Consider the following 44494-nt stretch of genomic DNA (forward strand, 5'->3'; position numbering starts at 1 on the left):
AAAGGGGCGCAAGGTTACCTTCGGCATCCGTCTGCATTTCATCGTTCGTGAAACCGACGAGGAAGCATGGGCAGATGCAGAGCGGTTGATCTCGAAGCTCTCCGACGAAACCATCGCATCCGCTCAGGAAGTCTTCTCCAGGGCTTCGGATTCCGTCGGGCAGGCGAGAATGCAGGCGCTGCACAATGGCCGGCGCGACCGGCTGGAAGTCTCTCCGAATTTGTGGGCGGGCATCGGTCTCGTCCGTTCGGGTGCGGGGACGGCACTGGTCGGTTCGCCGAAGACGGTAGCGGCGCGGCTCAGGGAATATCAGGCGCTGGGCATCGATACCGTCATTGCCTCGGGTTATCCGCATCTGGAGGAAGCCTATCGGCTATCCGAACTGCTGTTTCCGGAAATCGGGCTTGGCGGGCCTCGCAACCAGATACGATCTTCTTTCGGCGCGAAACAGGTTTTCGGTGGCGGCGGTCATGGCGGCAACGTCAAGCTGGTGTCCGGATCCTGATCCTTCGACGGGAGGCGACCTCTGCCTCCCACCTTTTCGGCAGATATCCTTGCGGCGGGGCTAAATCGGACGGCGACACATAAAACATTATTTCTATAGAATATTATCATTATGGAAAACGATGTCTATTTCACCCCCCGCCGCCGCTGCTAGCTATTGAACAATTCAGCTGTTTTCAGGAGCAACCCGATGACATTGCAATATGCGGCCAAGGATCAACAATTCATCAACCTCCGCGACCCGGTCGCCGGCAAGGCGGCGGATGCCGATAGTCTCAAGGCGGCGCTGAGAACGCTGGGCGGCGGTGTGAGCGTGATTACGGCGGGTGAGGGCGACGAACGAACGGGCGCGACCGTGACCTCGGCCACCGCTTTGTCGGTCGATCCGCCGCGCATTCTGGTGGCGCTCAACCGCTCCTCATCCACATGGCCGGTGGTGCAGCGTTTCGGTCATCTCGCCGTCAACATCGTTGGGGCGAACCATCAGTTTGTCGCCAATCAGTTTGCCGGCATCGGCGGCCTGAAGGGCCCGGACCGGTATCGCGGTGCGGAATGGACCCGGCTGTCGAGCGGTGCGCCCATTCTCGAAGATGCTGTTGCCGCGATCGATTGCACCATTGAAGAGACGATCGAACGGCACAGCCATGTCATCGTCATCGGCAAGGTGGAGGCGATCCGCATCGGCTCCGGCCATTCGCTGCTCTATCAAAACGGGCGTTATCATTCTCTGGACTGAGCGCCGGTCGTTCGGCGCTTTCACTTTGTCATTCTTTGAGGGAGTTGAGCATGGGATCCGTCACGCCTCTCGGCGAAAGACTTCGTTTCGTTCCTCCACGCCTCGGCGCGGATATCGATGTGCTGACCGTTGCCCGCACGATCGCCGAAAACTGCGCCGTTGAAAGTCCGGGGCAAATCCATGCGCGGATCGCCCGTTCCGGTCTTCTTGCTCTTTCCGTTCCAACGGAACTGGGCGGGACGGACATCACCAACGATGTTCTCTCGCAGGCGCTCGCCATCATTTCCGCAGCCGATGCGGCGGCGGCGCATGATCTCGTCGAACATTTCACCGCGCTTGAATTCATCAGGAATGCCGGCAGCGAAGACCAGCGCAAGGCGCTCTTCGCCCGTCTCGATCTTGGCGAGACCTTTGCACTGGCAATATCTGCCGCGGATCTGGATCAGGCGGTTACGGTGACGGAAGACGACTACGCCCTGCGGCTTCCCGATGACGTTGCGGGCTCGGTGAGGGGCGACGCGGACTGGATTGTCGTGCCGGCCGTCAACACGGCCGGGCAGCCTTTGCTTGTCGTTCTGCGCAACCGCCCCAATATCTCATGGGAAGGTCTGTTACGCGCCGATCAGGTGGTGTTTCTGGCGCAGGGCGCGGGAAATCTGGCCGTTTCCGTTTCCACCCTTTTGAAAGCCGCCGTGGCTCTGGGGCAGAAGCAGCGTGAACTTTCGGCGCTGCTGATCGACAGGCTGGCCGGCGATGGCGCGGCGCGACCCGTGATAGGCGAAATATTTCTCGCCATCGAGCTCCTGAAGGCGCAGATATCCAGCCTTGCGGCCAATATCGATGCGGCGCAGGTGGGAGCGGAAAACGTCACCTTTCGTTCGGTTCGCAACAATGCCATCACGCTTGAAATCCTGATGGCGCGCCTCGGTCTTGTCGAAGGCGTCAGTGAAGCCGGGCTGATCGCGTCGCTGGACGACGATCTGCGCAGGCAATAGGCAAATCTCGGATGAAGGGCCCTGCGGAATCCTATTCGCCGGCCGGAATGGAGCGGGCGTTCTGCCCGTCCTTGGCCACGAATTGTGCGAGTGTCATGTTGTCCAGAATGGTTGCGATGGCGTCACGCACGTCCGTCATCGAAACCCTAACCTGACAGGTCTCCGGATCATCACAGTCGTCACAGGCTTCAAAAGCCGTGCGGCTTGCACAGCGAATGGGGGCCAGAGGTCCGTCCAGCGTGCGGATGACCTGCCCGATCATGATTTCCGATGGCATTTTCGACAGCGAATAACCGCCATTCGGGCCCTTCTTGGAGCGCAGAATGCCGCTATTGCGCAGCTCCAGAAGAATAGTGTCCAGGAATTTTTTCGGGATATTGTTGCGGGTTGCAATTTCGGTCACGAAGGCGGTCTCGCCCTGGGGCAACCGCGCCAGATCGACAAGAGCCTTTAATCCGTATTTGCCTTTTTTGGTCAACATCGCATGGTCCGAAAAGAGAGTCGGCACGTTTTGCAGCGCCGAGCCATATTATTCCTAACTTACTAAGTAGTTTTTAGCGAATTCCGGCGCAAGCCCGTTTCGTCCGGGTTTGGCGTTGAAAGCGGCCTGTTGCGCCCATTTTGGTCATTCCTCCTGCCTTACCGATGGCTTTGCCAGGGCTGGCTTCGGAAAACATCACTGAAAACAATATTTTCTCTGATCGCGCTGCAACGTGGAACGATCATCCTTTATTAGAATATAAAATCGGTAGACAAAGTATGCATCAAAGACACGCGAGGTGATGATGTATACGCTCAGTTTGCTTGACAAGAGCCCGGTTCCAACGGGTGAGGACGCGGCGAGTGCATTCCGCGACACGATCAATCTTGCCAGGCGCGCCGAAGAGCTGGGTTACCGCCGTTTCTGGGTGGCCGAACATCACAATTCGCCGGAGCTTGCCGGTTCCGCACCGGAAGCGCTGGTGGCGTGGATATTGGCGAAAACCTCCCACATCCGCGTCGGCTCGGGCGGCGTCATGTTGCAACACTATAGCCCTTACAAGGTCGCCGAGGTTTTCAACGTGCTGTCGTCGCTTGCGCCCGGCCGGGTCGATCTCGGCATCGGCAAGACACCGGGCGGGTTGCCGCTGGCGACTTCGGCCTTGCAGCAGGCCTATGATCCTGCCCGCAAACCGGATTTCGAAACGGCCTTCAGTGAACTCACCACGTTTTTGTCCGGCGCCGCGCCGCAGGACCACGCACAGGCCGGACTGCAGGCGACACCTGCGCCACCGGTCGCTGCGGAACGATTTCTGCTCGGCGCCAGCCCGGAAAGCGCAAGGCTTGCGGCTTCAAGGGGATGGAATTTCGTCTTTGCCGGCCATCTCAATGGCGATGCGGAGGTTCTCCGCCGCAGCCTCTCGGCTTTTCGGGAAGAAAGCGGCGGAAGCGCTCCGATCCTTGCTTTGTCGGCTTTTGCGGCCAGCGACCCCGCCCATGCCGCGAGACAGGTGGAAGGTCAGCGCATCTACCGGGTATTCCTCAGCGACGGCAGGGCGTTCAACCTCGGCCGCCGAGAACAGGCGGAGGAATTCGCCCGGCAGTCCGGCGATACCGATTACCGCATCGAAGAGCGAAAACCCAACGTCCTGCATGGCGGGCCGGAGGATATTCACAAGGCGCTTCGTGCGCTTTCCGAAGAGCACGGCATCGAGGAATTCATCATCGAGCCGCCGCATGTCGGTGCCGATCAGCGGCTTGCCTCGATAGAACTGCTTGCCACGCATCGCCTTTCCCGGGCGGCGTAATTTTCTCTGAGGAGGGAATGACATGACGAGAAAGAAAATCCGTTTCGGCATCATGCTACAGGGCCCCGGCGGGCACATGAATGCCTGGCGGCACCCCAAAAGCCCGGTGGATGCCAGCGTCAATTTCGACTTCTTCAGGAAGACCGCGCTGAAGGCGGAAGCGGCGGGCATCGCCTTCGCTTTCGTGGCGGATGGGCTCTATATCAATGACAAGTCGATCCCGCATTTCCTCAACCGGTTCGAGCCGCTGACGATCCTTTCGGCGCTCGCCTCCGTGACCTCGAAGATCGGTCTCGCCGGCACCGTTTCGACCTCCTATAGCGACCCCTTCACCATTGCCCGTCAGTTCGCCTCGCTCGATCTGCTGAGCGGCGGCCGCGCCGGGTGGAATGCCGTGACGACGCCGCTTGAAGGTACGGCGAAGAATTACAGCCGCAACCACCCCGAACATGCGCTGCGTTACGAGATTGCCGACGAATATCTCGAAGTGATCAAGGGCCTGTGGGACAGCTGGGACGATGACGCTTTCCTGCGCAACCGCGAGACGGGACAGTTCTTCGACCGCGCCAAACTCCACACGCTCGGCCATAAGGGCCGCTTCTTCCAGGTGGAAGGCCCGCTCAATATCCAGCGTTCCCCGCAGGGGCAGCCGGTGGTATTCCAGGCCGGCTCCTCCGATGCCGGCATCGGTCTTGCGGGCAAACATGCGGATGCGGTCTTCACCAATTCCGCTTCGCTGGAGGAAAACCAGACCTTCCTCAAGCGTGTAAAACAGAGCGCCGTTGCGCAGGGCAGGTCCGCTGCCGATGTGAAGATTTTCCCCGGCATCGGCCCGATTGTCGGCGAGACGCAGGAGGAAGCGGAGGCGAAATACGACGTCATTCGCAACCTCATCACCATCGAGGATGCGCTCGCTTATCTCGGCCGTTTCTTCGATCATCATGATTTCAGCGCCTATCCGCTGGACGAGCCTTTCCCTGAGCTCGGCGAGATCGGCAAGAACAGTTTCCGCTCCACGACCGACCGCATCAAGCGGCGGGCCAAGGAAAAGAACCAGACGCTGCGCGAGGCGGCGCTGGAGGCAGCGACCCCGCGTGAAGGTTTTATCGGCACGCCAGACAAGGTGGCTGACGAAATCATCCGCTGGGTGGAGCACGATGCGGCCGATGGCTTCATTCTGGGCTTCCCGGTGATTGCCGAGGGATTGGACGATTTCATCCGCCTCGTCATCCCGGTGCTGCAACGGCGCGGTTATTTCGATCCGCATCTGGAAGGGGCGACGCTGCGCGACCATCTCGGCCTGCCTTTCAGGGAAAGCGTCTATTCCCGCCGCGAAAACGGGTCGAACAAGGCCATCGCCTGAGCTTGCTGCAGGGCGGAGACGATTGCCGCCCGGTGCAGATTTCAAGACGCGGCGCGTAGCGAGCCGCGCAGGAGACAGAACCATGAATATCCGCATTGACGGCGCGCGTCCGCAGGACGACGCCGAACGGGGAATCCTCGCCTTCATCGACGAGAGCATCGCCATCCGGCATGATCTCCACCGGAATCCCGAGCTTTCGCTCAAGGAAAAACGCACGGCGGCGCTCATTGCCCGCTATCTCTTGTCGTTCGGATATGAGGTGACGGAAGGTGTCGGCGGCCACGGCGTTGTCGCCACGTTGAAACGCGGTCATGGCGAAAAACGCGTCGGCATTCGCGCCGATATCGACGCCCTGCCGATTGTCGAGGAAACCGGCCTTGCCTATGCCAGCCAGACGCAGGGCGTCATGCATGCGTGCGGTCACGATGGCCATACGACGATCCTGCTTGCCGCTGCCCGGTATATTGCCGAAACATCGAGTTTTTCCGGCACGCTGACGCTGATCTTCCAGCCGGCCGAGGAGATCGGCGCCGGGGCAAGGGCGATGATAAAGGACCGGCTTTTCGAGCGGTTTCCGGTCGATGCCGTCTTCGGCCTGCATAATTGGCCGGGTGTCGACACCGGACAGTTTGGCTTCGTCGAAGGCCCCGCCATGGCCTCCGTCGACAAGGCGAAGGTGCGGATCGTCGGCAAGGGCGGGCATGGCGCCGCGCCGCATGAGACGGTCGATCCGGTTCTCGCCTCGGCAAGCTTCGTCACCGCCCTGCAGAGCATCGTTTCGCGCAATGTCGATCCGCGCGAGATGGCGGTGCTGACGGTCGGCTCCATCCATGGCGGAACCGCCTCCAACGTCATTCCCGAAAGCGTCGAGCTTCAGATCACCGCCCGGGCTTTTTCGCCTGCCGTGCGTGACAGGCTGGAGGAGCGGCTCCCGGCGCTTGCCGAAGCGCAGGCCGAGAGCTTCGGCGCGAAGGCAGAGGTCGCCTATTCCCGCGGTTTCCCGCCGGTCATCAACCACACCCCGGAGACGGTCTTCGCCCGCGATGTCGCCAAACGGTATTTCGCCGCCGGGCAGATCGCCGAAGCGTTCCAGCCGCGCACGGCGAGCGAGGATTTCGCCTTCATGCTGCAGGAGCGGCCCGGTTCTTATCTCTTCGTCGGCAATGGCGACAGCGCACCGCTGCACAGTCCCCACTACGATTTCAACGACGCGATCATCGCGCCGGCAGCACGCTTCTGGGTGCGGCTGGCGGAAGCCTATCTCTCCTGACGCGAAAATTAGGACAAGGACATGAGCGACAGTTTTTTCTACACATCCGTCAAGGATCCGCTCGCAGCGCCGCTTCTGGAGGAGTTGCTGTTCGAATATGACAGCCGCTACGGCACGTTCTTCAATGCGGAAGGGGCCAAGGCGGAGCTGAACAAATATCCGCCGGAAGCCTTCAGCCCGCCATCGGGCAATTTCCTGCTGCTCCTGCGCGACGGCAAAGCGATCGCCGGCGGCGCCTTCATGCGCTACGACGACGAAACGGCGGAATTCAAGCGGGTCTGGACCCATTCCGCCCATCGCCGCCAGGGGCTTGCGAAAATCGTGCTCCGGGAACTGGAGCAGCAGGCGATCCGGCAGGGTTATGCCCGCGTCTATCTGACCACCGGCTTCCGTCAGCCGGAAGCGGTCGGTCTTTATCTCACCAATGGTTATCGCGCTTTGTTCGATACCACGGCCGATCCCGAGACGATCCGGTCGTTGCCCTTCGAAAAATGGCTGTCCGAACCCGCACCCGTCTCTGTTCCGGGAGGAGCGCCGATAGCGACTGTGCGGCCGCAACCCTCTTCCGCCCATCCGTGAAAGGCCTTTTTCCGATGACGATAGCCTCTGATTTTCCGCATCTCGCCGTGGGCGACAAGAAGAGTGAACCGATCACGGGCGGTTACTCCCATTTCCGCATCGTTCCGGCCCGCTACCCGCTGCGGACGGTGGGCACGGTTTTCTCCGTCCTCATCATTGCCGCCGTCGTGCATTCCGTTTTCGGCAACCCGCGCTGGGGCTGGGATGTGTTTGCCGAATGGTTCTTCGCCGAACCGGTGCTGGTGGGTCTCGGCCGGACGCTGCTCCTGACCGCGCTCGGTGCGTTGTTTGGTTTTGTGTTGGGAACCCTGCTGGCGCTTGCCCGTGTTTCCCGTTCGCCGCTGCTGGTCGCTGTCTCCTGGACCTATATCTGGATTTTTCGCTCCATCCCGCTGATCGTGCTTTTGCTGATACTCAACAATCTCGGCTATCTCTATGAAACCGTGACAATCGGTGTGCCCTATACCGGCATCAATTTCTTCAGCTGGAATACGACACAGCTGATGACGCCCTTTGCGGCGGCCGTTTTGGGGCTGACGCTCAATCAGGCCGCTTTCGCCTCCGAAATCGTTCGCGGCGGAATCCTTTCAGTCGATCAGGGGCAGCTCGAAGCTGCCGCCGCGCTCGGCCTTCCGCGCAGGCGACAGGCGTCCCGCATCGTCCTGCCGCAGGCGATGCGCTCTATCCTGCCCACGGCCTTCAACGATATTATCGGCTTGGCCAAGGGCACGTCGCAGGTCTATATCCTCGCGCTGCCGGAGCTGTTCTATACGATCCAGATCATCTATCGCCGCAATCTGGAAGTGATCCCCCTGCTGATGGTCGCCACCGTCTGGTATCTGGTGATCCTGACCGCGCTTTCCATTGTTCAGCATCACATCGAACGCCACTTCTCGCGCGGTGCGCTGCGCAATCCGCCGCCCTCGCTGTTTGCCACGCTCTATCGCACATTCCTGCCGCGCAGGCCCTTGCCGGAAGCGGTGGAGACGCCAGCGCCCCCCATTGAAAGACCTGAACGACTGGCCGCCGCCAGGACGGGAAGTTTCCAGCTCGGCAACCGTGGCGGTTCGGTCAATATCCACGGCGTTTCCAAGTCCTTCGGAACACTGAAGGTGCTGGACGATGTCACGCTCTCCATTCCGGCAGGCAGTGTCACCACCATTCTCGGTCAGTCTGGCTCCGGCAAGTCCACATTGCTGCGCTCCATCAATCATCTGGAGCGTGTCGACGACGGCTTCATCGCCATCGACGGCGAGCTGGTCGGATATCGCCAGAAAGGCGACACGCTTTATGAGCTGAAGGAAAGGAACATTCTGAAGCGCCGCGTCGAAGTGGGCATGGTGTTCCAGAGCTTCAATCTGTTCCCGCATCTGACCGCGCTTGAAAACATCATCGAAGCGCCTATTGCCGTTCGAAGCATTTCGAAAGAGCAGGCCGAGGCCGAAGCGCGCGATCTTCTGGCCCGCGTCGGCCTTGCCGAAAAGGCCGGTGCTTACCCCCGCCAGCTTTCCGGCGGGCAGCAGCAGCGTGTGGCGATTGCCCGGGCCTTAGCGCTGCGGCCGAAGGTGCTGCTCTTCGACGAGCCGACATCCGCGCTCGACCCGGAGCTTGTCAATGAGGTGCTGGATGTCATCAAGGAGCTGTCCCGCTCCGGCGTCACTCTCATCATCGTCACCCACGAAATCGGCTTTGCCCGCGAAGTCTCCGACAGGGTCGTCTTCATGGAACAGGGCCGCATTCTCGAAACGGGCACGCCGGAGAAAGTGTTCAACAAGCCGGACCACCCGCGCACGGCCGAATTTCTCGCAAAAGTTCTCTAATCAACAACAAAGGAAACACTCACATGGCATTTTCATCGAAATTATTGTCCCTGCTTGCCGGCGGTCTTTTCACCGCCACTGCTGCGCTCATCCCGGTCGTGCATGCGCAGGAGGTTGACCTGTCGCCTGAACAGAAGGGGCGGGTGCGCGTCGAAAAGGTGGAAGAGGCAATCAAGCTTCTGCCCGCCGGCCACAAATTCATCGCCGACGGAAAGCTGACGGTCGCGACCGTTCCCTTCCGGCTGCCGCTGGTGGATTATGCGAGCGACACAAAAACGCCGATCGGCGTGGAACCGGATATCGCCCAGCTGGTCGCCGACAGCCTTGGCCTTGAGCTGCAGCTTGTGCCCATCGCCTGGGCGGACTGGCCGCTCGGTCTTGCATCCGGCAAATATGACGCCGTTACTTCCAACATCACGGTGACGGAAGCCCGCAAGGAAAAGTTCGATTTTTCCAGCTACCGCAACGATCTGCTCGGCTTCTATGTCGGCAATAACAGCAAGGTCACATCCATCGGCAAGCCGGAGGATGTCGCAGGGCTGAAGGTCATCGTCGGGGCCGCCACCAATCAGGAGCAGATCCTGCTGAAATGGATCAAGGACAACAAGGCGAAGGGACTGGCCGATACCGAGGTGCAATATTATGACGATCAGGCCGTGCTTGACGTCGCCCTGCAATCCGGCCGTGCGGATGCCTATCTCGGCCCTAATGCGACCTCTGCCTTTCAGGCGGCAAGCCAGAAGAAGACGAAGCTCGTCGGCACCTTCTCCGGCGGCTGGCCGGAAGCGGCCGAGATCGCCGTCGCTTCGAAAAAGGACGCAGGCATAGCGGAGGCCATCACCGCCGCGCTGAACGCCCAGATCAAGAACGGCAATTACGGCAAGGTTCTCGCCCGCTGGAACCTCGGCTCGGAAGCCATCACGGAATCCCGCACCAATCCGCCCGGCCTGCCCAAGAGCTAAGGCCAGATTTTCGAAAAAGCTGAGTTGAAGGTGGGACATCACTCAGCCGGTAGCGCGGGCATCCTCCCGTCCGCGCTACCTCCGTCCCACAGTCATTCTATCGGGCATTCTATCGGGAAACCACAATGACCTTCACCTCTCGTCTCGCCACGGCCACGCTTGGCGCCTTTCTCTCAATCGCCGGTTTTGCATCGGCTTCGGCAACGGATGTTTTCGACCTGTCGCCGGATCAGCCCGGCCGCATCCGGGTTGAAAAAGACCCCGGCGCGATTGCCGCCGTTCCCAAGGATTTCAAATTCGTCACGCCGGGCAAACTTACTGTCGCGGTCGCACCCGGCGGACCGCCGCTCGCGACCTATGCGACGGATGCAAAAACGGTGGTCGGCGCAGATCCCGACTATGCGCTTGCGGTGGCCGACAGCCTTGGCTTGGAGCTGGAACTGGTGGCGGTGGCCTGGGCGGACTGGCCGCTGGGGCTTGCCTCCGGCAAATACGATGCGGTGATCTCGAATGTGGGCGTTACCGAGCAGCGCAAGGAGAAGTTCGATTTCTCCACCTATCGTCAGGGCCTGCACGGATTTTTCGTCAAGGCAGACAGCGGCATAACCGCCATCCGCGAGCCGAAGGACGCGGCCGGCCTGAGGATCATCGTCGGCGCCGGCACCAATCAGGAGCGTATTCTGCTGAAATGGAGCGACGAAAACGTCGCCGCCGGACTGAAGCCGATCGAGCTGCAATATTACGATGATGAAGCGACCCGGCTTGTGGCGCTTTCAGCGGGGCGGGCGGATGTGATCGTCCAGCCGCATGCGCAGCTGGTCTTCATCGCCGCGCGTGACAAGACCATAAAGCGTGTCGGCACGCTCTCGGCCGGCTGGCCGGAGCGGTCCGATGTCGCCATCACCACCCGCAAGGGATCGGGACTGGCCGATGCGCTGACGCTTGCCACCAACGACCTGATCAAGAGCGGCGCTTACGCGAAGATTCTGGATCGCTGGCAGCTATCGGAAGAAGCCCTGCCGGAATCGCGCACCAACCCGCCCGGCCTGCCGAAAAGCTGACCGTTCGAACACATGCGGCGGACTGCAATACCCGCAGGCTCAGGCCTTGCGGGTATTGTTTTGTCCGTCAATTCTGGGCGGGAAGGGCGCGAAAAAGCTTTCGCAATTCACCGACGAAGGGTTTGAAGAAACGCGAGAGCGGCCGGGCCGTGTTGGTGGAAACGGCGACATTCATCGTCACTTCAGGCATGAATGGGCGCACCGTCACCCCCTCGAAACTGTTCCAGCGCACCAAGCCATCGACAAGGGCAATGCCGATACCGCCGCGTACCAGCGGTACGGCACCCACCGATGAGGTGACCTGCACCGAGACATCCCGCATAAGCCCGTCGCGTTCGAAGACCTCGTTCAGCTGCGGGCCGATCTCGTCCGCATGGTTGCCATAGGAAATCAGCGGCCTGCCGGCGAGGTCGCGGGGCGTCACCGTCATCATTTCGGCGAGAGCATCATCATGCCGCATCACTGCCACGACCGGTACGGAGGCGAGGATTTCGCTGCGCACCGTCGGCGCCTGAATGGTGGAAAGCGTTACCGCAAAATCGATGTCGCCCAGCAGCAATTGTTCGGCAATCTCTTTTTTGGGCAGGGCGTTGAGGTGGATTTTGACGGTCGGATGCGCTTGCCGGAATGCCAGCAGCGCCTCGGGTAGCACGGAATAGGTGACCGGCAGGCTGGCGCCGATGCGCAGAAGGCCAAGCTTGCGCTCGCCGATGGTGCGCGTCAGTTTTTTCAGAACTTCAAGTTCGCGAAAAACCCGGTCGGCATCCTCATAGATCAGATGTGCTTCCATCGTCGGCACCAGCCGCCCGCCAATGCGCTCGAACAGCTTGTAACCCAGTTGGCTTTCCAGATGGTGCAGCACCTTGCTGACGCCGGGCTGGGAAACGGCAAGCGAATTGGCGGCCGCCGTCACGGAGCCGTCGCGCATGATGGCGCGGAAAATTTCAAGCTGTCGGGCGTTCATGGAAACCTCCAGCGTCATCTCTTCCATAACCCAAGGTTCTGTTCAAGCGACCATTTGCGATTGGCGGGAAACCTTCTGCCGTGGAAATCTGTGAAGGTGCAGGAGAGGTCCTGCGAAGATTTCGGGAAAGGAAACGCGGATGCTGGCCAGATTCAGGCGCATCGCCGAAGAGCGACGCGCGGCTTGCCCCATCCTGATCGACGGCATGCCGGTCGAGGCGCTGGAGGGAGACACAGTGCTGACGGCGCTGATGCTCTCGCGCGGCTTTGCCCGTTTGTCCGAGTTCGCCGATGGCGAGCGGGCGGGGTTCTGTCTGATGGGCGCCTGTCAGGATTGCTGGGTCTGGACGGGTGAAGGCGAGCGGCTGCGCGCCTGTTCCACCGCCGTACTCCCGGGCATGGATATCAGAACCGAGGTTCCGGAGGGGTTATGGCCGATTTGCGTGTCGTGATCGTGGGCGCCGGCCCCGCCGGTACGCGTGCCGCCGAGGCGTTGGTGCGGGCGGGGCTCCGCCCTGTCGTCATCGATGAGGGAGATCGCAGCGGCGGCCAGATCTACCGCCGCCAGCCGCAAAATTTCCGGCGTTCCTATGCGGCCCTTTACGGCACGGAAGCGGGCAAAGCGAAGGCTTCGCACGAGGCATTCGATGGGCTTTCGGGCCATATCGATTACCGCCCGCAGACCCTGGCATGGGCAATCCGCGACAATCGCATTCATATTCAGCGCGCCGAGACATCCGAAGCTCTCAATTTCGATGCCCTTATCATCGCATCGGGTGCGACCGACCGCATCATGCCTTTGCCGGGCTGGACGAGACCGGGGTGTTTTTCGCTTGGCGCGGCGCAGATATCCCTGAAGGCGCAGGCCTGCGCGATAGGGCGGCGCGTGGTTTTCATGGGCACAGGACCACTGCTTTATCTCGTGGCCTATCAATATATGAAGGCAGGCGCGACCCCCCTGGCGGTGCTGGATACCACGCCGTTTTCCACGCAGATCAAGGGTCTGCCGGGGATGACGGCGCGGCCGTTGCAGCTCCTCAAGGGCATGCGGCTAGTTGGGGCGCTGTTGGCCGGCGGGATAAGGATCGAGCGAGGCATTGCACCGTTAGAGATTATCGGTGACGCCGAGAGCGGTGTGACCGGTATCCGCTACCGGAATGGCTCCGGTGAGGAAACGCGCCTCGCCTGCGATGCGGTCGGTATGGGTTATCATCTGCGGGCGGAAAGCCAGCTTGCCGATCTTGCTGGTTGTCGCTTCTCCTTTCATCCGCCGATACGGCAATGGTTGCCGGATGTGGACGATATGGGGCGCAGTTCGGTGCGGAATGTCTATCTGGCGGGCGACGGCGTGCGGATTCTCGGTGCAGATGGTGCGGAAGCCTCCGGCCGGCTTGCCGCCTTCGCGCTTCTTGAGGATCAGGGTTTGAAGCCACCCCGCGCGGAGATCGGCCGCTGTCGGAAGCAATTGAGAACTGCGAGGCGTTTTGCGCAGGGAATGGCCCGGGCCTTCCCCTGGCCGCACCAGTTGGCGCAGACACTTGCCGACGACACGATCATCTGCCGCTGTGAGGTGGTAACGGCGGGAGAGCTGCGCGCGAGCGTGACCGGCAAGGGCGCAACGGAGGTCAATCGCTCGAAAGCTTTCTCGCGGGCCGGCATGGGCCGGTGCCAGGGGCGGTTCTGCGGGCAGGCGGGACAGGAGATTGTCGCCGCCGCCTCTGGTCTGCCGGTCGAATCGGCGGGACGGCTGCGCGGGCAGGCTCCGGTAAAACCGCTGCCGCTGCCGATTGTGAGGGGAGACGATGATGCGTAACACGCTTGCGGAGGCGGATGTCATTATTGTCGGCGGGGGCATTGTCGGAACCGCCACGGCGTTTTTCCTGCGGCAACGGGGCGTCAGCGTCATTTTGGTGGAGCGTTTCCTTGTTGGCCAGCAGGCGAGCGGCACCAATTTCGGCAATGTCCGCCGTCAGGGCCGTTACCTCGGGCAGCTTCCGCTCGCCAACAGATCGCGGGATATCTGGAGCCGCATCCAGCAACTGACCGGCGCGGATGTGGAATTCATGCCCGTCGGCCATATCCGGTTTCTCTGGACGGAAGAACAGATCGCCGCGGTCGAGAAATACCGCGACGATGCCGCGCAATACGGTCTTGAGTTGCATATCCTCCCGCGCGAGGTCATCCGGCAGAAATTTCCCTTCATCGGACCGGAAGCGGTTGCCGGATCATGGTCGCCGCATGATGGTCACGCCAATCCGCGCCTCGTCGCGCCCGCCTTCGCCCGTGCGGCGCAGCGGGACGGTGCAACGATCGTGGAAAATTGCGAGGTTCTGGCCATCGAAAAGGCGGGTGAGGATTTCCGGGTGATGACGGCGGAAGGGGATTATCGCGCGCCCGTCGTGCTGGTCGCCAGCGGCGCATGGGGCGGCGGGTTTGCCGGCGCTTTGGGCGAGGCGGTGCCGCTGGAGGTTGCCGGCCCGCAAATGGGCGTGACGGAACCCTTGCCATGGTTCATTCACCCGGTCGTTGGCGTCTCCACCAAAATTCCCGGCGAAGTGATCTATATGCGGCAAATCCCGCGCGGAAATGTCATTTTCGGTGGGGTGAAACGATGCGCTGCCGCGCTGGATGAACGCCGGGCGAAATACGATCCCGCCGGGCTCCATGCCCAGCTGCGTCAGCTTCTGCGGCTGGCACCCGCCTTGCGCCATGCCCGGCTGATCCGCACCTGGTCCGGCGTGGAAGGCTACATGGCCGATGATCTGCCGGTCATGGGAGACAGTGCCGCAACCCCCGGCCTTTATTATGCCTTTGGCTTCAGCGGCCACGGTTTCCAGATCGGCCCGGGTGTCGGCGACGTGATGGCGGAGCTGATAGCGACCGGGAAGACCACGACGCCGATTGCGGATTTTCACATCGGCCGTTTTCGTCGTGGTCAGCCTGTCGCATCCCATTAAGCGAGGATCAGAAATCCGCGACCTTGCCCCAGGACGAATTCAGGAAACGGCTGGGGTGATAGGGGGCGGCATCGACGATCGGGTTCGAGCCCGTCACGATATCGGCGATCAGATGGCCGGCGCCCGGCCCTATGCCGAAACCGTGGCCGCTGAAGCCGGCGGCGAGAATGAAGCCGGGCAATTCGCTGGTTTCGCCGATGGCGGGCACGCCATCGGGCGTGCTGTCGATGAAACCGGCCCAGGCGGCGGAAATCTGCGTTTTGCCGAGGGCGGGCAGAAGCTCCAGCGCCCTTCTATGGGTCTCGCGGATGGCGGCGGCGTTGGGTTTCGGGTCGAGAATACGAACCCGTTCCATCGGCGTCGGCGCATCGAGCCGCCAGCGTTTCAACGTCTCGTGGCCGCCGCGAATGCCTTCCAGCCCGCCCGGCCGCAGGCTTCGCCAGCGCTTAAGGAACATCGGGATGAATTCACGGGCAAACCGCATCTGCTGCGCCGTCGGGTCAATGCGCCCCAGCCCGCTGATGGCAAGTGTGTAACCGCCGTCTTTTCTCTTCGTTGCCGAAACGGCGGCGGTGTGCAGCGCATCCGGCAGCCCTTCCGCACCCGGTGTGACGGAGAGGATGGAAGAGCGGACGGAGGCCTGTGGGAAACGAATGCCGAGCTGCCGGCAAAAGGACGACGCCCAGGCCCCGCCGGACATGATGGCGGTTTTGGTGCGGATCGTGCCTTTTTCGGTGACGACGGCGCTGACCCGGCCGCCTTCCGTCTCAAGCCCGCGTGCGGCGCAATTCTGATGCACCGTGCCGCCCAGCTTGATGATGGCGCGCGCCACGGCGGGTGCTGCCATGGAAGGATCGGCCGTGCCGTCCGTTGGCGAAAACACGCCGCCCTTCCAGCGCTTTCCCGTGGATCGGCCACGTTCGCTCGCCTCATCGGCGCTCAGCATATGGGTCGTCACGCCTGCGGTAATGGCAAAGTCGCGCCAGCGCGCCCAGCCGGCAAGTTCGGCCTCATTGTCGCTCAGGTAAAACAGCCCGCAGCGGCGAAAACCCGTGTCCTCGCCGCTCTCTGCGCCAAACTCTTCCCAGAGCGCCAGGCTCTTGGTGGAAATCGGCAATTCGCGGGCGTCGCGGTTCTGCTGGCGGCACCAGCCCCAGTTGCGGCTGGATTGCTCGGCCCCGATCAGGCCTTTTTCGACCAGCGCCACTTTCAGGCCGCGCCGGGCAAGATAATAGGCGGCGAAGACACCGACGATTCCACCGCCGATAATGACGGCGTCTGCGGATGTCGGCAGTTCCGGCGATGTCGTGATCTGTTGCAGCGGGGCGGGCATGGTCGGACTCCTTTTATTCGTCCTAATTTACCTCAGCCGGCGTGTAAACGCTGCCAGACTGGGCCTCTTGCCGGAATCTCCTGCTGTTGGGCGAGGCCTCTGCAACTCTTTATGCTGCATCAAAAAAATATCCCCACGTCGACAGGGCTCGCCCATGTGGTAAGATTTCCTTTGCCGCGCCAGAATTTTATGCCGCGTGTTCAAAAAACAAAAAAGGGGTTCCGCACGTGATGAAACTTGACCGGATCGATATCAAGATCCTCTACGAATTGCAGAAAAACGGTCGCATCACCAATGTCGAGCTGGCGGAACTTGTCAATCTGTCGCCAAGCCCCTGCCTGATGCGGGTGAAGAAGCTGCAGGCGGAAGGTTATATCGAGGGTTATTCGGCGCAGATCAACATCAACAAGCTCGGCCAGACGCTGACGGTGTTTACGGAAATCACGCTGAAGAACCATCGCCAGATCGATTTCGCCCGCTTCCTCGGCGTTGTCGAAAAGATCGACCAGGTGGTGGAATGCCACCTTGTTTCGGGCGGTTACGATTACCTGCTGAAATTCGTCACCTCTGGCATCGTCGAATATCAGTCGATCATGGAACGACTGACCGATATGGATGTCGGCATCGACAAATATTTCAGCTTCGTGGTGCTGAAATCGCCGATCATCAAATCGCATATGCCGCTGACCAGCCTGTTTCCGCTGTGAGGTGGAGGGAGCGCCTCAGGCATCCGCAGACCGATGGATTTGGGAAGTCGTTGCATTCACCCTCCGTCACCCCGGACTTGATCCGGGGTCCAGCGCGATCAAGTCTTTGATCGCATGAGACTCATTTCACGACGCAGACGCGTCGTGGCTGGATGCCGGATCAAGCCCGGCATGACGGAGGAGAGGTTCTCATACCTGTTTGGCATTCGTCCAGCTCACCTTTTCGAAAACGCCCGCACCAGCTCCGCATCCTGCTGGAGATTGTCGAGCCATGTCGGGTCGAGTTTTGGCACGGAGGAGAACAGCAGTTTCGAATAGGGGTGGGATGGCGATTTGATCGCTTCGGTTTCCAGGTGCTCCACCTTCTGCCCGCCATACATCACGACAATCTCGTCGCAGATGGTCTCCACCACCGAAAGATCGTGGCTGATGAAGATATAGGATAGGTTCAGCTCCCGCTGCAGTTCTCCGAGAAGATCGATGATCGCGGCCGCCACCACGGTATCGAGCGCAGAGGTGATTTCATCGCAGATGATGAGCGAGGGTTCGGCGGCAAGTGCGCGGGCGAAATTGACGCGTTGCTTCTGCCCGCCGGAAAGGCCGGAAGGATGGCGGTGACGCACCGAGCGCGGCAGCTTCACCATATCGAGAAGCTCATCGATCCGGGCGTCGCGCGCCTTGCCTTTCATGCCGTGATAGAAGGTCAGCGGCCGGCCGAGAATATCCTCGATTGGTTTTGACGGGTTGAGTGCGGTATCGGCATATTGGAACACGATCTGCATCCGGCGCAGCTGGTCGCCGGTTCGACGCCGTGCATCCGCATCCAGTTCCCGGCCTTCGAAAATGACATGGCCGCCGGCCGCCGGCAGAATGCCGGCGATGGCGCGCGCCAGCGTCGATTTTCCGCAACCGGATTCGCCGATGATGCCGAGATTGCGACCGGGATAGACCGAAAGGCTGACGTTATCCACCGCCCGCACCAGCGGCATCTTGTCTTCGCCCTTCGTTCCGTAACCGGCGATCAGCTTTTCGATGTCCAGCAGCGGCGTTGCCTGCTCCTGTCTGGCTGGTGTGATGACACGCGCCTTGTCATGAAAGGCCGTCAGCAGTTCCTTCGTGTAGGGATGCTGGGCATTTTCGAGGATATCCGTGGTCGTACCGGTTTCCTGAACCTCGCCGCCTTTCAGCACAACGATCCGGTCGGCGATCTGGGCGACGACGGCGAGATCGTGCGAAACATAAACGCCGCCGATGCCGTTCTTGCGCATTGCCGATTTGAAGGCGCGCAGAACCTCGATCTGGGTCGTGACGTCGAGCGCGGTGGTGGGCTCGTCGAAGATCACCAGCTTCGGATTGCCGATCAGCGCCATTGCGGCGGAGAGGCGCTGAAGCTGGCCGCCGGACACCTGATGCGGGTAACGCTCGCCGATGGTCTCGGGGTTGGGCAGCGACAGCGCCTTGAAAAGTTCAACCGCCCGCGTGCGTGCTTCCTGCGGTGGCATCAGATGGTGGATGCGGGTGACTTCGATGACCTGGTCGATGATCTTCTGCGCCGGGTTGAAGGCGGCGGCGGCGCTCTGCGGCACATAGGCCACGTTCGTGCCGCGGACTTTGGCGCGTTCGACTTCGGAAAGCTGCACCATGTCCTGGCCCGCCACCTTGACGCTGCCGCCGGAAATGCGGCAGCCCGGCCGGGCATAGCCCATCAGGGTCAGCGCGATGGTGGTCTTGCCGGAGCCGCTTTCGCCGATCAGCGCGACGATTTCGCCATCGGCGATGTCGATGTCCACGCCTTTGATGATGTCGATACGGCGGCCGGAATCGGTGGTGGCCTCGACTTTCAGTCCACGGATTTCAACAAGATTGCTCATTATTCGCTCCTGTCGCGGATTTTCTGCGGCAGATTGTCGATCAGCAGGTTGACGCTGATCGTCAGGCTGGCAATGGCCAGCGACGGGAAGATGACGGCGGGGGCCGCAAACGGCAGGCCGCCGATGTTCTCACGCACCAGCGCGCCCCAGTCTGCATTCGGCGGCTGCAGGCCGAGGCCGAGGAAGGAAAGGCCCGACAGAAGCAGCACGATGAACACGAAGCGCACGCCAAGATCGGCCAGGACGGGCCGGACGATGTTCGGCAGGATTTCAGAGCCGATGAGGTAGAACAGGCTTTCGCCGCGCACCCGGGCGACGGTGACGAAATCCATGGTGTTGACGTTGACGGCGAGCGCCCGGGCGAAACGATAGGCGCCCGGCGTATAGATGACCGAGAGCGTGATGATCAGCACCGGAATGGAAGAGCCGACGGCGGCGACGACCACGAGGCCGAAAAGCTTGCTCGGAATGGAATTCACCGCATCGAGAAACCGGCTGAGCGCCGCATCGAACCAGCCGCCGATGACGGCGGCGCACATGCCAAGCACGACGCCGGAGGTGCAGGCGATGGTGACGGCGGCGAGCGATATACCGACCGTGAAACGCGCGCCCATGAGAATGCGGGAGAACACGTCACGGCCGAGATAATCGGAACCGAGCCAGAGATCGGAGGTCATCGGCCCGAAATAATCGAGATCGACGATCTCACCGACCGGATGCGGAATGAGATAGGGCGCGAAGATTGCGACCATGGCCCAGAAAAAAATGACGAGAAAGCCGAAAACGCCGACTGCGTTGATCTTGTAACCCAAACGCGAGGTCCCCGAAGTTGTTTTGATATTGTCGGCCATCAGCGCAGCCTCGGATTGGACATGATGGCGATGATGTCCGCCGTCGTGATGAGGAGGAGATAACCGACGCAGAAGATCATCGCGCAGCTCTGGATCAGCGGCAGGTCGCGGGTTGCGACGCCATCGACCATCAGCTTGGCAATGCCGGGATAATTGAAGATTGTCTCGACGATGATGACGCCGCCGACGAGATAGGAAAGTGATAGCGCCACCGCATTGACGATGGGACCGAGCGCATTGGGAAGCGCATGGCGAAGCACGATGCGCATGCGCGGCGCGCCCTTCAAAAGCGCCATTTCCACATAGGGCGTATCCAGCGTCTCGATGACGGCAGCGCGGCTCATGCGGATCATCTGTGCGGAAACGACGAAGGTCAGCGTGATGACCGGCATGGCATAGACCCGCAGCACATCGAAAAGCGTGTGAACCTCGCTGACCAGCGACAGCGCCGGAAGCCATTTCAGATAGACGGCGAAAAGCAGCACGGCGAGTGTGGCGATCATGAATTCCGGCACCGAAATGACGCCGATGGTCAGTACGGTGACGGCCCGGTCATAAAGCGTTCCGCGCAGCATGGCGGAGCTGATGCCGAGGGTCAGCGCCAGCGGCACGGCGATGATGGTGGTAATGCCGGCAAGCTTCATGGAGTTGACGAAGCGCGGGCCGATAAGATCGGCAATCGCCATGTTGTTGGCGTAGGACGTGCCGAGTTCACCCTGCAGCAGGCCGAGAAGCCAGCGGACGAAACGCAGGAGGGCCGGATCGTCGAGATGCATGGCGGTGCGCAGGCCGGCCACGGCCTCCGGCGTCGCCGCCTGGCCAAGCAGGATCGTCGCCGTGTCGCCGGGCAGCAGGCTGGTGGCGGAAAAGACGATAAACGACACGATAAGCAGCGTCGTCAGCATGACGACCAGCCGCCTGGCGATAAGGGATAATATCCGGCTGTTCATTCACATGCTCCTGCGACGTGCCTGATTGTGGAGGCTTTCCGCAACGACGGAAAGGCTGCCGGGCGCATTTTCGCGCCCGGCTCCATGGTCTATCAGGCTTCGAGCCAGACGTATTCCGCAAAGGCGTAACCCATCATGCCGCCGAGCGGATTGGCTTCCAGACCCTTGAGCTTGGAACTGATGGCGTCGACATTCGAAATATAGGCGGGAATGATGGTGCCGGCTTCGTCGGCGATCATCGTTTCCAGTTCGAAGTAGATCTGCTTGCGCTTGTCCATATCGAGCATGCCACGTGCCTCGAGCATCAGCTTGTCGAATTTCGGCGACTTGTACTGGCTTTCGTTCCACGGTGCGTCGGAAGCATAGAGCAGCGAGAACAGGATATCCGGTGTCGGGCGCGGGTTGATGTTGCCGAAATGGACAGGCGCCTTCAGCCAGTAATTGCTCCAGTAACCGTCCGAAGGCACGCGCTGCACATCCAGCTTGACGCCGATTTCGGCGGCGGAAGCCTGGATGATCATCGCCATGTCGACGGAAGAGCTTGCCGCATCCGATGCGATGACCGGAATGGATTGGCCAATGAGGCCCGCCTTCTGGAAGTGGAACTTCGCCTTGTCAGGATCGAAGGCTTTCGGCTTGAGGTCCGGATTGTGATAGGGGCTCATCGGCGGAACCGGCTGGTCGTTGCCGACTTCGCCGAGGCCGCGCAGGGCCGCCTTGACGATCTGCTCGCGATTGACGATCGACTTCATGCCGGCGACGAAATCGGCATTGTTACCGGGCGCCTGGTCAAGACGCATGTTGAGGTTGGTGTAGTTCCCCGATGTCGTCTTGGACAGAACGACACCTTCCTGTTTGTCGAGCAGGCGAAGTGCACGCGGGTTGATGGAAGCCGCAAGCTGGATATCGCCGGAAAGAAGGGCGTTGACGCGTGCATTGTCGTCCGAAATCGCCATGAATTCGAAGCTGTCGATGTGCGGGCCGCCAGACTTCCAGTAATTGGTGTTCTTGCTCATGATCGAACGCACGCCCGGCTCGAATTTTTCGAGCTTGAAAGCGCCAGTGCCGTTGCCCTTGGAGAAATCCGTGGTGCCGTCGGCAACGATCATGAAATGGTGCAGGGCCAGAATGGATGGCAGGTCCGCATTCGCGTTCGCCAGCGTGATTTCGACTGTGCTCTTGTCGAGAGCCTTGAAGCCGGTCATCTGCGCGGCAATCTTTGCGACCTTGGAACCGACGGCCGGATCGAGATGTCGCTTGAGCGAATAAACCACGTCGTCGGCCGTCAGGGCCTTGCCGTCGTGGAAGGTGACGCCGGAACGCAGCTTCACCGTCCAGGTTTTGGCGTCCTTCGTTTCGATAGCTTCGGCCAGCTCCAGCTGTGGTGTTCCGGAAACATCGAGGAAGCTCAAACGGTTATAGAGCGCGCAGCAACGAACATAGTCCGTCGAAAGCGAGGCCTTTGCCGGATCGAGCGTATCGGCGGTGGAGGAGGACCAGCCGGCAGCTTTCAGCGTGCCGCCAGAGACCGGCGTTGCGGCCACGGCATTTGAAGCGCGGCCGAGGATGGCCGAACCGGCGGAAAGGGCGACGCCGCCCGCCAGCAGCATGTGAAGCAGCTCACGCCGCGTTGCGCCGCGCCGGATCGCCTGTTCAACGGCGGCATCGTCGGAGCGGGTCCAGTTTGTAATCCTGTCACTCATGGTCTTCCCCTTTTGTATGATTTGTTGAAATGCGTCTGAAGAAATTTCCGGCATGCCGCATCCCAGTTCGCGGCACGCCATTGGCGGGGCGGCTCAGCCGCCCGTCTGTTTCACTGCTTCGGCAAGGCCGGCCATCGAGGTGAAGTGGTAGTCAGGCTCGGTAAAGTTTTCCGGCTCGATCGTACCGCCATATCCTTTCTGGGCGTGGCGACGCTCGATCCAGCAATTGGTCATGCCCAGTTTCCGGGAAATGCCGATATCGTGGTACTGGCTTTGCGCGACGTGCAGAATGTCGTCCTTCGATGCGCCTTCGCTTTCCACAAAGGCAAAGACCTTTTCGAAGAAGGCGGGATCGGGTTTTTCGGTGCCGGTGTCATCCGCCGTGAAAGCGGCATGAAAGGGATTGCCGAGTTCCTTCGAGAAATATTCGAAGGCCCAGCGCTGGGCGTTGGTCATGGCGATGAGGCGATGCGTCTTGGCAAGTTCGGCCATGGCGGCGCGGCTGTCTTCAAAGCCTTTCCAGCTTTTTGCCGCATCGCGCAGGCGTTCACCGAGCGCGCGTTCCGCCGACAGGCCGAGTTCGGGAGCGATGATCAGGTATACGCGGACGAGGTCATCCGGAAACAGGTCGGTCGCGTCGGAATAACGGGCCGCGCGGTAAAGCGCGAGCGCCTTTTCACCATCCACCTCCACGCCGTTTTCCGCGCCGATTGCGGCCAGCGTCGATTTCAGGCCGCCTTCGAAATCGATGAGGGTTCCCACCACGTCGAAGCTCATATATTTGAAGTCGCTCAGTTTTTTGGGCAATGTCGGTCTCCGCTTTGCCGCCTTAAGCCTCTTGGGGAGCCGGCGGCAGATTATTCTGTTCCCGGACGGGATCCTTGCCCCGTTCCCATTTACGATTACGCCCTTTTTTATGGCGTTTAGTGCCGTTTGCATTAATAGTTTGGCACTTTCGGCACACCGGATTCGCCGAAATGGATCGGCTCTTCGGCAGAATATTGCGAATATGCGGTGCGTTGCGACATTTCGAGAGGATGCCGCAACGCCACCCGGCTATCGCCTCAGGCCATGGCGGCCCGTACCGCGGGGTCTTCGAGCGTCTGGTCGAGGGTCTTCAGCGTCCGCTCGATGATGGCGTCGATCTCGCTGTCGGTGCAGCAGAGCGGCGGCGCGTAACCCAGAATACCGTTCGCAAAGGCGCGCACGATCAGACCGTTTTCCCAGGCGCGGTCGAAAACCTTGCGTGCCGGGGCCGCAGCGGCCGGCAGCGGTGTTTTCTTGTCCTTGTCGGTCACGAGTTCGATGGCGGCGAGCATGCCGCGCCCGCGGACATCGCCGACCAGCGGATGGCTTCTGAGGCTCTCAAGCCCCGCCATCAGCCTTTCACCGGCGCGGCGGCCGTTTTCCAGCAGCCCGCCCTCGTAAAGTTTCAGCACTTCGAGGCCGACGGCGGCGCTGACGGGATGGGCGGAATAGGTGTAGCCATGCCCGATTGCGGCCTCGCCTGCGAAGTCGGCTATTGTATCATAGACGTGGTCCGCCATGAAGACGGCGCCCATCGGCACGTAGCCGGAGGTGAGGCCCTTGGCGGTGGTGATGAAGTCCGGCACGATATCCTCGTCGGCACAGGCAAATAGCGGCCCCGTGCGGCCAAAGCCGGTGATGACCTCGTCGGCGACGAAGAGGATGCCATAGGACCGGCAGAGGTCACGCATGGCCTTGATCCAGCCGGGAGGCGGCACGAGAACCCCACCGGAACCCTGGATCGGTTCCGCATAGAAGGCGGCGACGCGGTCCGGACCGATCGTCTCGATCTTGTCCTTCAGGATTTGGAGGGAGGATGCGATGATGGCGGCCGGGTCGCTTCCCACCGGGTTACGGTAGGCGTAGTGCGACGGGATTTTGTGCTGCCAGTCGTAGGGCACGCCAAAACCGGCATGGAAAGCGGGCAGGGCGGTGAGGCCCGAACCGGCGGTGGTGGAGCCGTGATAACCCTGTTCGATGGAAATGAACTGGTCGCGCTGCGGCTGGCCCTTGGCATGCCAGTAATAGCGGATGAACCGAATGGTGCTGTCCACCGCATCGGAGCCGCCAAGCGTGAAATAGACGTGGTTGAGGTCGCCCGGCGCGCGGTCGGCAAGCTCGGAGGCCAGCCGGATGGCCGGTTCGCTGCCAATGTCGAAATAGGCGGTGGCATAAGGCAATTCCCGCATCTGCTTTGCCGCCGCCTCGACGATGCTGTCATGGCCGTAACCGGCATTGACGCACCACAGGCCGGCAAAGCCGTCGATGAGCTGATGGCCGGTCATATCGGTGACGGTGGCGCCGCGTGCCGATTGCAGCACCCGCACGCCCAGCTTTTCATGGCCGCGGAAGGAGGAGACAGGGTGCACCAGATGGGCGCGATCCAGTTCGATCAGTGAATTGCTTAACATGGGGTCTCTCCGGATTCAGCCCAGCGCCTGGCTGGTCAATGCGAATGTTTTCAGTTTTTTGTCGGCGGGGATTTCGGTTTTCGACCGGCGCATGGCGATGCCGCCGCCGACATGGCCAAGACCGCGTTCGGCAAGCCAGGAGGCAAGCCCCGTATCGGCTGTGGTGTCCACACGAAGGAATGCGCCGGGACGTTCAGAAAACAAGAATGCGATCAGATCTTTCGCGATTTCAGCGTTTTCCGCCACAACCGGGCCGATGACTTCGCCGCGCCCGAAGGCGCGAAGTGCTGCAAACCCCTTGATGACGCCCTGTTCCTGCACGACGGCGAAACGCGCCCTGTCGGCAAGTGCTGCAAAGAGGGCTGTACGGTCCGCACCGAAAGCCTGCGCATCGAGCACGGCGAGTTCGGCCGGATCGATGGTTTCCGCCCAGGTGACACCTTCCGGTCTGTCGGTCACCGCCGGAATGCCCTGATGCTGGAGCACCTCGCCGCAGGCGGCGAAGCCCAGCTTTTCATAAAGGGGCAGGCCGTCGGCCGTGGCTACAAGACGGCACTCGCGATTTTCTGCTGCGTCCAATGCCGCGCCCATCAGCTGGCGTCCAAGGCCGCGGCCGCGCATGCTCTCGTCCACGATCACCATATTGACAGTGGCGCAGGTGTCTCCAAGAATCGTCGCCATGGCGGTTCCGACGACGCGCCCGTTTTCCAGGGCGACGAAACCCTTGCTCAGGGAAAGGACCAGCGCCCAGTCTTCTTTCCGGTGCGGCCAGCCGGCCTGGCGGGAAAGTTCAACGGCCGCGTCGAGGTGGTCCGGTTGAAACGTTTGGATATCGATCAGGCTCGCCTGCATGCCGGAACTCCGTTTTTCTGCTTATTCATTGATAGACCGATGCCGAAAGAAGATTGTCCCGACAAATGGGAAGGTTCGATATGTTTCGCTGTTGCTTTTATCCGCCGCCGCATCTTATGCCGCGTCCTGTTCGCATCCGGCCGTAAACCGGGGACTGGCGGCGGCTTCCGGTTTGCCTCAACGCAACTCTCTGCCAAACTGGCGGCTGCATACGCAACAATCTGCTTCCGCGAATGGCAATTGCGGTGCGCCGACGGGGCAAAGGCTTTCTATGATCTGATTATTGCAGCCACCACCAATCCCCAAGCAAGGATGACGACGACATGACCATCTTCCGCCCTAAATACATCACTTTCGATTGCCACGGCACGCTCATTCATTTCCAGATGGCAGAGGCTGCCCGCGATCTCTACGGTGATCGTCTGGGAGAGGCGGAGATGGAAGAGTTCATCAAGAATTTTTCCGCCTATCGTCTCGACGAGGTCATGCATGACTGGAAGCCTTATGCAGAGGTCGTCCACAATGCCCTGTCGCGCACCTGCAAGCGCAATGGTGTAGCCTTTAAGGATGAAGATGCAGCAATGGTCTATGAGCGGGTTCCGACGTGGGGGCCGCATGCCGACGTTCCGGCGGGTCTTTCCAAGGTCGCCAAGGAGATCCCGCTGGTCATTCTGTCCAACGCCATGAACTCACAGATCATGTCGAATGTCGCCAAACTCGGCGCACCGTTCCATGCCGTCTATACGGCAGAGCAGGCACAGGCCTATAAACCGCATTTCAAGGCTTTCGAATATCTGTTCGACATGCTCGGTTGCGGCCCGGAGGACATCCTGCACGTGTCGTCCTCCTTCCGCTACGATCTGATGTCCGCCCATGACCTCGGCATCAAGAACAAGGTCTGGGTCAACCGTGGCCATGAACCTGCAAATCCCTATTACGGTTACACGGAAATTTCAGACATTTCCGGCCTTGCGGGCGTTGTCGGACTGTAAGAGAGGACATTGATCATGAAGCTCGTCTCCTATTGGCACGACACGGCGCCCCAGTTTTCCGGGGCGGCGCAAGGTCCTGTCGAAGGCCATTATGATGTGGCCGTCATCGGTGGCGGCTTCACGGGTCTCGGTGCCGCGCGCCAGCTTGCGAAAGCCGGTGCGCGCGTTGTCGTTCTGGAAGGGCAGCGCGTGGGCTGGGGCGCTTCGGGCCGCAACGGTGGCCATCTCAACAATGGCCTTGCCCATTCCTATCTCTCCGCCAAGGCGGAACTCGGCAAGGAGCGGGCTATCGCGCTCTACAAGGCGCTCGATTCCTCCATCGATACGCTGGAGGCGTTGATTGCCGAGGAGGGGATCGAGTGCAATTTCCGCCGGGCAGGCAAGCTGAAAATGGCGTCGAAACCGCAGCATTTCGAAGGTCTGGCGAAGAATTTCGAAGCGGTTCACGCCGAGGTCGATCCCGATACGGCGCTTCTTTCCGCGGCCGATCTCAAGTCGGAGATCGGTTCGCCCTTTTATGGCGCCATGCTCTCGAAGAAGAGCGCCATGATGCATATGGGCCGCTATGTGGCCGGCCTTGCCGAAGCCGCCAGCCGTCATGGCGCCGTGATCTTCGAAAATGCGGCGGTGACGAAGCACATCCAGAACGGCAGGACCCATGAACTGGAAACTCCGCGCGGCAAGGTGACGGCCGACAATGTTCTGGTGGCGACCGGCGCCTACACGCCGTCCGGCTTCGGTTATTTCCGTCGCCGCATCATCGCGGTCGGCAGTTTCATCATCGCCACGCGGCCGCTGACGGATGCCGAGGTTCAGGCCTCGGTTCCGGGTAACCGCACCTATGTCAACTCCATGAATATCGGCAATTATTTCCGGCTTGCGCCGGACAATCGCTTGATCTTCGGCGGTCGCGCCCGCTTTTCCGCCACGTCGGACCAGCGTTCGGACGCCAAAAGCGGTGCGATCCTGACGGAAAGTCTGCATCGCATCTTCCCGCAGCTTTCCCATGTGCCGATCGATTATTGCTGGGGCGGTCTGGTGGACATGACCAAGGACCGTTATCCGCGCGCCGGTTTTCATGACGGTGTGTGGTACGCGATGGGTTACTCCGGCCACGGCGCGCAGCTCTCGACGCATCTCGGGATGATTATGGCTGACGCCATTCTGGGACGGCCGGACAAGAACCCGCTGAAGGGGCTTGATTGGCCGGCGGTTCCCGGTCATTTCGGCAAGCCGTGGTTCCTGCCGCTGGTGGGCCTTTATTACAAGATGCTGGACAAAATTCAGTAGAAGGGCTGTTAGTTTTTCCGTCATGCCGGACTTGATCCGGCATCCAGCCACCGCGCGTCTGCGCGGTGAAAGAGTCTTCTGCAATCAAGGACTTGATCGCGCTGGACCCCGGACCAAGTCCGGGGTGACGGAGTGTAAATGCTGCGCTTTTCCAAACCTATTTGTGTCAGGACTGTATTCCAATTCCCGCAATGCCGCTTTTTCAATTCCGCGCTTCAAAAAAAGAAGGGCCGCAGAGCGGCCCTTTAGGCGGGGATGAAAGAAGTGGGCGTCAGGCAAGCCCACCGATATGAAAGGCCTTGGTCTCCAGATATTCTTCGATACCGATCTGTGCACCCTCGCGGCCGAGGCCGGATTGCTTGACGCCGCCGAAAGGGGCGACCTCGGTGGAGATCAACCCGGTGTTGAGGCCGACCATGCCGAATTCCAGCGCTTCGCCCACACGCCAGGCGCGCTTGAGGTTCTCGGTGTAGAAATAGGCGGCAAGGCCGAAGGGTGTTCCATTGGCGATGGCGAGCGCCTCTTCCTCCGTCTCGAAACGGAAGAGCGGAGCGACCGGTCCGAAAGTCTCCTCGCTTGCCAGCTGCATCGCCGTCGTTGCGCCCGTCAGCACCACGGGCGCTGTATATTGCGGACCTTCCGGCAGATTGCGCGGCTTGGTGATGACCGTGGCACCCTTGGAAACGGCGTCATCGATATGGGCGCGGATTTTCGCGATCGCCGGTTGGTTGATCATCGGGCCAATGGAGACGCCCGCTTCCGTTCCGGGACCAACGCGCATGGCGTCGACGCGATCCGCCAGCTTCTTCGCAAAAGCGTCATAAACGCCGGACTGCACCAGAATCCGGTTAGCGCAGACGCAGGTCTGGCCACCATTGCGGAATTTCGAAACCAGCGCGCCTTCAATGGCAAGATCGAGATCGGCATCGTCGAACACGATGAAGGGGGCATTGCCGCCCAGTTCCAGCGACAGGCGCTTGACGCTGTCGGCAGCGCCGCGCATCAAAAGCGAACCGACGCGGGTGGAACCGGTGAAGGAAATTTTCCGAACCGTCTCATTGGCCATGATTTCATTGCCGATATCAGTCGGCATGCCGGTGACGATGTTGATGACGCCCGCGGGAATGCCGGCCCGTTCGGCAAGCACACCAAGCGCGAGCGCCGAATAGGGTGTGAATTCCGAAGGCTTGATGACCACGGTGCAGCCGGTGGCGAGTGCCGGCGCGACCTTGCGGGTGATCATCGCATTTGGGAAATTCCATGGCGTTATGATGCCGCAGACGCCGACAGGTTCCTTCAGCACCACGATGCGCCTGTCCGGCGTCGGTGAAGGGATGGTACCGCCGCCGATACGCCGGGCCTCTTCGGCAAACCATTTGACGAAGGATGCGCCGTAGCGGATCTCGCCCTTGGCCTCCTCAAGCGGCTTGCCCTGTTCGGTGGTCAGGATCAGGCCGAGATCGTCGATATTCTCGATCATCAGCGCGAACCATTTTTCCAGAAGCGCTGCGCGCTCCGCGTGGGTCTTTTTCTTCCACGGGCCGAAGGCGGCGTTGGCGGCTTCGATGGCCGCGCGGGTTTCCGCGCCGTCCATATCCGGTACGGTGCCGATGACCGCCTGCGTCGCCGGATCGATCACATCGACCGCCTTGCCCGATGCCGCCGCCTTCCAGGCGCCGCCGATCAAGCCCGTCTGGCGAAAGAGTTCCTTGTCCTTCAAACCTTGCATCATCTGTCTCCGAAATCAGTCGAGTGCCGCAAGAACCGCGGCGGTGATGGCGTCTGTCTTGTCCTTGCCCGGCACCGTGCCGATACCCCGGCCGGTCGCCGTTTCGAGCGCCGTCATGATACGCACAGCCGCGTCTTTTTCACCGAGATGTTCGAGCATCATCGCGCCGGACCAGATGGCGGCGATGGGGTTGGCGATACCGAGATGGGCGATATCCGGAGCCGAGCCGTGCACCGGCTCGAACATAGAGGGCGCGCTGCGGTCGGGATTGATATTGGCGGAAGCGGCAAAACCGAGGCCGCCCTGAATGGCTGCGCCGAGATCGGTCAGAATATCGCCGAAGAGGTTGGAGGCGACCACGACATCGAGGCTTTCCGGGGCCATGACCATGCGGGCCGCCATGGCGTCGATGTGATAGCTGGAAACCTGGACATCCGGATATTCGGCAGCGAGCTTGTGGGTCACCTCGTCCCAGAACACCATCGAATATTTCTGTGCATTGGACTTGGTGATGGAGGCAAGCTTGCCGCGACGCTTCTGCGCCTGTTCGAAGCCGAAACGCAGAATGCGCTCCACACCCTTGCGGGTGAAGATCGAGGTTTCGACGGCAACTTCATCATCGGTGCCCTGATGCACGCGGCCACCGGCGCCGGAATATTCGCCCTCCGTGTTTTCACGGATGCAGAGAATGTCGAAGCCATCGGCCTTCAAAGGCCCCTGCACGCCGGGCAGAAGCCGGTGCGGGCGGATATTGGCATATTGCACGAAAGCCTTGCGGATCGGCAGCAGCAGGCCGTGCAGCGAGACAGAGTCCGGCACTTCCGCCGGCCAGCCGACTGCACAGAGCAGAATGGCGTCGAAGCCGCGCAGTGTTTCGATGCCGTCCTTGGGCATCATCGCGCCGGTTTCCTTGTAGAAGGCGCACGACCAGGGGAATTCTGTTCCTTCAAGCGCAAAACCGGAGGTTTTGGCGGCGGCGTTGAGCACCTGCCATGCGGCGTCCGTTACGCTTTTGCCGATGCCGTCTCCGGGAATGAGTGCGATGCGATGCGTTTTCAAGACATTACCCCTGTTACAGTCCGATAAGGACGCTTTTGCTCTTGCGGTTGGCGAGATAGGCCTCGCGTCCGAGATCCTTGCCGATGCCGGAGCGTTTGTAACCACCAGTCGGCAATATGTGGTCGCGCGAGCGGCCGTAACGGTTGACCCAGATCGTGCCCGCCTGAATGGCGCGGGACAGGCGCATGACGCGCGAGACGTCACGGCTGAAAAGACCCGCCGCCAGACCGTAGGTCGGATGGTCGGAAAGCGCCAGAGCCTCTTCTTCCGTGCGGAAGGTCTGCAGCGTCAGCACCGGCCCGAAGATTTCCTCAGTGACGGCAGGGGAGGTCTGGTCGACATTGGCGATCAGCGTCGGCTGGTAGAAATAGCCGGGACCGTCCATGATCGCGCCGCCGGTCAGGCATTCGCCGCCATGGGCGACCGCCGCCTGCACGATGCCGTCGATGCGCTTGCGCTGCACCTCGGAGATGATCGGCGAATATTGCGTCGTCTCGTCCCAGGTCGGGCCGGGCTTCACCGCCTTCATGCGGGCGATGATCGCGGTGGAAAGGGCATCCGCAGCACTTTCTTCGACGATGATGCGCGAGCCCGCCACACAGGCCTGCCCGGCATTGGAGAGGATATTTCCGGCGATGGCCGCTGCCGCCTTCTCGATATCGGCATCGGCGAAGACCAGTTGCGGGCTCTTGCCGCCAAGTTCCAGCGTCATGGGCTTGATGCCGGTGCGGGCGATGTTGGCCATGATGGCGGCGCCCGCGGCCGTGGAGCCGGTGAAGCTGACCTTGGAGATATCAGGGTGTCCGGTGATGGCATTGCCGGTCACGGGCCCGTCGCCCAGCACGATGTTGATGAGACCTGCCGGCAATCCGGCCTTGATCGCCAGCTGCGCCATGAAGATGCTGGAGAAGGGCGTCATTTCAGAAGGTTTCAGCACCACGGCATTGCCTGCGGCGAGCGCCGGACCAAGCTTCCAGCCGGCCATGGAGACGGGGAAATTCCACGGCGTGATGGCGCCGACGACGCCATAGGGTTCGGTCATGATCATGCCGAGGCTTGCATCGTCTGTCGGCACCAGATCGCCGCCTTCCTTGTCCGCGAATTCGGCAAAGAAACGGATCTGTTCGGCGGTGACGGCGATATCGCCGGCGATCAGCTGGCCCACCGGTCGCGTCGAGGAGAGCGCCTCGATTTTCGCCAGCGTCTCGGCTTCCTGTTCGATCAGGTCGGCCCAGCGCTGCAAGACCTTTGTGCGCTCGCGCGGGCGCACGCCGCCCCAGTTGCTGCTCTTCAACGCGGCCTTGGCAGTCTGCACAGCCTCATCGACCAGCGCCGCATCCGCCTTGGGACAACCAGCATATTCTATGCCGTCCGAAGGGCGGTGCATGTCGATGCCGTTTGCCGCCGGAACCAGCCGGTCGCCGATGAAGTGGCCGATCGGCAGGGATAAGCTGTCTGGATCGAAGCTGAGCGTCATGTGGAATCCTCTTTGGATATGCCCCAACGCTAATCCCTGATGGCAAGCAGCATCGACCGACTGCGGCGCGGGCGGTGAATGAAAATCCTGTTTTGCCACCGGCAGACAGCGCAATCTTCGGCGGCGAACGCAGGCCGCTGGTCAAACGCCGTAGCGGGCGCTTATCCGGTCGAAAATCCCGGCCATCCGCTCGCTAAGGGGGCGGGGATCATCGCCCTCGTTTTCAACCGCTTCAAACACCCGGTGTTTCAGGAAGAAGCGCCATCCCACGGGCGATTTTTGCAGGAATTGCGTCAGAAGATCATAACGTTCCCGGGTCCAGACCGCCTCGAAGGCGAGCCGCTCCGGTCCGTAGCTGATGATATCGTCCGTCTTCCGGCGCGGCGCGGCGCGCAGGGCAGCCGTCGCCTCTTCGTCGATATCATCACCGTTGAGCGCTACCCCATAGTGCCTTGCAGCATTTTCTGCTGAGACCGCACCACGCCGCACATCGCGCAGCACGGCCTGCGGCGGGCGGGTGAAGGGGTCGCCGTAACCGCCGGCCCCCGGTCCAACGACACGAATGACATCGCCCGGGCCGCAATGGACGATATCGGTATTGCCGAGCGAGATTTCGCCCTCGGTATCGGGATTGCGCAGGAAGCGGGAAATCAGCCCCGGACCTGCGCCGTTGACACCCCAGCTCGCCATCACCGAACGGTTGCGGTTGCGGGCTGTGACCACCGTTTCCGGTGACGATATTTCAAACTCCATGACAGCCGAAAGCCCGCCGCGAAAACGGCCCGCCCCGCCGGTGTCGCGTTGCAGCCCATAACGGCGGAAAAGGATCGGTACTTCCGCTTCGCTGATTTCAATCGGCGTGTTGCGCAGAAAACCGGTGGCGCCGCCCGCGCCGTCGCTGCCGTCGCAGAAGGGCGTGCCGCCGCCGCCGCCGCCAACCGGGCCGATGGAGGCCATGACCGGGCGGCCGTTCCTGTCGCTGGTCTTGATGTTCATGATGGCGTTTCCGCCGGGTGAGGCGGCGGGAATAAGCTCCGGCAGGGCCTTTGCAAAAGCGCCGATGGTGACGATCTGCGTCATGGCGCAGGTCAGCGAACGCATGCCGACGGCGGCCGGGCGCTGGCAATTGACGATCGTGCCTTCCGGCAGCACGGCCCGCGCCGGGCGCAGGGTGCCGGCATTCAGAAGCAGGCTGTTGTCGAGCGTATAAAGCACATAGGTCAGTCCGACCATGACGAGTGAATGCCGCTCGCGGCCGCCGGTCGGCATGTTCAGCGACGAGCCGAGCTGCGGGTCGCTGCCGGTATAATCGAGGACGGCTTCGCCGCCGCGGATTTTCAGCGTCAGCGCCACGCGGCATGGCCGGCCGCCAACGGAATCCTCATCGGCATAATCGGCAAAGAAATAGTCGCCATCGGGCACCCGGGTGAGGATTTGCCGGGTCTGCTCTTCCGCATAATCGAAAATCTGGCGCACCCCGTCCAGAAAATCGTCAAAGCCGAAGCGGGCGATGATTTCCTGCATCTTGCGTTCGCCGATATTGACGGAGGCGATCTGGGCGTGGAGGTCGCCGATATTCTGTTCCGGCATGCGGACATTGGCCTTCATCATGTCGATGATGAAGGGATCTAGCCTGCCTTTGCGAACGAGCTTGACCGGTGGGATGCGCAGGCCTTCCTGCTCGATTTCGGAAAGCGAGCGGGACAGGGAGGCGGGAACCGCGCCGCCGACATCGGTATTGTGGATGTGTCCGACCACGAAACAGGCAATTTTGCCCTCATGGAAGACCGGTTTCCAGATGTGGATATCCGGCGAGTGGGTGGCGACGAAACCGCTATAGGGGTCGTTGGTGATGCAGATATCGCCCTCTTCATATTCCTCGAACATGGAAAGCAGCGGCGCGTAGTCGATGCCGCTATACCAGGGCGCGCCGAATTGCCGGGGATTGGCGAAGGCCAGCCCTTCGCGCGTCACCACCTGACAGGAAAAATCCTCGGTTTCCTTGACGAAGGCGGAATGGGCGGTGCGCATCAGCGTAAAGGCCATGGCGTCGGCGGCGGCCGAGCAGAAATTGGCCAGCACCTTGAGATTGCGGCGATCGATGGTCATGGGTCAAAACTCCCGCTTGGTAATGACGAGATTGCCGAAACGGTCCACATGGACCGTAAAGCCGGGCGGCACGACGGTGGTGGTGTCGTCCTGAAGGACGATGGCGGGACCGTTGAAATCGTGGCCGGCCGCCAGATCGTCACGGTGATAGATCGCCATGTCGTGTTCCATGCCGCCAAACCAGCCTTTCGTGTGAAAGCGCGGCTTTGCGGGGCCTGTGGCCACGCCTGTCTCGCGAAGCGGCGGCTTCGGTGTTTTCCCGGAGACGACGAGCCTGAGATTAACCATCTGCACCGCCGCCCGCTCATCGGAATGACCGTAGAGGCGGGCATGTTCCTCATGGAAAGCCCTGTTTATCGCGCCGGCGTCGCCGCTGCCCAGCCATTCCGGCTGGAGCGTGGTTTCGATTTCGTAGGATTGGCCGCGATAGCGCATGTCGGCGGAAAGCCGCATCTCGCAATCGCCGTTAAAACCCTGTTCTTTCAACCAATTGCGGCCGGTTTCCTGCATTTCGGCGAGAAGGGGGGCGAGATCGGAGGCCTCCCTGTCGTTCACATCGCAATAGGTGGTTCGGATGAAATCGTTCTTCAGATCGGCAATCAGGCCGCCGAGCGCGGAAACGACGCCGGGGGTAGGCGGCACCACCACACCCTTCATGTCCAGCTCGCGGGCGAGGAAGCAGGCGAGCATCGCGCCGGCGCCGCCGAAAGCGAAGAGGTGAAATTCGCGTGGGTCGATGGCGAAACGGGAGGTGAGGGCGTTCACCTCCGCATACATGCCGGAGACGGCGATATCGACGATGTTGCCGGCCAGCGCCTCGACGGAAAGGCCGAGCTTTTCCGCGAGCGGCGAGAGCGCGGCGCGCGATGCGCCGTGATCGACGGTCACCGCGCCATAACCGAGCGGCATATGGCCGATGAGATTGGCGGCCGCCATGGCGTCTGTGATCGTCGGGCGGTTACCGCCGCGTCCGTAACAGGCCGGCCCCGGCGTCGAGCCGGCACTTTCCGGCCCCACCTGCAACAGGCCGAGACTGTCGACCCATGCGACCGAGCCGCCGCCCTGGCCGACGGAACTGACGGAAACGGAAGGGACATGGATCTGGAAATCGCCGATCAGTTCGCCGACCCCATATTGGGCCTCGCCATCAAGGATAACGGCCACATCGGCGCTGGTGCCGCCGATATCGAGGCTCATCACCCGGTCAAAGCCGCTGGCCTTTGCCAGATAACCCGCGCCGATGACGCCGGAAGCTGTGCCCGACAGGATCATCTGCACACATTCCCGCCGCGCCTGATCGATGCCCATGACGCCCCCATTGGTCTTGGTGATGAGCAGCGGGCAGGCAATGCCTTGCCCGCGCAGCACCGTTTCGAAACGGTCGAGGTAATGTGCGACGCGCGGCTGGACATAACCGCTGATGACGGCGGTGACGGTGCGCTCATATTCGCGGATGATCGGCCATGTCTCGGCAGAGGAGACCACCGGCAATTGCGGCGCGATGCGTTCGATCATCGCCTTCACGGCCCGTTCGTTTTCGGGATTGCGGTAGGAATGCAGGAAGGCGAGCACAATTCCGTCGCAACCGTCTGCAAGGGCGCCGGCGACAGCCTGTGCCACATTCTCTTCGTTCGGGGCGAGCTTTACCTCGCCGGTCGCCAGCATGCGCTCGGCTATGCCAAAAACCCGTTCGCGCGGGATGAGCGGTTCCGGCCGCACGGAATAGAGATTGTGGATCTGCGGAATTTTGAGGCGTGCAACGCCCAGCACATCCTCGAAATTTTCGGTGGTGAACAGCGCGACATTCTGGCCGTTGCGCTGGATGACGGTGTTGACGCCGACGGTGGTGCCATGGGTGAAATAGGAAACGTCCTTCGCTTCGATGCCGTCGCGCTTTTTCAGCGTGTCCAGCGCGAGAAGGATTTCTTCTCCGGGCGCATCGGGGCGGGAAAACACCTTCAGGGTGGAAAGCGCGCCGGTCCCATCGTCGAACACGGCAAAATCCGTAAACGACCCGCCAACATCGACGCCAATGCGATATCCCATCTCTTCCGTCTCCTTTTCCAATGCGGACGATGCTGTCATCGGGACCGGAAAAGGGCCAAGCATTTATGGGGTAAGGGTCATAGCCCCAGGTTATGAGGAGGGCTGGGGTGGCCCATTGGGAGGGTTGTTCAACCCTCGCCGGGTTTCGGCACCGTCATGTAATATTCGGGATGCGGTGCTGCGCGATAACCGGCCTTTTCGTAAACACCATGGGCGTCGCGGGTCGCCAGCATCCAGCTCGATACCGTCGAAAGCTCCGGGTGTTTGCGTATCTCGGTGGCGATCCAGGACGCAAGGCCGCGACCGCGATGATCCTCCACCGTGAAGACATCGCGCAGATAGCCGAAAACGGCGTAATCCGTCACCAGACGGGCGAAGGCGGCCATGGAACCGTCAGGGGCGTAAACGCCGACCGGCAACGAATGCGAAAGCGCCCGCTTCAGCCGGTCGGCGGTCATTCCCTGCGCCCAGTAGGAATCGCGCGCGAGAAAACCATGGACCAGATCGAAATCCACCCGTGCCGGATCGGTGCTCAGCACATAGCCGTCGCGGGTGATTTCGAAAATGGCCGGTTCCCAGTTCATCCGTTCACCGTAACATAGATTTTGCGGACGGTTTCAATGGTTTTCCACACGCCGACGAAGCCCGGCTTCATGACGAAACTGTCGCCAGCTGTATAACGCAGCGGTTCGCCGCCTTCCGGCGTGATTTCGATGACACCTTCGAGAATATGGCAGAATTCGAAGGTTTCGCCCTTGATCGAACGGCTTTCGCCCGGCGTCGCTTCCCAGATGCCGGTGTGGACGGTGCCGTTGCGGGCTTCGTCTAGCGGCCAGGTCTTGAAGGACGGATCGCCGGAAATGAGGCGTTCCGGCAGGGCCTTGGAGGCTTTCGGTTCGAAGGCGGGGTGCGTGTCGATGGTCTTGAGAAGTGGCATGGGCGTCCTTTCTTGGAACGGGATGATCAATATCCGCGATTGCGGTCGACGACGCCGAGCGGCTCGAGGCCGGACTGGTATCGTTTGATGTTCTCGACAACGGTGCGTGCTGCCGAATGCGGCTGGGTGACGCTGGCAATGTGCGGCGTCAGGAGAATTTTCGGATGCGTCCAGAAGGGATGGTCTTCCGGCAGGGGTTCCGGATCGGTGACGTCGATCACCGCACCCGAAAGCCTGCCGCTGTCCAGCGCATTGATGAGGGCGTCGTGGTCGAGCTGTTTGCCACGCCCGGCGTGAACCAGCCCCGCACCCTCGGGAAGCATCCCCAGGCGTTCGCCATTCAGAAGCCCCGTCGTTTCGTCGGTCAGCGGCAGCAGGCAAACAAGAATATCGCTGGTCGAAAGGATCGTGGACAATCCGGCTTCGCCATGATGGCAGGTCACGCCTTCGATCTCGCGCGGTGAACGGCTCCAGCCGGAAAGCGGAAAACCGAAGGGTTTCAGCCGTTCGAGCGCCGCAACGCCCAACATGCCGAGGCCGAGAACGCCCACCCGGCAGTCTTCCGCCTGACGCTGCGGCAGGGCCTTCCAGAGTTGCTGGCGCTGCTGCTTCAAATAGACTGGCAGGTTGCGGTGCAGCGAAAGCACGCCAAGGCTCACATATTCCTGCATCATGCGGATGATGCCTTCATCCACCATGCGCACGACCTTCACATGCGCAGGGACGGTGTCGATGTGGAACTGATCGACGCCCGCACCGATGGAAAACAGGATTTCGAGATTGCGGTAGCGGCCGATATCATCAGGCACGGTCCAGGTAATGAGGTACCGAACCGCATCCGGATCGACGCTTTCGGCATCCATCGAAAAAGGTAGTTCCGGCAGCTCGCGGGCCAGGGCCTGCCGGAAAATCTCGCCGCGCTTCGCGTCGGAATTGAAGAAGAAAGTCATCTGAAATCCGTGGTTCCGAAGGTTTAAACCGTGCAGCGGTTCGCCAGTGTTTCCAGCATTGACTGGCAGGCCGAAAGTTCGTCGGCCGTTATGAATTCGTCCGGTTTGTGGGCGCGGCCGATATCGCCCGGGCCGCAGATGATGGCGTCGATGCCGGCCGCCTGAAAAAGCCCGGCCTCCGTGCCATAGCTGACGGCGGCGATGCAGGGCGCGTCGGTCAACTCTTCCAGAAGCTTCACGAGCGGTGCATCGGCGGCAAGGGACAGCGCCGGATAATCGCTCATTGGCGTCCATTCTACGTCGATGCCCTCGGCGGCGAGCGCTTCGACACGGTCGCGCACCGGCTGGAGCAGAGCGATCGGCGATACGCCAGCAATCGCCCGCGCCTCCAGTTCGATGGCGCAGAGATCGGGGATGATATTGATCGCCTGTCCGCCTTTCGCCGTGCCGATCTGCAGGGAGGAATAGGGCGGCTCGAATGTCGCTTCGAAAGGCCCCTCGGTGAGAGCCTGTGCGGTCTCGACCGCCTTTGCCATGATGCCGGTCATCAGATGAATGGCGTTCACGCCCTGATCCGGCCGCGAGGAATGGCCGGAGCGGCCGCGAATGGTGATGCGTGCGGCGGCCTTACCCTTGTGGGCGCGCACGGCGCGCAGATTGCTCGGTTCGCCGATGATTGCGCCCGCCGGTTTTGCGCATAGTTCCGGCAAGCGGGCGATGAGATGCGGAACGCCGCGGCAGCCCGCCTCCTCGTCATAGGAAAAGGCGATGTGAATGGGCCGCTTCAGCGCCATGCGTGAAAATGCCGGTGCTGCGGCGAGAACCGTGGCCAGAAACCCTTTCATGTCGGTGGTTCCGCGTCCGTAGAGACGCTCGCCTTCGGTTGCCAGCGTAAAGGGATCGGAGGACCATTCCGGCTCACCGGCAGGCACCACATCCATATGGCCGGAAAGGATGTATCCGCTGGCATCGGTCGGGCCGAAGCTGGCGAAGAGATTGGCGCGGTCGCCTTCCGGGCCGGCAAGCAGCGATACTTTTGCGCCGTGGCTTTCCAGATAATTGGCGATCCATCCTGCGATGTCGCCATTGGCGGTTCCGACCACCGACGGGAAGCCGACAAGACGCTCCAGAATGTCGATTGCGTTCATGGCTGTCTCCGTCGCTTCAACGCCGAAAAGCTTAGAGCGGCCTGCGGCGTTTATCTGCTGAAATACGGGTGATTTCAGTAGATTGTTGTGTCCTTCCAGCGCTTTCGGAAAATTCCTGCTGGCGAGGCTGGTTATCTTCGGATGTCGTGAGCTGGGCTGCCGGGATCTAGGTTCCGCGCCGGAGGGAATGAGAGCCGTTTGTCATGGAGCTGCTCAAAGTCGATAGTTTCGAGTTACGGACAGTGGATATCGCCGATGTGGAGGCCGATCATCTGCATGCTTTGTCCATGGCTGTCGGATGGCGATATCACGCGAACGAATGGTGTTTCCTGCGGCAGTGCGGCGTCGGCCTTGCCGCGCTTGACGAGATCGATCGTGTTGTCGCAACGGCAATGCTGTTTCCTTATGATGAGGGTTTCGCGACGGTCGGCATGGTCATCGTTTCTCCCCGTTTGCAGGGGCAAGGCGTTTCACCGTGGCTGGTGGGCCAACTCATCGCGGGCTACCCCGACGCCGCCCTGCGGTTGAACGCCACGGAAGCCTCGCGACGGCTTTTCGCACGGCTGGGTTTTGCCGGAGATACGGAGAAAGTACATCTCCTGCGCGGCAAGGCACGTTGCCCTGCCGAGATGCCGACGCTTGGAAGAAAGCAGAGAATCGAGCCGTTGTCCGAGGATCATTTGTCCGCCGTGGTGGATCTGGATCGGGCGGCTTTCGGTGTTTCGCGCCGGGGCGTCCTGCAACGCCTTGTTCAGGAAAATACGGGTTACGGCCTGTTCGAGGCCGATCGTCTTGCCGCCTTTGCATTGCGGCGTGCAGCGGGCCGGGGCCATATTGTCGGCCCGGTCATCGCCGGTGACCAGGCGGATGCGATTGCGTTGGTGAGGCGACATTTTTCCGATCTCGACGATCAGCTTGTCCGTCTCGATACCGTGCGGGATAACGGTCTTCTGACCGAGTTTCTGACGCAATCCGGGCTGGTGGGGATCGAAACGCTCACCGCCATGTCGAAGGGCGCGCCGCAACCGGCAGGCTCCGGTTCCGCAAAGATTTTCGCCCTGGCAAGCCCGTCTTTGTGCTGAGGTGAGGCACTATCGCAATTGACGCCCCGCCTCTTGCCCCTTATGTGAGAAAGCGACGGTTCCTGCAGCCGAAAGGCGAAGGGATTAATAGGGAACATGGTGCGGGCGATCTTTTTCGCCCAATGCCGTGGCTGCCCCCGCAACTGTAAGCGGATTGTCGTTCATCCCCGTGACGCTTCAAGGCGTCATGCCACTGTATTCTCCGGAATGCGGGAAGGCAGATGAGTGACGCAAATCCGTGAGCCAGGAGACCTGCCGTCGAAATATAAACCATCGTTACGGGCGGGGAAGCCCGGAGGAGGAGATTGTAATGTTATTTCATAACATTTCGTTTGCGTCCTATTGCCGTTCTCCGTACAAGACGTCCCGCTGTTGCTGCGCGTTCTGACGCCTGCTGCTCTGGAATAAGATTTACTTTCGACTGGAGAACACATGTTTCATTCTAGACGCCTGCCGGTCCATGCCGGTTTTCTGGCCGCTGTGCTTGCGGTTTTGCCTGTCGCCGGCGCCAATGCTGCCGAAACCACCTATCCCCTGACGATCAACAGCTGCGGTCAGGAGATCACCTTCCAGCAGGCACCCGCCCGCACCGTGTCCGTCGGCCAGAGCACGACCGAGGTTCTTTACCTCCTCGGCCTTTCCGACAAGGTGGTCGGCACGGCGCTGTGGATCGGTCCGGTTCTGAGGGGCTACGAAGAGGCCAATGCCAGGGTCGAGCGGCTGGCTGACAATGATCCGAGCTTCGAGGCGGTCATCGGCAAGAAGCCGGACCTCGTGACGACGCAGTTTCAGTGGCAGATCGGCCCGGAAGGCGTTGTCGGAACACCGGCGCAATTCGCCGAGCTTGGCGTTCCCGTTTATACCTCGCCCGCCGATTGCATGGGCAAGGACAATTCCGGCGGCGGCGACGGCGTGCGCAACACCGTCTTCACCATGGATTTGATCTACCAGGAAATCCGCGATCTCGCCAAAATCTTCAACGTGCAGGATCGCGGTGAAGAGGTCGTTGCCGACCTGAAAAAGCGTGAAGAAGCCGCCCGCGCCAAGATCGCCTCGGCAAATGGCAAGCTTTCGGCTGTCTTCTGGTTCTCCAGCGCCGAGCTGGATATCGATCCCTATGTGGCTGGCCGCAATGGCGCTCCCGGCTACATCATGTCCGCGCTGGGCTTAAAGAACGTCATCGAAAGCGATGAAGAATGGCCGACCGTCGGCTGGGAAACCATCGCCAAGGCCAATCCGTCCATCATCGTTGCCGGCAAGATGGATCGCCGCCGTTTCCCCGCCGATGATGTCGCCGTCAAGCTGAAGTTCCTCGCCACCGATCCCGTGGCCAGCATCATGCCAGCCGTCAAGGAAGGACATGTGTTCGAGATGGACGCGCAGGCGATGAACCCGACCATTCGCACCATTGAAGGCATCGAAACGCTGGCCGAGGCGATTTCGGCTGCCGGCCTCGCGAAGTGAACGGTCTTTCCATCCCTCTCGGCAGAGTAGGGCTGGCTTTTGCCGCGCTCGCACTGCTGCTCGTCGCGCTGATGGCCGGGGCGGCCATCGGCGAGACCGCCATTCCTTTCGACGTCGTGGCGAAAACAATCGCCAACCGCGTCTTCCATGCGGCCTATCCGCTGGAGCCGCTGGATGAGGGCATCGTCTGGAGTTATCGTCTCAGCCGCGCGGTCGTCGCCGCCTGTTGCGGCGCTTCTTTGGCGCTGGCCGGGGCGGTGCTGCAATCGCTTCTGCGCAATCCGCTTGCCGATCCTTATATTCTCGGCATTTCCGCTGGCGCCTCCACCGGTGCCGTCGCTGTCGCGCTGCTTGGCTTCGGGGCGGGGTTCCTGACGATGCCGGCCGGGGCGCTCATCGGTGCTTTCGTCGCATTCTCGCTGGTCAGTCTATTGGCGGTGCGGGCGGGACACGGCAACAGCGCCATCATTCTTGCCGGGGTGGCCGGGTCGCAGCTGTTTAATGCCATGACCTCTTTCATCGTCACCAAATCCGCCAATGCCGAACAGGCGCGCGGCATCATGTTCTGGCTGCTGGGCAACCTCTCGGGGGTGCGCTGGCCGGATGTCTGGCTGGCGCTGCCGGTCAGTCTTGCGGGACTTGCGGTGTGTCTCTGGTATGCCCGGGCGCTCGATGCCTTCGCCTTCGGCGGTCAGGCGGCTGCCTCGCTCGGCATTCCGGTGCGCTGGGTCTATGCGGTGCTGATCTCCGTTTCGGCGATCATGACGGCTGCGATGGTGTCGCTGGTCGGTTCCATCGGCTTCGTGGGACTCGTCATTCCACATGCCGCACGCATCTTCGTCGGCGTTCGCCATGGCATATTGCTGCCGGTGACGGCGCTGACCGGCGCGGTTTTCATGATCGTCGCGGATATTCTCTCGCGCATTGTCATTCCGGGGCAGGTGCTGCCCATTGGCGTCATCACCGCGCTCGTCGGCGCGCCCGCCTTTGCCTTCATACTCGGCCAGAAGAGGGGGCGTTCATGAAGTTATCCGCTCACGACCTGCATTTCCACGCCGGCAATATCGATATCGTGCGTGGGGTCTCGCTCGATGTCGGTTCGGGTGAGTTTCTCGGCATCATCGGACCGAACGGTTCCGGCAAAAGCACGCTGCTTTCCATGCTGGCAGGCATTCGCAAGCCGCGCCGGGGGCACGTTACGCTCGGGGATGAGCCGCTTGCCTCATTGGGACGGCGAGACCTTGCCCGCCGGCTTGCCTTCGTGGAGCAGCAGGCCGAAACTACCGAACGGATCACCGCACGGCAGGCGGTGGAGCTTGGGCGCACGCCCTATCTCGGGCCGCTTTCCGCCTGGTCGCAGCAGGATGACGCCATTGTTGATGCAGCACTTGCCAATGTCGACATGGCCGACAAGGCGGAGCGCAACTGGCACCATCTTTCCGGCGGCGAACGCCAGCGCCTGCATATCGCCCGCGCATTGACGCAGGAGCCGCATATCCTGCTTCTGGACGAACCGACCAATCACCTCGACATAGGCCACCAGATCGGCCTGCTCGATCTGGTGCGCCGGCAGGGTTTGACCGTTGTGGCGGCGCTGCACGATCTCAATCACGCCGCCATGTTCTGTGACCGGGTCGCCATCATGCATCGGGGCGAGATGATTGCGGTCGGTCCGCCGCGCGAGGTTCTGACACCGGCGAGAATAGCCGCCGTCTTTGGGGTGGAATGCGTCGTCACCACGGATGAGGGCGGCTTTTCCCATATTCGTTTTCTGCCGGCCCATGGGCGGGCCGAGCATGCAAGGAAAGTACTGGCACGATGATGACATTGACGACGCTCGCAAACGCCGCTGCAAAGACCAGACTGTTTTGCGCCGCTGCCGTCATTGCCGTGGCGGTCACGGGCTTTCCGCTTCAGGCTTCAGCCGAGACCTTCGAGGTGAAAATGCTGAACCGGGGAGAAAAAGGCCCGATGGTGTTCGAACCCGACTTTCTGGAAATCGCCCCCGGCGACCGTGTGCGCTTCGTGCCCACCCACAAGAGCCACAATGCCGCGACCATTGACGGCATGGTTCCTGAAGGTGTCGAAGGTTTCAAAAGCCGGATCAACGATGAATTCGAGACCGGTTTCGAAAAACCGGGCTTTTACGGCATCAAATGCTCGCCGCATTACGGCATGGGCATGGTCATGCTGATCAAGGTGGGCGAGGCGACCCTGCCGCAAAGCTACAGGACGGTGGATGTGCCCGGCCGGGCGAAGCCGCGCTTGGAGGAATTATTCGAGCGGGCGGGAAAATGAGGTGTCGGCGGAAGTCTTGAGAGGCGGTTCAGATCGTCCGGAAGGGTGCTTGCAAAGTCCGCAGACCTTCCCTCCGTCATGCTCGGGGCTGTCCCGAGCATCTGCAACCGATTGATTTTACGACACGTTGGCAGATCCTCGGGACAAGCCCACTGCTGTCCGGTTTAAATTTGGTGGACATGGCGCACGGTGTTGATTCTACTCGTATTCG

At 61.2% G+C, this 44494-nt stretch carries 40 protein-coding genes, 1 pseudogene and 1 riboswitch (1 of these 42 running past the window's edge); of the genes and pseudogenes, 22 read left to right on the forward strand and 19 right to left on the reverse strand.

Annotated elements, in window-relative coordinates; genetic code table 11:
- The 3 genes from ssuD to BTE54_RS18540 all read left to right on the forward strand — a co-directional run.
- Positions 1-505: the 3' end of an FMNH2-dependent alkanesulfonate monooxygenase gene (ssuD, locus tag BTE54_RS18530; RefSeq protein WP_020808882.1), read on the forward strand. The gene continues 665 nt to the left of window position 1, outside the view; the window shows 505 of its 1170 coding nt (coding positions 666-1170); the start codon falls outside the window, past its left edge; its stop codon occupies positions 503-505.
- A gap of 189 nt (positions 506-694) precedes the next feature.
- Positions 695-1240 carry a flavin reductase family protein gene (locus tag BTE54_RS18535; RefSeq protein ID WP_003524682.1) on the forward strand — a complete coding sequence of 182 codons (546 nt, stop codon included), beginning with the start codon at positions 695-697 and terminating at the stop codon, positions 1238-1240.
- Between the two features lie 50 nt (positions 1241-1290).
- Entirely contained in the window at positions 1291-2235 is a 945-nt protein-coding gene (locus BTE54_RS18540) for an acyl-CoA dehydrogenase family protein (RefSeq protein WP_078053481.1), read from the forward strand.
- A gap of 31 nt (positions 2236-2266) precedes the next feature.
- On the opposite strand, the gene BTE54_RS18545 is transcribed toward BTE54_RS18540, so the two are convergent.
- Positions 2267-2716, reverse strand: a complete 450-nt coding sequence (locus tag BTE54_RS18545; protein WP_059753414.1) for an Rrf2 family transcriptional regulator — start codon at positions 2714-2716, stop codon at positions 2267-2269.
- Between the two features lie 301 nt (positions 2717-3017).
- Here BTE54_RS18545 and BTE54_RS18550 point away from each other — a divergent pair, with 301 nt between their 5' ends.
- From BTE54_RS18550 to BTE54_RS18580, 7 genes are all read left to right on the forward strand, one after another.
- Entirely contained in the window at positions 3018-4022 is a 1005-nt protein-coding gene (locus BTE54_RS18550; RefSeq protein WP_162934182.1) for an LLM class flavin-dependent oxidoreductase, read from the forward strand.
- 22 nt (positions 4023-4044) lie between these two features.
- Positions 4045-5385 (forward strand): LLM class flavin-dependent oxidoreductase, encoded by a 1341-nt coding sequence (locus BTE54_RS18555; RefSeq protein ID WP_078053483.1) that lies wholly within the window; start codon positions 4045-4047, stop codon positions 5383-5385.
- Positions 5386-5467: 82 nt separating this feature from the next.
- Positions 5468-6655, forward strand: coding sequence for a M20 aminoacylase family protein (locus BTE54_RS18560; protein ID WP_078053484.1), 1188 nt, complete (start codon positions 5468-5470; stop codon positions 6653-6655).
- A 21-nt stretch (positions 6656-6676) separates the two neighbouring features.
- The gene (locus tag BTE54_RS18565) at positions 6677-7234 is read left to right on the forward strand and encodes a GNAT family N-acetyltransferase (RefSeq protein ID WP_078053485.1); all 558 of its coding nucleotides are present in this window, start codon (positions 6677-6679) and stop codon (positions 7232-7234) included.
- A 14-nt stretch (positions 7235-7248) separates the two neighbouring features.
- Complete coding sequence (locus BTE54_RS25450) at positions 7249-9054, forward strand: amino acid ABC transporter permease/ATP-binding protein (protein WP_078053486.1); 1806 nt, start codon at positions 7249-7251, stop codon at positions 9052-9054.
- A gap of 23 nt (positions 9055-9077) precedes the next feature.
- Entirely contained in the window at positions 9078-10016 is a 939-nt protein-coding gene (locus BTE54_RS18575) for an ABC transporter substrate-binding protein (RefSeq protein WP_078053487.1), read from the forward strand.
- A 125-nt stretch (positions 10017-10141) separates the two neighbouring features.
- Positions 10142-11077, forward strand: coding sequence for an ABC transporter substrate-binding protein (locus BTE54_RS18580; protein ID WP_078053488.1), 936 nt, complete (start codon positions 10142-10144; stop codon positions 11075-11077).
- Between the two features lie 67 nt (positions 11078-11144).
- Here BTE54_RS18580 and BTE54_RS18585 read toward each other — a convergent pair whose 3' ends face one another.
- Complete coding sequence (locus tag BTE54_RS18585) at positions 11145-12068, reverse strand: LysR substrate-binding domain-containing protein (RefSeq protein WP_065657182.1); 924 nt, start codon at positions 12066-12068, stop codon at positions 11145-11147.
- Between the two features lie 112 nt (positions 12069-12180).
- Here BTE54_RS18585 and BTE54_RS18590 point away from each other — a divergent pair, with 112 nt between their 5' ends.
- Genes BTE54_RS18590 through BTE54_RS18600 form a run of 3 tightly spaced genes read left to right on the forward strand, consistent with a single transcriptional unit; the run spans position 12181 to position 14997 of the window.
- Positions 12181-12492: a (2Fe-2S)-binding protein gene (locus BTE54_RS18590; protein WP_078053489.1), complete on the forward strand. Its 312-nt coding sequence runs from the start codon at positions 12181-12183 to the stop codon at positions 12490-12492.
- Complete coding sequence (locus BTE54_RS18595; protein ID WP_078053490.1) at positions 12471-13853, forward strand: FAD/NAD(P)-binding oxidoreductase; 1383 nt, start codon at positions 12471-12473, stop codon at positions 13851-13853. Before BTE54_RS18590 ends, BTE54_RS18595 begins: the two co-directional genes overlap by 22 nt.
- Positions 13846-14997: an FAD-dependent oxidoreductase gene (locus tag BTE54_RS18600; protein WP_078053491.1), complete on the forward strand. Its 1152-nt coding sequence runs from the start codon at positions 13846-13848 to the stop codon at positions 14995-14997. Before BTE54_RS18595 ends, BTE54_RS18600 begins: the two co-directional genes overlap by 8 nt.
- Before the next feature lie 7 nt (positions 14998-15004).
- On the opposite strand, the gene BTE54_RS18605 is transcribed toward BTE54_RS18600, so the two are convergent.
- Positions 15005-16330, reverse strand: coding sequence for an FAD-binding oxidoreductase (locus tag BTE54_RS18605; protein ID WP_078053492.1), 1326 nt, complete (start codon positions 16328-16330; stop codon positions 15005-15007).
- A gap of 230 nt (positions 16331-16560) precedes the next feature.
- Here BTE54_RS18605 and BTE54_RS18610 point away from each other — a divergent pair, with 230 nt between their 5' ends.
- Positions 16561-17037 (forward strand): Lrp/AsnC family transcriptional regulator, encoded by a 477-nt coding sequence (locus BTE54_RS18610; protein WP_003506856.1) that lies wholly within the window; start codon positions 16561-16563, stop codon positions 17035-17037.
- 215 nt (positions 17038-17252) lie between these two features.
- Here the strand turns inward: BTE54_RS18610 and BTE54_RS18615 are convergent, their stop codons facing one another.
- From BTE54_RS18615 to BTE54_RS18645, 7 genes are all read right to left on the reverse strand, one after another.
- A complete protein-coding gene (locus tag BTE54_RS18615; RefSeq protein WP_078053493.1) occupies positions 17253-18908 on the reverse strand; it encodes an ABC transporter ATP-binding protein in 1656 nt (551 codons plus the stop codon).
- A complete protein-coding gene (locus BTE54_RS18620; protein WP_059753371.1) occupies positions 18908-19759 on the reverse strand; it encodes an ABC transporter permease in 852 nt (283 codons plus the stop codon). Before BTE54_RS18620 ends, BTE54_RS18615 begins: the two co-directional genes overlap by 1 nt.
- Positions 19759-20709, reverse strand: a complete 951-nt coding sequence (locus BTE54_RS18625; protein WP_003524664.1) for an ABC transporter permease — start codon at positions 20707-20709, stop codon at positions 19759-19761. The genes BTE54_RS18620 and BTE54_RS18625 overlap by 1 nt, the downstream gene beginning before the upstream one ends.
- 92 nt (positions 20710-20801) lie before the next feature.
- Complete coding sequence (locus BTE54_RS18630; protein WP_078053494.1) at positions 20802-22412, reverse strand: ABC transporter substrate-binding protein; 1611 nt, start codon at positions 22410-22412, stop codon at positions 20802-20804.
- A gap of 93 nt (positions 22413-22505) precedes the next feature.
- Positions 22506-23219: an HAD-IA family hydrolase gene (locus BTE54_RS18635; protein WP_198939189.1), complete on the reverse strand. Its 714-nt coding sequence runs from the start codon at positions 23217-23219 to the stop codon at positions 22506-22508.
- A gap of 257 nt (positions 23220-23476) precedes the next feature.
- Positions 23477-24850, reverse strand: coding sequence for an aspartate aminotransferase family protein (locus tag BTE54_RS18640; RefSeq protein ID WP_078053496.1), 1374 nt, complete (start codon positions 24848-24850; stop codon positions 23477-23479).
- A 15-nt stretch (positions 24851-24865) separates the two neighbouring features.
- Complete coding sequence (locus tag BTE54_RS18645; RefSeq protein WP_078053497.1) at positions 24866-25702, reverse strand: GNAT family N-acetyltransferase; 837 nt, start codon at positions 25700-25702, stop codon at positions 24866-24868.
- Between BTE54_RS18645 and BTE54_RS24810 the strand changes: the two genes are divergently transcribed.
- The 3 genes from BTE54_RS24810 to BTE54_RS18655 are packed head-to-tail and all read left to right on the forward strand — an operon-like array spanning position 25667 to position 27984.
- A complete protein-coding gene (locus BTE54_RS24810; protein WP_143240745.1) occupies positions 25667-26029 on the forward strand; it encodes a hypothetical protein in 363 nt (120 codons plus the stop codon). The genes BTE54_RS18645 and BTE54_RS24810 overlap by 36 nt on opposite strands.
- Positions 26026-26694: a haloacid dehalogenase type II gene (locus tag BTE54_RS18650; RefSeq protein ID WP_078053498.1), complete on the forward strand. Its 669-nt coding sequence runs from the start codon at positions 26026-26028 to the stop codon at positions 26692-26694. The genes BTE54_RS24810 and BTE54_RS18650 overlap by 4 nt, the downstream gene beginning before the upstream one ends.
- 15 nt (positions 26695-26709) lie before the next feature.
- The gene (locus BTE54_RS18655; RefSeq protein WP_078053499.1) at positions 26710-27984 is read left to right on the forward strand and encodes an FAD-binding oxidoreductase; all 1275 of its coding nucleotides are present in this window, start codon (positions 26710-26712) and stop codon (positions 27982-27984) included.
- Between the two features lie 271 nt (positions 27985-28255).
- Here BTE54_RS18655 and BTE54_RS18660 read toward each other — a convergent pair whose 3' ends face one another.
- The 9 genes from BTE54_RS18660 to argE all read right to left on the reverse strand — a co-directional run bounded on the left by BTE54_RS18660 (position 28256) and on the right by argE (position 39439).
- A complete protein-coding gene (locus BTE54_RS18660; RefSeq protein WP_078053534.1) occupies positions 28256-29713 on the reverse strand; it encodes an NAD-dependent succinate-semialdehyde dehydrogenase in 1458 nt (485 codons plus the stop codon).
- Positions 29714-29728: 15 nt separating this feature from the next.
- On the reverse strand, positions 29729-30772 hold the full coding sequence (locus BTE54_RS18665) for a tartrate dehydrogenase (RefSeq protein ID WP_078053500.1): 1044 nt from the start codon (positions 30770-30772) through the stop codon (positions 29729-29731).
- 13 nt (positions 30773-30785) lie between these two features.
- Complete coding sequence (locus BTE54_RS18670) at positions 30786-32249, reverse strand: aldehyde dehydrogenase family protein (RefSeq protein WP_031234532.1); 1464 nt, start codon at positions 32247-32249, stop codon at positions 30786-30788.
- A 141-nt stretch (positions 32250-32390) separates the two neighbouring features.
- Positions 32391-34358, reverse strand: coding sequence for a hydantoinase B/oxoprolinase family protein (locus BTE54_RS18675; RefSeq protein WP_078053501.1), 1968 nt, complete (start codon positions 34356-34358; stop codon positions 32391-32393).
- A gap of 3 nt (positions 34359-34361) precedes the next feature.
- Complete coding sequence (locus BTE54_RS18680; RefSeq protein ID WP_078053502.1) at positions 34362-36404, reverse strand: hydantoinase/oxoprolinase family protein; 2043 nt, start codon at positions 36402-36404, stop codon at positions 34362-34364.
- A 128-nt stretch (positions 36405-36532) separates the two neighbouring features.
- Positions 36533-36988, reverse strand: a complete 456-nt coding sequence (locus BTE54_RS18685; protein ID WP_078053503.1) for a GNAT family N-acetyltransferase — start codon at positions 36986-36988, stop codon at positions 36533-36535.
- Positions 36985-37341 (reverse strand): cupin domain-containing protein, encoded by a 357-nt coding sequence (locus tag BTE54_RS18690; protein ID WP_035264219.1) that lies wholly within the window; start codon positions 37339-37341, stop codon positions 36985-36987. The genes BTE54_RS18685 and BTE54_RS18690 overlap by 4 nt, the downstream gene beginning before the upstream one ends.
- Before the next feature lie 26 nt (positions 37342-37367).
- Positions 37368-38291, reverse strand: a complete 924-nt coding sequence (locus BTE54_RS18695) for a glyoxylate/hydroxypyruvate reductase A (RefSeq protein ID WP_078053504.1) — start codon at positions 38289-38291, stop codon at positions 37368-37370.
- Between the two features lie 23 nt (positions 38292-38314).
- A complete protein-coding gene (argE, locus tag BTE54_RS18700; RefSeq protein WP_078053505.1) occupies positions 38315-39439 on the reverse strand; it encodes an acetylornithine deacetylase in 1125 nt (374 codons plus the stop codon).
- A gap of 203 nt (positions 39440-39642) precedes the next feature.
- On the opposite strand from argE, the gene BTE54_RS18705 reads away from it, so the two are divergent.
- From BTE54_RS18705 to BTE54_RS18725, 5 genes and pseudogenes are all read left to right on the forward strand, one after another.
- Positions 39643-40521, forward strand: coding sequence for a GNAT family N-acetyltransferase (locus BTE54_RS18705; protein ID WP_078053506.1), 879 nt, complete (start codon positions 39643-39645; stop codon positions 40519-40521).
- A 39-nt stretch (positions 40522-40560) separates the two neighbouring features.
- Positions 40561-40796, forward strand: a riboswitch (cobalamin riboswitch).
- A 226-nt stretch (positions 40797-41022) separates the two neighbouring features.
- A pseudogene (locus BTE54_RS18710) lies at positions 41023-41985 on the forward strand (ABC transporter substrate-binding protein); the annotation flags it as partial.
- A complete protein-coding gene (locus tag BTE54_RS18715; protein WP_078053508.1) occupies positions 41982-43010 on the forward strand; it encodes an iron ABC transporter permease in 1029 nt (342 codons plus the stop codon). The pseudogene BTE54_RS18710 and the gene BTE54_RS18715, both read left to right, overlap by 4 nt.
- On the forward strand, positions 43007-43807 hold the full coding sequence (locus BTE54_RS18720) for an ABC transporter ATP-binding protein (protein ID WP_065657204.1): 801 nt from the start codon (positions 43007-43009) through the stop codon (positions 43805-43807). The genes BTE54_RS18715 and BTE54_RS18720 overlap by 4 nt, the downstream gene beginning before the upstream one ends.
- Entirely contained in the window at positions 43804-44283 is a 480-nt protein-coding gene (locus BTE54_RS18725) for a pseudoazurin (RefSeq protein ID WP_078053509.1), read from the forward strand. Before BTE54_RS18720 ends, BTE54_RS18725 begins: the two co-directional genes overlap by 4 nt.
- The last annotated feature ends 211 nt before the right edge of the window (positions 44284-44494 follow it).

The organism is Agrobacterium sp. YIC 4121 (genome assembly GCF_002008205.1).
GTDB lineage: Bacteria > Pseudomonadota > Alphaproteobacteria > Rhizobiales > Rhizobiaceae > Agrobacterium > Agrobacterium leguminum.

Coding starts and splice junctions, on each gene's coding strand:
- BTE54_RS18535 (WP_003524682.1), top strand. CDS start 695: ATGACATTGCAATATGCGGCCAAGGATCAACAATTCATCAACCTCCGC.
- BTE54_RS18540 (WP_078053481.1), top strand. CDS start 1,291: ATGGGATCCGTCACGCCTCTCGGCGAAAGACTTCGTTTCGTTCCTCCA.
- BTE54_RS18545 (WP_059753414.1), bottom strand. CDS start 2,716: ATGTTGACCAAAAAAGGCAAATACGGATTAAAGGCTCTTGTCGATCTG.
- BTE54_RS18550 (WP_162934182.1), top strand. CDS start 3,018: ATGATGTATACGCTCAGTTTGCTTGACAAGAGCCCGGTTCCAACGGGT.
- BTE54_RS18555 (WP_078053483.1), top strand. CDS start 4,045: ATGACGAGAAAGAAAATCCGTTTCGGCATCATGCTACAGGGCCCCGGC.
- BTE54_RS18560 (WP_078053484.1), top strand. CDS start 5,468: ATGAATATCCGCATTGACGGCGCGCGTCCGCAGGACGACGCCGAACGG.
- BTE54_RS18565 (WP_078053485.1), top strand. CDS start 6,677: ATGAGCGACAGTTTTTTCTACACATCCGTCAAGGATCCGCTCGCAGCG.
- BTE54_RS25450 (WP_078053486.1), top strand. CDS start 7,249: ATGACGATAGCCTCTGATTTTCCGCATCTCGCCGTGGGCGACAAGAAG.
- BTE54_RS18575 (WP_078053487.1), top strand. CDS start 9,078: ATGGCATTTTCATCGAAATTATTGTCCCTGCTTGCCGGCGGTCTTTTC.
- BTE54_RS18580 (WP_078053488.1), top strand. CDS start 10,142: ATGACCTTCACCTCTCGTCTCGCCACGGCCACGCTTGGCGCCTTTCTC.
- BTE54_RS18585 (WP_065657182.1), bottom strand. CDS start 12,068: ATGGAAGAGATGACGCTGGAGGTTTCCATGAACGCCCGACAGCTTGAA.
- BTE54_RS18590 (WP_078053489.1), top strand. CDS start 12,181: ATGCTGGCCAGATTCAGGCGCATCGCCGAAGAGCGACGCGCGGCTTGC.
- BTE54_RS18595 (WP_078053490.1), top strand. CDS start 12,471: ATGGCCGATTTGCGTGTCGTGATCGTGGGCGCCGGCCCCGCCGGTACG.
- BTE54_RS18600 (WP_078053491.1), top strand. CDS start 13,846: ATGCGTAACACGCTTGCGGAGGCGGATGTCATTATTGTCGGCGGGGGC.
- BTE54_RS18605 (WP_078053492.1), bottom strand. CDS start 16,330: ATGCCCGCCCCGCTGCAACAGATCACGACATCGCCGGAACTGCCGACA.
- BTE54_RS18610 (WP_003506856.1), top strand. CDS start 16,561: ATGAAACTTGACCGGATCGATATCAAGATCCTCTACGAATTGCAGAAA.
- BTE54_RS18615 (WP_078053493.1), bottom strand. CDS start 18,908: ATGAGCAATCTTGTTGAAATCCGTGGACTGAAAGTCGAGGCCACCACC.
- BTE54_RS18620 (WP_059753371.1), bottom strand. CDS start 19,759: ATGGCCGACAATATCAAAACAACTTCGGGGACCTCGCGTTTGGGTTAC.
- BTE54_RS18625 (WP_003524664.1), bottom strand. CDS start 20,709: ATGAACAGCCGGATATTATCCCTTATCGCCAGGCGGCTGGTCGTCATG.
- BTE54_RS18630 (WP_078053494.1), bottom strand. CDS start 22,412: ATGAGTGACAGGATTACAAACTGGACCCGCTCCGACGATGCCGCCGTT.
- BTE54_RS18640 (WP_078053496.1), bottom strand. CDS start 24,850: ATGTTAAGCAATTCACTGATCGAACTGGATCGCGCCCATCTGGTGCAC.
- BTE54_RS18645 (WP_078053497.1), bottom strand. CDS start 25,702: ATGCAGGCGAGCCTGATCGATATCCAAACGTTTCAACCGGACCACCTC.
- BTE54_RS18650 (WP_078053498.1), top strand. CDS start 26,026: ATGACCATCTTCCGCCCTAAATACATCACTTTCGATTGCCACGGCACG.
- BTE54_RS18655 (WP_078053499.1), top strand. CDS start 26,710: ATGAAGCTCGTCTCCTATTGGCACGACACGGCGCCCCAGTTTTCCGGG.
- BTE54_RS18660 (WP_078053534.1), bottom strand. CDS start 29,713: ATGCAAGGTTTGAAGGACAAGGAACTCTTTCGCCAGACGGGCTTGATC.
- BTE54_RS18670 (WP_031234532.1), bottom strand. CDS start 32,249: ATGACGCTCAGCTTCGATCCAGACAGCTTATCCCTGCCGATCGGCCAC.
- BTE54_RS18675 (WP_078053501.1), bottom strand. CDS start 34,358: ATGACCATCGATCGCCGCAATCTCAAGGTGCTGGCCAATTTCTGCTCG.
- BTE54_RS18680 (WP_078053502.1), bottom strand. CDS start 36,404: ATGGGATATCGCATTGGCGTCGATGTTGGCGGGTCGTTTACGGATTTT.
- BTE54_RS18685 (WP_078053503.1), bottom strand. CDS start 36,988: ATGAACTGGGAACCGGCCATTTTCGAAATCACCCGCGACGGCTATGTG.
- BTE54_RS18690 (WP_035264219.1), bottom strand. CDS start 37,341: ATGCCACTTCTCAAGACCATCGACACGCACCCCGCCTTCGAACCGAAA.
- BTE54_RS18695 (WP_078053504.1), bottom strand. CDS start 38,291: ATGACTTTCTTCTTCAATTCCGACGCGAAGCGCGGCGAGATTTTCCGG.
- argE (WP_078053505.1), bottom strand. CDS start 39,439: ATGAACGCAATCGACATTCTGGAGCGTCTTGTCGGCTTCCCGTCGGTG.
- BTE54_RS18705 (WP_078053506.1), top strand. CDS start 39,643: ATGGAGCTGCTCAAAGTCGATAGTTTCGAGTTACGGACAGTGGATATC.
- BTE54_RS18720 (WP_065657204.1), top strand. CDS start 43,007: ATGAAGTTATCCGCTCACGACCTGCATTTCCACGCCGGCAATATCGAT.
- BTE54_RS18725 (WP_078053509.1), top strand. CDS start 43,804: ATGATGACATTGACGACGCTCGCAAACGCCGCTGCAAAGACCAGACTG.